Source organism: Paenibacillus plantiphilus, from assembly GCF_927798095.1.
GTDB classification, from domain to species: domain Bacteria; phylum Bacillota; class Bacilli; order Paenibacillales; family Paenibacillaceae; genus Paenibacillus_Z; species Paenibacillus_Z plantiphilus.
Genome location: NZ_CAKMMF010000029.1, coordinates 1 through 57,671, shown reverse-complemented (window position 1 = coordinate 57,671; position 57,671 = coordinate 1). Strand labels below are relative to the sequence as shown.

Annotated in this window: 48 protein-coding genes, 1 tRNA gene and 1 other annotated feature (1 of these 50 running past the window's edge); of the genes, 31 read left to right on the top strand and 18 right to left on the bottom strand. The window is 50.7% G+C overall.

The annotated features are described in order from the left end of the window. The 7 genes from L6H65_RS21285 to L6H65_RS21255 form a co-directional block, all read left to right on the top strand. Positions 1–1,005, top strand: the 3' portion of a protein-coding gene (locus tag L6H65_RS21285; protein WP_236344756.1) for a hypothetical protein. It extends 6 nt beyond the left edge of the window; only the last 1,005 of its 1,011 coding nucleotides appear in the window; the start codon falls outside the window, past its left edge; its stop codon occupies positions 1,003–1,005. Positions 1,006–1,666: 661 nt separating this feature from the next. Further along, positions 1,667–3,076: an S-layer homology domain-containing protein gene (locus L6H65_RS21280; protein WP_236344755.1), complete on the top strand. Its 1,410-nt coding sequence runs from the start codon at positions 1,667–1,669 to the stop codon at positions 3,074–3,076. 49 nt (positions 3,077–3,125) lie between these two features. Then, positions 3,126–4,076 carry a magnesium/cobalt transporter CorA gene (gene corA / locus L6H65_RS21275; RefSeq protein WP_236344754.1) on the top strand — a complete coding sequence of 317 codons (951 nt, stop codon included), beginning with the start codon at positions 3,126–3,128 and terminating at the stop codon, positions 4,074–4,076. A 128-nt stretch (positions 4,077–4,204) separates the two neighbouring features. Next, positions 4,205–4,771, top strand: a complete 567-nt coding sequence (locus L6H65_RS21270) for an RNA polymerase sigma factor (RefSeq protein ID WP_236344753.1) — start codon at positions 4,205–4,207, stop codon at positions 4,769–4,771. Further along, entirely contained in the window at positions 4,752–6,137 is a 1,386-nt protein-coding gene (gene lepB / locus L6H65_RS21265) for a signal peptidase I (protein ID WP_236344751.1), read from the top strand. The genes L6H65_RS21270 and lepB overlap by 20 nt, the downstream gene beginning before the upstream one ends. A 365-nt stretch (positions 6,138–6,502) precedes the next feature. After that, a complete protein-coding gene (locus tag L6H65_RS21260; RefSeq protein WP_236344801.1) occupies positions 6,503–7,462 on the top strand; it encodes a TRM11 family SAM-dependent methyltransferase in 960 nt (319 codons plus the stop codon). Between the two features lie 191 nt (positions 7,463–7,653). Beyond that, the gene (locus L6H65_RS21255; protein WP_236344749.1) at positions 7,654–7,839 is read left to right on the top strand and encodes a YjfB family protein; all 186 of its coding nucleotides are present in this window, start codon (positions 7,654–7,656) and stop codon (positions 7,837–7,839) included. Between the two features lie 74 nt (positions 7,840–7,913). Here the strand turns inward: L6H65_RS21255 and speE are convergent, their stop codons facing one another. Continuing rightward, on the bottom strand, positions 7,914–8,783 hold the full coding sequence (gene speE / locus L6H65_RS21250) for a polyamine aminopropyltransferase (protein WP_236344748.1): 870 nt from the start codon (positions 8,781–8,783) through the stop codon (positions 7,914–7,916). Beyond that, positions 8,773–10,065: a saccharopine dehydrogenase NADP-binding domain-containing protein gene (locus tag L6H65_RS21245; protein ID WP_236344747.1), complete on the bottom strand. Its 1,293-nt coding sequence runs from the start codon at positions 10,063–10,065 to the stop codon at positions 8,773–8,775. Before L6H65_RS21245 ends, speE begins: the two co-directional genes overlap by 11 nt. Before the next feature lie 328 nt (positions 10,066–10,393). Between L6H65_RS21245 and L6H65_RS21240 the strand changes: the two genes are divergently transcribed. The 5 genes from L6H65_RS21240 (at position 10,394) to L6H65_RS21220 (ending at position 15,036) form a co-directional block, all read left to right on the top strand. Further along, positions 10,394–10,714, top strand: a complete 321-nt coding sequence (locus tag L6H65_RS21240) for a PadR family transcriptional regulator (RefSeq protein WP_236344746.1) — start codon at positions 10,394–10,396, stop codon at positions 10,712–10,714. After that, entirely contained in the window at positions 10,711–11,271 is a 561-nt protein-coding gene (locus L6H65_RS21235; protein WP_236344745.1) for an HAAS signaling domain-containing protein, read from the top strand. The genes L6H65_RS21240 and L6H65_RS21235 overlap by 4 nt, the downstream gene beginning before the upstream one ends. Continuing rightward, positions 11,268–12,218: a DUF4097 family beta strand repeat-containing protein gene (locus L6H65_RS21230; protein ID WP_236344744.1), complete on the top strand. Its 951-nt coding sequence runs from the start codon at positions 11,268–11,270 to the stop codon at positions 12,216–12,218. The genes L6H65_RS21235 and L6H65_RS21230 overlap by 4 nt, the downstream gene beginning before the upstream one ends. 388 nt (positions 12,219–12,606) lie before the next feature. Further along, positions 12,607–14,061 carry an HD-GYP domain-containing protein gene (locus L6H65_RS21225; RefSeq protein WP_236344743.1) on the top strand — a complete coding sequence of 485 codons (1,455 nt, stop codon included), beginning with the start codon at positions 12,607–12,609 and terminating at the stop codon, positions 14,059–14,061. Between the two features lie 528 nt (positions 14,062–14,589). Beyond that, positions 14,590–15,036 carry a hypothetical protein gene (locus L6H65_RS21220; protein ID WP_236344742.1) on the top strand — a complete coding sequence of 149 codons (447 nt, stop codon included), beginning with the start codon at positions 14,590–14,592 and terminating at the stop codon, positions 15,034–15,036. A gap of 103 nt (positions 15,037–15,139) precedes the next feature. On the opposite strand, the gene L6H65_RS21215 is transcribed toward L6H65_RS21220, so the two are convergent. Beyond that, on the bottom strand, positions 15,140–16,027 hold the full coding sequence (locus L6H65_RS21215) for a helix-turn-helix domain-containing protein (RefSeq protein ID WP_236344741.1): 888 nt from the start codon (positions 16,025–16,027) through the stop codon (positions 15,140–15,142). Positions 16,028–16,573: 546 nt separating this feature from the next. Between L6H65_RS21215 and L6H65_RS21210 the strand changes: the two genes are divergently transcribed. Further along, positions 16,574–20,410 (top strand): PAS domain S-box protein, encoded by a 3,837-nt coding sequence (locus L6H65_RS21210; RefSeq protein ID WP_236344799.1) that lies wholly within the window; start codon positions 16,574–16,576, stop codon positions 20,408–20,410. Positions 20,411–20,542: 132 nt separating this feature from the next. Further along, entirely contained in the window at positions 20,543–21,253 is a 711-nt protein-coding gene (locus tag L6H65_RS21205) for a response regulator transcription factor (RefSeq protein ID WP_236344740.1), read from the top strand. 134 nt (positions 21,254–21,387) lie between these two features. On the opposite strand, the gene L6H65_RS21200 is transcribed toward L6H65_RS21205, so the two are convergent. Together L6H65_RS21200 and L6H65_RS21195 are read right to left on the bottom strand one after the other, a co-directional pair. Next, on the bottom strand, positions 21,388–21,606 hold the full coding sequence (locus L6H65_RS21200; protein ID WP_236344738.1) for a hypothetical protein: 219 nt from the start codon (positions 21,604–21,606) through the stop codon (positions 21,388–21,390). A 309-nt stretch (positions 21,607–21,915) separates the two neighbouring features. Beyond that, a complete protein-coding gene (locus tag L6H65_RS21195) occupies positions 21,916–22,257 on the bottom strand; it encodes an LSm family protein (protein ID WP_236344737.1) in 342 nt (113 codons plus the stop codon). Positions 22,258–22,377: 120 nt separating this feature from the next. Between L6H65_RS21195 and L6H65_RS21190 the strand changes: the two genes are divergently transcribed. Further along, a complete protein-coding gene (locus L6H65_RS21190; protein ID WP_236344736.1) occupies positions 22,378–23,952 on the top strand; it encodes a sensor histidine kinase in 1,575 nt (524 codons plus the stop codon). A gap of 129 nt (positions 23,953–24,081) precedes the next feature. On the opposite strand, the gene L6H65_RS21185 is transcribed toward L6H65_RS21190, so the two are convergent. Both L6H65_RS21185 and L6H65_RS21180 read right to left on the bottom strand, forming a co-directional pair. After that, positions 24,082–24,156 (bottom strand) — tRNA-Thr (locus tag L6H65_RS21185). Between the two features lie 233 nt (positions 24,157–24,389). Continuing rightward, entirely contained in the window at positions 24,390–24,983 is a 594-nt protein-coding gene (locus L6H65_RS21180; protein ID WP_236344735.1) for a DUF4352 domain-containing protein, read from the bottom strand. Between the two features lie 306 nt (positions 24,984–25,289). Between L6H65_RS21180 and L6H65_RS21175 the strand changes: the two genes are divergently transcribed. Continuing rightward, positions 25,290–25,721 carry a hypothetical protein gene (locus L6H65_RS21175; RefSeq protein WP_236344734.1) on the top strand — a complete coding sequence of 144 codons (432 nt, stop codon included), beginning with the start codon at positions 25,290–25,292 and terminating at the stop codon, positions 25,719–25,721. Positions 25,722–26,475: 754 nt separating this feature from the next. On the opposite strand, the gene L6H65_RS21170 is transcribed toward L6H65_RS21175, so the two are convergent. Next, positions 26,476–27,129 carry an NUDIX hydrolase gene (locus L6H65_RS21170; RefSeq protein ID WP_236344733.1) on the bottom strand — a complete coding sequence of 218 codons (654 nt, stop codon included), beginning with the start codon at positions 27,127–27,129 and terminating at the stop codon, positions 26,476–26,478. 3 nt (positions 27,130–27,132) lie between these two features. Further along, on the bottom strand, positions 27,133–27,639 hold the full coding sequence (mscL, locus tag L6H65_RS21165) for a large conductance mechanosensitive channel protein MscL (RefSeq protein WP_236344732.1): 507 nt from the start codon (positions 27,637–27,639) through the stop codon (positions 27,133–27,135). 197 nt (positions 27,640–27,836) lie between these two features. On the opposite strand from mscL, the gene L6H65_RS21160 reads away from it, so the two are divergent. The 4 genes from L6H65_RS21160 to L6H65_RS21145 all read left to right on the top strand — a co-directional run bounded on the left by L6H65_RS21160 (position 27,837) and on the right by L6H65_RS21145 (position 32,849). Beyond that, complete coding sequence (locus L6H65_RS21160; protein ID WP_236344731.1) at positions 27,837–29,642, top strand: ATP-binding protein; 1,806 nt, start codon at positions 27,837–27,839, stop codon at positions 29,640–29,642. Between the two features lie 142 nt (positions 29,643–29,784). After that, positions 29,785–30,552, top strand: a complete 768-nt coding sequence (locus tag L6H65_RS21155) for a sporulation protein (protein ID WP_307728381.1) — start codon at positions 29,785–29,787, stop codon at positions 30,550–30,552. Positions 30,553–30,687: 135 nt separating this feature from the next. Beyond that, the gene (locus tag L6H65_RS21150) at positions 30,688–31,821 is read left to right on the top strand and encodes a DNA alkylation repair protein (RefSeq protein ID WP_236344729.1); all 1,134 of its coding nucleotides are present in this window, start codon (positions 30,688–30,690) and stop codon (positions 31,819–31,821) included. After that, positions 31,818–32,849 (top strand): FUSC family protein, encoded by a 1,032-nt coding sequence (locus tag L6H65_RS21145; RefSeq protein WP_236344727.1) that lies wholly within the window; start codon positions 31,818–31,820, stop codon positions 32,847–32,849. The genes L6H65_RS21150 and L6H65_RS21145 overlap by 4 nt, the downstream gene beginning before the upstream one ends. 158 nt (positions 32,850–33,007) lie before the next feature. Here the strand turns inward: L6H65_RS21145 and L6H65_RS21140 are convergent, their stop codons facing one another. The 6 genes from L6H65_RS21140 to ilvA form a co-directional block, all read right to left on the bottom strand. Further along, entirely contained in the window at positions 33,008–33,298 is a 291-nt protein-coding gene (locus L6H65_RS21140) for a transposase (RefSeq protein WP_236344725.1), read from the bottom strand. Positions 33,299–33,329: 31 nt separating this feature from the next. Next, the gene (locus L6H65_RS21135) at positions 33,330–33,473 is read right to left on the bottom strand and encodes a hypothetical protein (protein WP_236344723.1); all 144 of its coding nucleotides are present in this window, start codon (positions 33,471–33,473) and stop codon (positions 33,330–33,332) included. A 95-nt stretch (positions 33,474–33,568) separates the two neighbouring features. Then, entirely contained in the window at positions 33,569–33,919 is a 351-nt protein-coding gene (locus L6H65_RS21130; protein WP_236344721.1) for a hypothetical protein, read from the bottom strand. A 13-nt stretch (positions 33,920–33,932) separates the two neighbouring features. Further along, positions 33,933–34,547, bottom strand: coding sequence for a TVP38/TMEM64 family protein (locus L6H65_RS21125; RefSeq protein ID WP_236344719.1), 615 nt, complete (start codon positions 34,545–34,547; stop codon positions 33,933–33,935). Positions 34,548–34,562: 15 nt separating this feature from the next. After that, a complete protein-coding gene (locus tag L6H65_RS21120) occupies positions 34,563–35,753 on the bottom strand; it encodes an MFS transporter (RefSeq protein ID WP_236344717.1) in 1,191 nt (396 codons plus the stop codon). Between the two features lie 174 nt (positions 35,754–35,927). Continuing rightward, the gene (gene ilvA, locus L6H65_RS21115) at positions 35,928–37,208 is read right to left on the bottom strand and encodes a threonine ammonia-lyase IlvA (protein WP_236344715.1); all 1,281 of its coding nucleotides are present in this window, start codon (positions 37,206–37,208) and stop codon (positions 35,928–35,930) included. A gap of 127 nt (positions 37,209–37,335) precedes the next feature. Continuing rightward, positions 37,336–37,608 (bottom strand) — a binding site (T-box leader). A gap of 479 nt (positions 37,609–38,087) precedes the next feature. On the opposite strand from ilvA, the gene L6H65_RS21110 reads away from it, so the two are divergent. The 3 genes from L6H65_RS21110 (at position 38,088) to L6H65_RS21100 (ending at position 42,904) form a co-directional block, all read left to right on the top strand. Continuing rightward, entirely contained in the window at positions 38,088–40,082 is a 1,995-nt protein-coding gene (locus L6H65_RS21110; protein WP_236344714.1) for a DUF5693 family protein, read from the top strand. Continuing rightward, positions 40,083–41,471: a glycoside hydrolase family 26 protein gene (locus L6H65_RS21105; protein WP_236344713.1), complete on the top strand. Its 1,389-nt coding sequence runs from the start codon at positions 40,083–40,085 to the stop codon at positions 41,469–41,471. It abuts the gene before it with no gap. An 848-nt stretch (positions 41,472–42,319) separates the two neighbouring features. Then, entirely contained in the window at positions 42,320–42,904 is a 585-nt protein-coding gene (locus L6H65_RS21100; RefSeq protein WP_236344712.1) for a histidine phosphatase family protein, read from the top strand. 11 nt (positions 42,905–42,915) lie between these two features. Here L6H65_RS21100 and L6H65_RS21095 read toward each other — a convergent pair whose 3' ends face one another. Together L6H65_RS21095 and L6H65_RS21090 are read right to left on the bottom strand one after the other, a co-directional pair. Next, positions 42,916–43,935 carry an electron transfer flavoprotein subunit alpha/FixB family protein gene (locus L6H65_RS21095; protein WP_236344711.1) on the bottom strand — a complete coding sequence of 340 codons (1,020 nt, stop codon included), beginning with the start codon at positions 43,933–43,935 and terminating at the stop codon, positions 42,916–42,918. A gap of 19 nt (positions 43,936–43,954) precedes the next feature. Next, positions 43,955–44,959: an electron transfer flavoprotein subunit beta/FixA family protein gene (locus L6H65_RS21090; protein ID WP_236344795.1), complete on the bottom strand. Its 1,005-nt coding sequence runs from the start codon at positions 44,957–44,959 to the stop codon at positions 43,955–43,957. Positions 44,960–46,156: 1,197 nt separating this feature from the next. Between L6H65_RS21090 and L6H65_RS21085 the strand changes: the two genes are divergently transcribed. From L6H65_RS21085 to L6H65_RS21050, 8 genes are all read left to right on the top strand, one after another. Continuing rightward, entirely contained in the window at positions 46,157–48,646 is a 2,490-nt protein-coding gene (locus L6H65_RS21085) for a (Fe-S)-binding protein (RefSeq protein ID WP_236344710.1), read from the top strand. A 90-nt stretch (positions 48,647–48,736) separates the two neighbouring features. Next, positions 48,737–51,163: a 3-hydroxyacyl-CoA dehydrogenase/enoyl-CoA hydratase family protein gene (locus tag L6H65_RS21080; protein ID WP_290370462.1), complete on the top strand. Its 2,427-nt coding sequence runs from the start codon at positions 48,737–48,739 to the stop codon at positions 51,161–51,163. A gap of 179 nt (positions 51,164–51,342) precedes the next feature. Continuing rightward, positions 51,343–52,551: an acetyl-CoA C-acyltransferase gene (locus L6H65_RS21075; protein WP_236344709.1), complete on the top strand. Its 1,209-nt coding sequence runs from the start codon at positions 51,343–51,345 to the stop codon at positions 52,549–52,551. 15 nt (positions 52,552–52,566) lie between these two features. Further along, positions 52,567–54,477, top strand: a complete 1,911-nt coding sequence (locus tag L6H65_RS21070) for an acyl-CoA dehydrogenase family protein (protein ID WP_236344708.1) — start codon at positions 52,567–52,569, stop codon at positions 54,475–54,477. Positions 54,478–54,506: 29 nt separating this feature from the next. Continuing rightward, positions 54,507–56,237: a long-chain-fatty-acid--CoA ligase gene (locus L6H65_RS21065; protein ID WP_236344706.1), complete on the top strand. Its 1,731-nt coding sequence runs from the start codon at positions 54,507–54,509 to the stop codon at positions 56,235–56,237. After that, the gene (locus L6H65_RS21060) at positions 56,234–56,665 is read left to right on the top strand and encodes a PaaI family thioesterase (protein WP_236344705.1); all 432 of its coding nucleotides are present in this window, start codon (positions 56,234–56,236) and stop codon (positions 56,663–56,665) included. The genes L6H65_RS21065 and L6H65_RS21060 overlap by 4 nt, the downstream gene beginning before the upstream one ends. Before the next feature lie 116 nt (positions 56,666–56,781). Continuing rightward, on the top strand, positions 56,782–56,985 hold the full coding sequence (locus tag L6H65_RS21055; protein WP_236344703.1) for a hypothetical protein: 204 nt from the start codon (positions 56,782–56,784) through the stop codon (positions 56,983–56,985). 239 nt (positions 56,986–57,224) lie between these two features. Then, positions 57,225–57,413, top strand: a complete 189-nt coding sequence (locus L6H65_RS21050) for a hypothetical protein (RefSeq protein ID WP_236344702.1) — start codon at positions 57,225–57,227, stop codon at positions 57,411–57,413. A gap of 77 nt (positions 57,414–57,490) precedes the next feature. On the opposite strand, the gene L6H65_RS21045 is transcribed toward L6H65_RS21050, so the two are convergent. Beyond that, positions 57,491–57,671 (bottom strand): hypothetical protein (locus tag L6H65_RS21045; RefSeq protein ID WP_503827065.1); only part of this gene is annotated, 181 nt, incomplete at its 5' end.

Sequence of the window (57,671 nt, the reverse complement as noted above, 5' to 3'; positions counted from 1 at the left end):
GTCTACCGCGTATTGCTGCTGGTTCTTTGTCTCACTGTAGGTATAGGTGCTTCAAGTTCGCCAGCCAGCATAGAGAGAAAAGCAGGGTATAGATTGCTTATTTATTATGGCAGCCCGGAAGGAATTAATGATGTCTGGGATGTGGGCAAGGCTGCAGAGATATTCGCCGAATATGACTATATCGTTCTGGGGGCTGGTCTGGAGGAGTCCAAGCATTCCTACCATGACTCAACGATTGAGGTCATAAAGGTAACAAAAGAGCTTCATCCAGATGTTGTTATATTCGGATATGTAGATCTTGGTGTTACGACGGATAATCACTCCATGGCCGTGCTGCAGGATAAAACAAGAAAGTGGAAGGAGCTTGGAGCGGATGGCATCTTTCTGGATGATGCCGGCTATGATTACCATGTTTCACGAAGCAGGCTTAATGAAACGGTAAAATTCATACATAACAACGGCATGTCTGCTTTCGTCAACGCTTGGCGCCCGGACGATATTATGGGAAGCAGCTTTGACCGTGTATACAACCCGCGAATGCAGGTGACTTTGCTGGATGAACGTGATTATTATTTAGTAGAGGATTTCATGCTGCCGATTGATGTGAGCAATCCGATGAGCGAGAGTGTATTTCGACCCAAGTTCAAAACCAAAATGGACAAGTCGCTCTATTATCGAAATAAACTAGGCATCCGATTAATGAGTGTAAGCGTCATTGACTACAGAACATTTTCGGAATCGGCGGTACGAAAGTTTTTTCGTATGAACGAGGCAGGTTCTGGAGTATTCTCGCTTGATGCTTACGGTGTTGCTCCGACACATTTCAGTGCGGCAAAACCCCATCAGAACGAAGTGAGGCTATTCCCTTATATGGAAAACTATATGGATTACTATGATCGCAAGGGCAAGGTCATTGCAAAATATAACAATCAAGACTTTGCAAGAGATTCGTTCAGGGTGCATTCTGTGAAAGGCCTGCACTATTATAACTATCCCAGGCAATGACGGGATCGTAGAATGAGTAGCGGCTATAGAAAATAATTGTAAGCCCTTTTATGAGGGAATACAAGCATGTGTTAACATTAAATTAACAAAAATCGATAATAATCGACCAATTCTGCATCATTATTTTGGTATAAATGGAATACTGAAAGCGATTGCATAGAGTGGTGGAAATTAGTCGGCCCTCGCTTCATACAGCGAGGGCCATTGTGTGTGTTCGCAGCTTTACCAGCGTTAGCTAGACACTAACGGAGGATACGATGGCGAACGATATATTTAGCGTAACGCATTGGTTTTATGACTCACTTCACGAAAACAACGAAAGCCCTAATCCTCTCAGTCGTCCTTGCGGTTCCAAGACCGCGCCAGTATGAATCCGTGTTCCTTCAAGCAGCCGGAATAAAAGGAAAGTGTTAACTGGATGGGAGGTGATCCAACATCATAAATCGGGGTTAAACCGGAGGTTACACTAACATACAATCATTTATTATACATGTGATCGCAGTATGTGTCAATATTGAATATCGTGCTGTGTGTCATGCTGCTGAGATGCTCATGGGATGAGAAGGAAGCAGGATATAGTCTGCAGGAACTACCGTAGAGGCAGAGAAGTTATGGTATGATGAATGAAACGCAGTCGAAATTTAGGAGGAAGCTTCGCATTATGAATGTTAAACGCCTTGCTGCAGCAGGGATACTCTGCCTGACAGCTCTAATGATGATGACGGCTCCGATTCGCACTTATGCCGCTAATGATGCGCCCAGTCCATGGGCGGTTGCAGATATTGCGGAAGCAGAGGAAAGCGGACTTATTCCCTCCAAGCTAAGCAAGCAGCTTCATGGGGCGCTCACTCGGGAGCAGTTCAGCCAATTGTCGATTCTTCTCTATAAGGCATTAACGAATATAACACCTTCTACACCAAGGGTGAATCCGTTCAAGGATACGAGCAGCTTCAGTGTGCTGCAAGCGCTCGGGCTTGGCATCGTGAAGGGAACAAGCAGCACCGCTTTTTCTCCGAATGCGGCAGTCACGCGTGAGCAAGCGGCGGTCATGCTGCTCAAAACGCTGGAGAAAGCGGGAAGGACAGACAGGCTGCAGGTTGATGATGCGGCAATTCCCCTGTTCGCCGATGCGGCCAAGCTGTCGGGATGGTCTCGGGATGCTGTTGAGACATTGAGCGCGCTGGATCTGATGAAGGGTGACGACAGTGGCGGCAGCTTGCGGTTTTTGCCGCAATTGTCGATTACTCGTGAGCAGGGAATTGTGCTTGTGAACCGGATTTATAAGCAGCTTGGAACCCTTCATGTTAATGATGAGTTTGACTTGCTGAAGGTGCCTGGCCAGCATTTGCCTGTCGTTATTCACGATGCTCGGACGAAACAGGTCTATGAGAAGGCAAAGGATATTTTGAAGGAAATAACGAAACCGGACATGACGGAATATGAGACAGAGCTGGCTATTCACGACTACCTGCTGCAGAATATTGCTTATGATTATGACAATTATAAGAAGAATACCGTGCCGGATGATTCCTATACGATGTATGGAGCGTTAATCAATGGAGTAGCTGTCTGTCAAGGGTATGCCTATTCGGCCAAATTGCTGCTGGAGATGGCTGGCATTGAAGCGCATATTGTGACAGGAGCAGCAAACGGTATCGCTCATGCGTGGAATAAGGTCAGAATTGGCGGTGAGTACTACAATCTGGATGTGACCTGGGATGATCCTGTGCCAGATGTAAAGGGACGGGTAACGTACGGTTACTTCAATGTGACGGATGAGGAATTGAGCAAGGATCATAAGTGGAGCGACAAGCTGCCTGTGGCGAAGAGTGTGACGTATAATTATTTTGCCTACAATGGACTGACAGTCTCCAGCAAAGCGGAATTCGATGCGCGTATCACCAGCGCCATTGAATCCAGATTGAGTTCGATCACGCTGAAAAGAACGTTCAAGGACGAACAGGATACTGCCAGCTGGAAGAGTCTTATCGGGCAATTCGCTTTTGTTGCTCAATATTCGATTGTTACCGATCAAAGCGGTGTTATTACAGTGGCCTTCACGTATCGGTAATGGTGATGTGTCCGAAGATGGTCCGCTTCTTAGGAGAGGAAGAGACGGAATGATCCGCACGCTTATTGTGATGAAAAACCACGAAATTTATGAAAATATTCCGCTGCAGGATATCAATCGGGATGAGATCAGCTGGTTTTGGGCGGATTTCAGCGAGCCGACAGAGGCGGAATCGAAGCTGCTGGAGAGCTACTTTCAGTTTCATCCGCTAGCGATTGAGGATTGTCTCATGTTTCTTCAACGGCCCAAGATGGATCATTATTCGGATGTTCATTTTCTCGTGATGCATGCGCTTCATGAAGGGACGCTTCAGGCTGATGAGGTGGATATGTTCATCGGGCGCGGATATCTGGTTACCTTCCATCTGCAGCCGCTTAAGGTCATTGATGAGGCCTGGTCCAAGATCGGAATCATGCCGCCTCCCCAGAGGTACGGCTATTTGCAGGCTGCTCATTTGGTAATCGACAAGATGGTGGATTATTATTTTCCCGCTGTCTATGCGATTGAAGATCAACTGCTTGAATTCGACACCTCCGAAGACAGCCATACGAATCAGAATGAGCTCAGTCAGGTGTTCAAGATGAGGACGAAGCTGCTCAAGCTGCGCAAAACGATAGTTCCGATGCGGGACCTGCTGTACCGCATTATTAATTCGCAGCGGATTGAGGGGCTGCAGGAATACCTGGTGTTTTTTACGGATATTCATGATCATTTGCTCAAGCTGTCTGAGATGGTGGATTCCAACCGGGATATGACCTCCGATATACGGGATCATTATATGTCGCTCAGCTCGAATCGAATGAATACGATTATGAAGACGCTCACGGTTATTACGACCATCTTCATGCCGCTCACGTTCATCGCCGGAATATATGGAATGAATTTCGACCGTATGCCTGAATTGAGCTGGCCGTTCGGGTACTTCATTGTGCTCGGAGCCATGGGCTGCCTTGGGCTAGGCATGTTTTTCTGGTTCAAGCTGAAGGGCTGGTTCAAATAGGTGTTAGATTGTGAATGCTCCACTGTTCTTTATCGATCGCAGATAAGGGACGGTGTTTTTTTTTGCGCAAATCGGCAACTTTACAGGTTTCAATTCGTCTAATTGGCGTGCAAAGGGGAGGGGACGAATTGGACAGAGACAGAGAGGACGACTCGCTCAAATATGTGACGGCTTTAGAGCCGCCGGATTTCAGGAGGGTGATGGAAGCTTACAGTGAGGATATTTGGAATTATGCCTATTTCCTAAGCAAGAAGAGGGAGCTCGCTGACGATCTCGCTCAGGAGACGTTCGTTAAAGCATTCAAGCAGCTGGGGAGCTACAGGGGAGAAGCCTCTGTAAAAACATGGCTGATTGCGATAACACGCAATACCTGGTACAGCTATCGAAAAACAGCGTTTATACGAAAAGTAACCCTTGTCGGCTTCCTTCCCTCGAAGGGAGCGGCGGTATCGGCAGAGACGGAATATATGCGCCGAGCTTACAGCGACGAAGTATGGGAGGCTGTGCTTGCTCTGCCGTTGAAATATCGGGAAGCGCTGGTCCTTCAAGCGCATTATCATATGTCGGTAGAGGAGATTGGGAAGATGCAGGGAATCAGTGCAACTGCAGTGAAATCCCGCTTGCGCCGGGCCAAGGAACGGGCTGGCAAGCTGCTGAAGGAGAGGGGGGCTTGGGATGAAGAGGACAGAGTCTGATTGGACGAAGCGGTTGGAGAAGCGTCCGTTTCGCGACATGCAATTTACGACTGGGATGTGGGAACAGGTTGAGGAACGATTGCATGCTGCGAAGCAGAAGCGAAATCGTCGGATACAGCGCAGATTAGCTGGAGGCGGCCTGGCTGTCGTTGCACTCTTTATGATTGCGGCAGTGGCGCTGTGGGCGGATCCTTCCTTGCAAGCTCGATTGTTTGGCCGATTCGATCAAGGGCGCTCGCCAATTGTAGATACATCCACTCCGGAGATGCTTCCGCTTCTGCAAGAAGCTGAGCCGTCGATGTTTATTCATGAAATAAGCGATGATGCGATGGCATGGTCCTATGGTGCGGGAACGGCACTCGTCATTGATCCCGATTATTATTCCGCGCATGCTGTTTCGAGAGGTGACATGATCTACTATAAACGCAAAGTCCCGAAAGCGGAGACAGGACCTGGTGGACGCTACGCTTATTCGGTAATGCGAGTAATCGGGATGCCGGGAGAACGGGTGCAGATCAGGAGGAACCAAATTTACATTGATAATCACAAGCTGGAAGCGTTCTACGGCAATGGGACTAGAGGAAGGCAGGATATTCAACTGGACGAAGCCCAATCGGCGCTGGCTGATGATGTTCAACTCGGAGAAGGGGAATATTATTTGCTGGGAGATATTTGGTGGCGAAGCGGTGACTATGGCGTCTTTTCGCTAAGTGAATTGGCAGGGAAGGCAGTAGGCTATGTGAAGAAGCAGCCGAAGACAACGGCGAGTTGGGTGAAGCAGTACCATGAGGGGGAATTTGTGATCTATGCGGAGGAAGGCGCGGAATCGGGGATGTACCGCAGGTACGAGGTCGCATGGAGAGATATGGCTAAAAATTTCGACTGGAGAGGAACAGACAATCCCTCCTATACACCACAGGTGATGCTGGCCGATGTTGACCATGACAAGACGGTTGAGGCTGTTATTGTGATGGTTACAGGGTATGGGACCGGAGTCTACGAGAAGGAGGTTCATATTGTCCGTGAGAATCTCACAGAGATACCGGTCGCAGATCCGGTAGACGCAGCTCAAAAAGCGGTAACGAAAGCGCAGGTTCGAGCAGAGGGGGAGCGGGTAGTCGCTGAATTGGCCATCGGCGGGCAGACGTTAACGGAGGAATATGCGGCTGATGATGCGGAGCTATGGTTCGAGGAGCCCGGTATCGGCTCTATCATTGAATTTCGGATGGATGAAGAGGGCTATCTGACAGCCGACTTGTCGGTATTCGCATCGCCGGGAATGTACATGGCAGATCTATCTGTCAGGTACGATTGGAAGGACGGCGAGTTGATCCCTGTACGATTTGCAATCACTGATCGATCGTAGTCGCGGGAGAAAATGAAGAGGCGGGCGGTTCGCCGGGCCATTGGACTGCTGAAGCAGCCCGCTTTTATTAGACGAGTCACCATATAATCGGCAGGAGTGCTATAATTAGGGGCGCAATAATTTAATTGCTTCAGAAACGAAATTGCAGAATAAAACAGAAGAAACTATATGTTGAATGAAAGAACAACAGAGCGGAGCAGGGGAATGTTTCTGGAGAAGCGTCAGCGCTCGCCTTTGTTCCCGGAATTCCACCATGAGCCACTTAAATTCAAGAATTCCGGGAACAACAGCGATCGAAAGAACATTCCATAGCGCAGCGGCCTGCTTGTTCCTAAAACTATACAGAATGGATGGTTTGCGTGCTTATGCAAGTTGGGAATGCAGGATCGCCAATCTATTTATATACCTTTGTCTGTCATGAGGATGAGGCTGAGCTGTGCGCGATGGAGCTGCGGGTATTATTCGGCTGTGCTGGAGAACGGGGTTATTTATTAAGTGCAATAGATGTTCCTCTCGGACGCAGCCCCTTCATCAAGAACAAGCTGGATATCTGGTTTCGGGGATGCGATATCGCAGGAATCGCTGAATATGCGGCTGGAATCGAGCTGAACAATGCCACGTTCAAGGTCAGCTTCATCGCAACGGACGGCAGCGAGTCGTATGAGGATAAACGGGGAATTGAACGGCAAATTGGCGGCAGTATTCGCGGTAAAGCTGAGATGAGGGAGCCGCAGCGTTCATTCGGTGCGGCAAACATACATGGCGAGTGGGTATTTGGCGAGTATGGGAAGAGTGAGCCAGTGTGGTTAAAATATAATGAGAAGCCGCAGCATTATTCCACGGCGCTTAGTACACGAGTAGCGAGGGCGATCGTCAATATAGCGGCTCCGCAGCCAGAGGGCTTGCGTGTCATTGATCCCTGCTGCGGAATCGGGACTGTCATTATTGAGGCGATGTCGATGGGAATCAACATTGTTGGAGCGGACATCAATCCGTTGGCCATTCGCGGGGCGCGGATTAATTTGGCGTATTACGGCATGCCTGATGTCGTACGTCTTACAGATATGCGGACACTCAGCGGTCATTATGATGTTGCGATTATTGATCTGCCTTACAATTTATGCTCTACATTATCAGATGAGGAACGGTTGTCTATGCTCCAGAGTGGAAGGAGATTGGCCGACAGGATAATCATCGTCACCACAGAGGATGTAGACGAATCTATTGCTCAAGCAGAATTGCGTATAGATGATCGTTGCATCGTTCGTAAAGGCCGGTTTGAACGGCATATTCTTCTTTGCAGCAGCAAGAGCAAGCTGGCTTGATTTTGCTGCTGCTCTAAAGCGCGGAAGGATAAAAGCCGATAGACAACTTATCGGCCCCATATCGACGCAAGGCATGTGGTCGACCGCTGTCATGCGATGCTTCACCGAGCCCAGGGAGCTGCGCCCGGTCGATAGTCTGCAAGCTGACAGCAAGAAGTATGCGTAAAACATTAGTTAGGAGGATGATCATTATGGACATCCAAAGCATCAGTTCGGCAGCATCAGGACAGGCAATGTCACAACTGAAGCAGCAGGCGGGTATTGCTGTAATGGCAAAATCGCTGGATAATATGCAGCTTCAAGGCCAACTGCTCATTAAGATGATGGAGCAGAGCGTTCAGCCTCATTTGGGCGGCAATCTCGATATCCGTTTGTAACAGACGTCAAGCACAACGAATAGGCTGTCCCAAGAGCAGGTTGCTGCTAATGGGACAGCCTATTCGTTTAGGTGTCATCGTAAAGCTGCTCTTATATTCTCAGGGAGTTCGAAAGACGCTTTTGCGATAGAGGCATTAATATACCGGGTTTCGAGCGGGAGCTTGTCAAAGCTTGCTGTAAGCGGGTCATGCCGTTTCGAGGCAACGGTGAAGCTCCAGATGCCCCCGGGGAAGGATGGGATTGTCGTCAAATAAGTCCTTACGATGGGAAATAACGCGCGCAGCCGTTCGCGAGTCCTCTTCAGACCCTTCATATCAAAGAATGGCGACCCGGATTGGAATACTGCTACGCCGTCATAGCTTAGACTAGTATAAATATGCTTGTAGAAGGCTCTGGAATATAAGACAGCCGCTGGCCCGTAAGGGTCTGAACGGTCGACGAGCAGGACATCGATTCTCTCCTGCTGCTTCTGAATCCAGAGCGCCCCATCCTCATGGCTTATCGTAATTCGCGGATCGTCTTCCAGTGTCTGATTGGGGTTGAACCACATTCGGCTGACGGTGGTTACCCGTGGATCGATCTCTACAACGTCAATTTGCTTAATGCCCGGATATTTCACTGCTTCTCGCGATGGTCCGCAGTCGCCGCCGCCAATCATGGCTACATGCTGAGGAGCCGGATGCGTCAGCAGCCCGATGTGCGAAATCATTTCATTGTAGATGTACCCGTCCTTCTCTGTTACTTGCGGTACGCCATCAAGGACAAGCATGCGACCGAAGGCAGCAGTCTCCGCAACGCTAATCTCTTGATACTTCGAGCGTTCGAAATGGAGCAAGCGGTTGATCCGATAACCGACCTCCATATGAAGCTCTGGCAGATCATCCCACAGCCATAGCTCGGCATCCTCCTTCTCATAACCGGTGAGCAGCCCATCATCCGCCATAGCTATCGCCCTCTTCTTCTGTCCAGACGTGCATGCGATCCAGCAGCAGTCCTTCTGATTTGTCATTGCTTCCGATGACAAACTGTGACATATAATAGCTCAAATAATCGCCGTATCGGCATTCCTGTCCATATGTTTCCAACAGCTCATCCACCCAGTACACACCAGGAGCGACAGCATCCAGCAGCAGCGTGCTTATTGCGCCGTATACGCCACAGGCTACCTGCCAGTACGTTGCATTCGTCCCGAACAAAGGGTAGATCGTTTCGCTGCTGGAGACATTATACATATATCGCTCCTTGTCTTTATAGACTAGTAATACACCAACCAGATCTTCTCCGCTTAGCTCTCCGTCTGCAGGGTCCAGCACCTTCTGTTTCCAATCCCATAATACATCTGAGTCGTCCAAATGCTCACGAATTGCGGCAGTCGTAACATCGTTAACCTGATAAATAAATCCGCTTTCCACACCATATTGACGAGCAATCGTGATACTCTCCTCATGGGGCATCAGACAGCCTTTGAATTGGATAGAGCCGAGAGTGACGTCAAATTCCAGCTCGAACGGCTGGTAATAGAGGAACAGAGGCGTTTGCTTCGAAACGATCATCGGCAAATTCAGAACCGCCTCGTCGAGAAAGCAGTCCGCTGACCAGGTAGAGTAGATCGTTTCAGCTTCCGCAAGTGATCGATCTGCGTAGAAGGTGCTGTCCCGTTCGACGATGTAGCAGCCCAGCGGCTGTTCGTCTGGATGCATCCCTATCAGTTTATGGGCCATCCATTGTACGACACCGGGATTCATGCCGGAGCCGATAATGGCTTTCAGTCGGGTGAATGAATGCCGTGCCTCTTCAAAACGAATCGACCGTTCGATCAATGTGAAGCTTTCAAGCTCGGGTAGATCATCGACCTCTTTGTTCTCCAATGCAGTGTTCACATAAGCGATGCCAAGCTCATTGCAGCATTCCATTACTGTAATTGTATCCGCCCACGACAAATCAACGACGAGCTGAGTGCCGGTCGCTTGCAGATGCTGCAGCAGCTTGCTGCTGTCGTTCAAATCGAATTGATGCAGCTTCAAGCTGGGTGTCAGATTCGGGCAGCAGCTGTTGTAATGGGATAGCGGACGTTGTTGTTGATCGATACAATGAATCCTGCTGTTTAAGAGACGATGATACAGCGGGCTATCCGGATCAGCGGCAGAATGATTCAATACGGATAGTACAGCTTTGGCGACACCGCCGCCGCTGCCGAATATCGAAATGACAAGTTGCTCTTCCATGGAATAGCTTCCTCCTTGTTAAACGAGTGTTAGTTCTAACTTATGAGCAAGCAGTGGGACGTGCCTGATTCGGATGACAGGCGACTAACATCCAAGCTGTGCGCAGGATCAAAGTGATAGTGGCGGATAGGCAATTGCAGAGAGGCATCTGGTTACAGGCAATTGGAAGAGGAGAAGGGGAATGAATTGTAAAGATTTAATAAAATTTCCCATGCTATGTTGCATTAATGAATAGTAAGTCATATACTATAGCTGTAAGAGCTTATTTTTTTGGACAGCTATTCTACAATGATGAATACCAAACGATATTTTATAGGGAGCGGCTGTTATGAATGTGCAGTTTAAGAAAGGCGTATTGGAATTGTGCGTGCTGACTTTGACAGCTTGGGAGGATCGGTATGGTTATGAGCTTGCCGTATCGATCTCGCAAAAATTCGAAGTGGCAGTCGGAAGCGTGTACCCGCTGTTGAATCGATTGACGATGGAAGGCTATTTCTCGACTTACTTGAGGGAGTCTCCGGAAGGGCCCCCTCGCAAATATTACAAGCTGACACCACTCGGTCATTCGCATTTAATTGCGCTGACTGTGGAATGGCGAACGTTTGCGCAAGCAGTGGACGAAATTATCAAGGAAGGTGTCGAACGATGATAAGACAGCAATATCTTCAGCAGCTATGGGAGCTTCTATCGCCTGTGCCGGAGCCGATCAAACGGGACTGGATGTATGATTATGAGGAGCATTTCCGCATTGCGACAGAGAGCGGCAGATCAGAGGAGGAAGTGGCTGCCGAGCTTGGCGACCCGCGCCAAATTGCCAAGGAGCTGCTTCTCGGATATCGGGTTGAGCAAGCAGCGGACAAGAACGGCAGCATTACGCATGTATCGCGGGCGGTACTGGCGGCGGTCAGTCTGGGGTTCTTCAACTTAATATTCGTGCTTGGGCCTTACATCGCGCTGCTGGCTATACTGGTAGCCTTCTACACCGTTTCCTTTGCATTGTGTGTTGTAGCGCTTGGCGCAATTTATGAGTCGATATGGGGAACTGACTTGACTTATTTGCAGGGCTCGTCACTGGCTGCGGTGCTGATGGGGCTGGGGATTTTGGCTGGCATCGGAACACATCGTCTGGCTCGCGGAGTGGCAAGAATGACGCTTAACTATTTGAAGTTTAATTCCAAAATGATTACCAGGGGGAATAAGAAATGAGAAACTGGATTGTTGTCGCTCTCATATTAATCGTTATCGGACTTATCGGAATGACCTCATCCTTCAGCATTGAAGGACTGCTCTCTGGAGGAGCAGAGCAATACAGCAAAGAGGAGACACTCGATGCCGCTGACGTCAAGGAAATCCAATTCGAGGTTGGGTCCATGGATATGGAGATTGTGCCGAGTTCCTCGGATATGATTAGAGCAAAAATTTCTGGCGATGCGAGCAAGAAGTTTCACGACAATATTATTTTGAAGCTGGAACGTGACGGGGATAGAGTGAAAATTATTGCGGACACGGACGAAGGCTTCTCAATCGGCTTCAGTGTAATGAATCTTGACCTCAGAGTTGAGATTCCGGCTCGCAAGTGGGAGGAGCTCATGCTCGATACAGGCAGCGGCAATATGGATGTGAAGGACATTGCGGCAGAAGTCATCAGAGTGAATGGCGGTTCTGGCGATTTCACGGTAGAAGGAATCGAGGTGGATCAATTCATCGCTGAATTGGGCAGCGGCGAATTCGATCTTCGGGAGCTGAAGGCAGCGAATGTCGAAGTGAAAGTTAATTCAGGCAACACAACCTTCAAGCAGGTGACAGCAAGCAAGATAGCTATTGAAGGCGGCAGTGGCAATGTTGAGCTGATTGACAGTGATGCCGAGTTGAAGGCGTCGATCAGCAGCGGCAACATTACGGTGGAGTTGGATGAGATTCAGCATGCAATGAATTTGGAGACGGGAAGCGGCAATGTTACGATCGCTACGGACAAGAAGCCGGAATCGGCACGCATTAAATTCAACCATGGCTCAGGGGACTTGTACAATGATTGGAATGACACGGATGAATCTATCGACGGCGACGACACAAAGAATGTTACATTTGGCGATGGCGATGCTGTTGTACAGGTGAGGACAGGCTCAGGAAATTTGACGCTAGAGCATCGTTAAGATGGAATTCGCAGTATTATATACGAGGAATTAGATGGTTGAGAAGGACTTCCGCCTTGCTTTTGTGAGGGGAAGTTCTTTCTTTATGTTAATTATGTAAAGTATTTGTAAGAAAATTAAATTGATTGCATAATAAATTTAATATGTTATGACTAAAGTACTAAATATTTTCGGTAAAATAACCGATATTGTCGAAGAAAGACTATTTATAGATGGCGATATGTTTGTCGAAGCCTCCATAAGCTATTTTGTTGAAACAATTGGCGGAGGTCGATGGTGCTAAATAATTCAACTTCCGCATTCTGCCTCCAATGCTGTAGGGGACAGGATGCGACTCCAGTAGATGTATAGTCGGTCAGTCATCATGAGTTGAACAGGAGGAACTTCCTTGCGTGGAAGAGTTAGGTCCATTGTTGGGCCGTTATTGTCGATGGTGCTGCCAATCGTAATCTTCGAATGGCTACGCTCATCGCGGGACATCGATATTTCTGTACATTCGCCAACCGGACATTTTTACATTGTTAGTGCAATATCCGGGCTTGCCTTGATTCTTGCGGTCGCTGTCGGCATTGCGGGACAACGTTTGCGCAACTTGAAGGTTGGCTTCTTGTCCCTGTCCTATGTATCGTTAGCGGGGGTGTTTGTCCTTCACGGTCTGTCGACGCCAGGATTTCTGATGGATCATGCGAGCATGGCTGGCGTTGCTGCTCAAATCAGCATCACACTAGCCGCTCTATGGTTGTGCCTATCTGCTGTATCGCCTGACAATTTTGTCATTCGCATGCTCGCCAAACGGAGGAGATGGTTGATTCCGGGCTGGCTTCTGCTTATGGCATTGTTTGGTCTGTTCTCGATGAGCTATCCTGAGTTGATCAATCATTTGCCTCTGGAGCGGGAGCCGTACAAGTGGATTGTTGCAGGGATGACGGCTGTTGTCTGCTTGTGGACGATGTATCGTTATTGGCAATCCTATCGCGCAGCTCAATTTCCGCTGCAGGGCGCAATCGTCTACAGTCTTGGCTGGCTGTTTGCATCGCAATATATTATGGTGACGGGGTCGATTTGGCAGCTTAGCTGGTGGTTGTATCATTTGCTGCTGCTTGGCTCGATGGTGATGATGATCGGCGGACTTATCCAGCAGTATTTCTCGCAAGGATCAATTAGCTCATCCTTGAAGGTGCTGTTCCAATCCGACCCTCGCGTATGGCTGGAAGCATGCATGACGCCAAGCGTCCGGGCTCTGATTATGGCGACCGAGGTGCGCGATGCGTACACCGCAGGACATAATATGCGAGTCGCGTTATATGCGCTGCGTCTTGCGGAGGAGATGGAGCTGACAAGCGACCAGCTTCGCGCGATTGCGCAAGGAGGCGTCGTTCATGATGTCGGCAAGCTGAAGGTGCCGGATTCGATCTTGAACAAGCCAGGCAAGCTTACAAATGAAGAGCGCCATATCATAGAGCTGCATCCCGTGTCAGGTTATGATATGTGCAAGCGGCTTGGATTCTTGCATGATGAGCTGTCGGTTATTCGATCCCACCATGAGAAGTGGGACGGCTCAGGCTATCCCGACCGTATCGCAGGGGAGAATATTCCGCTGCTGGCGCGGATAACGGCTATAGCAGATGTCTACGATGCTCTGACCTCATCGCGCTCCTATCGCAAAGCGATGTCGCATAAAGAGGCGATGGCCATTATTGAGAAGGAGCAGGGGACGCACTTTGATCCTGTCTGCGTTGCGGCATGGGTGCGTCTTGCTCAGGAGGACATCGAGTTCTTCCGCGAAATGGCAGCCAGCGACCGGGGAATTAGACTCGTTCAGGCTCGTGAAGCGGCGCAATAAACAGCTAGCTGGAAATATAGGAACAGCCGATTGCTCATACTTTTGAGCATCGGCTGTTTTTTTGTGGTGGCGGCTTATAGAACAAGCCGCTGGGAAAATTGACTCCATGTTTTTTATTTTCACTTTTTTATAAATGATTGCAACCTTTTAACGGAAAAAATGATTTAAATAGTGTGGGGATCGAGATCGATCGGGCAAACAGTTATTGCGGGTTTAATGGCAAGAATTGCGAGTGAGCAAAGGGTCGAGAGGACGAAGCTAAGAAATGCTATGAATATAGTGATTCTATAAATAAGGCGGTGTATTTTCGCTGCAAAAGAACCTTTACCCAAATATCCCTTAAGTTTACAAATTAATTAATGTGTGATATATTTAGCGTAATAAAGGATTTTACTCGAACAGGGTACGTCCTAGTCTTCGTCCTAGTCTTCATAGTAGATTTTAATTACTTAAGCTATCTGCATTAAAATCTCCCCATGTTGATAAGCTGGCCAGCTATCATAATAAAATGAACTAGGAGGAAAATAATTGAAAACAAAACGATTAGTCATGTTGCTTTTTGCTGCTCTGTTGGTAAGCGGGATTTCTTTCTCTCAATCGGCATCTGCATATCCAGGTGTTGCAGAAACGCCGTACACTGCTATTTCGCTTCAAAATGACCAATTCTACAGCGGTTACATCTTGTATCCTAATTATGCAGATGTAGATTGGTTCAAGTGGACGAATAATACAGGATCAAATGTTAATATTAGCCTTTTCCTCTGGTCTCCTAATTACACTAATTTTGATTTCGTAGTCAGAATGTTTAGTCCCGATGGGAGTTCATTGCCTGCATACGAAAATGAAGATGGCACAATAGATTCTTTTGGGATCACTAATTTGCTACCAGGAGCAACTGTATACTGGAGGGTTGCAGGACATAACGGCACATACAGCCTGTCTGACCAATACACGACATGGATTCACATTAATTGATAGGGTTTCAGAGTCAGAGGTTTTGAAGAGTTGAAGACATCAAAAACAGCCGATCCCGCATGTGCAGGATCGGCTGTTTTTTACCATGTCAATTAATAAGCGTTTAATCAGGCCAAATCTGCCTGGGGGCGACGAGCAATTCTGCAGCGATCAGTTCGGCGGTCAGGCGCTGTGGCTTGCGGATTTTGCCATTGCGCAGCTTGGATATAGTTTGCTGTGAGATGCCGGTCATATCGGACAGCTGCTGTGTGGATATGTTATTTCTGGCCATGAGCACCTTCAAGGTGACGGAAGGGGAGGTTTTCTCTGTTAGGGGCCGCAGATCGGTTACGACAAAGGCATATTGCTCCAATCTGCCGTCCCCGTTGAAGAACGGACAGAAGGTGACATGTACTTCAAGCTTGCATACATTTGCGATTATGTTAGTACGCACAATTAAGCTTTCAGCCTGCTTCCGATTTACTGCCTGCTCGATAACTCTCATCATATGATCGGTCTCGCTTTCCTCTATGAAGCTGAAGGCGGATTGCCGTTCTACAGGCAGGTCCCCGCTAATCATCGGCAGGGGGTAGTTTTGGTTCATTTGTTGAATAATAAAATCAGGACTGGTAACGCCGGAAATAAGCACCTTATGCGATTTGCTCAACTGATTGATCCATGATTTAGCGGAAATATCCTCAGCTATGATAAGATAAGAAGGCTGCTCGGCATCCTCGATGAATTGCCATGTCAATTGCAATTGTATCGCAGGGCTGGCAGGCTTATGATGATTTAGGCAACAAGATATGGTTCCTTGATTTTTGAAGCATATACTGTCGTTCCAAGCCGCGAACAATTGGCCAGGCAATGTTCCTATTAGCTCTGCTTCCGAGCAACCGACGAGCCGAGTGAAGGAAGGGCTGGCACATTGGAACTGCAAATGATCGCCTTTTCTATAGATAACGGCCATCGGTGTATGAATGATTTGTGAGATAGAGTCGAATACTGTCATACTGCCTGCTCCTTATGGTGTGTCTCCGGATGTCTATCTAGAAGTATAAAAAAGCTGTCCAATATTATCAACTGGTTAATAATTTAAACTCGCTTGCAAGAAAGGGTTCTATCGGTCGAATATTGAATGTAGGAAAGGATGGGACGCTTCAGCAGAGCGTTGAGAGTCCTTTATAATAGAATGAAATTCTCTCATAATAAAGTATGACGATATTCCGTCTCTACAAAGAAGGGAAGCGCAGTAAATGAACGAATGCAAGATAGAAGGCTGCTATAAGCCGATTAAAGCAAAGGGATTGTGCTCTATGCATCATCAACGCTGGCGCAGGCACGGGGACCCGCTTGTTACAAAGGTCCGCCAATCTCTTTATCCGCATACATGCCAATGGCTCAAATGCGAAAGACCGACAGTTAGCAAGGGATTCTGCTCCAAGCATTACTATATTAAACGGACTCTCGTGCTGGTTTGACCACTATGAAGGTTTTGCAGCAAAAGGTATAATAGTCCCAAAGGTACCAATGCCTAGGGGGACAATAATTGAAGACAATGTCGCTTCGTACGAAAGTGCTGGCGCTGGCTGTACTGATCACCTTCATTCCGCTGTCCATTGTCGGAATCGGTAATTATCAGACTGCGAAGCAAACCATAATGGAAGGTCTAATCAATAATGCCTATACGAAGGTGCAGAACAGCGCTTCTAATCTATCCGCATGGATCGATGCGAGACGTGCCGAGGTAGAGGTCATGAGCCGCACGGATCAGGTTCGTTCAGGCACTGAATATGAACGCGAGGTTTATTTTCGCACGGAAACATTAAGGAAGGGCTCGGAATTCTATACGATTGGCTTCGCTGATTTGGAAGGAAATGTGAAGCTGAGCAACGGGAAAAGGATTCAGATCGGAGAGCAGCACTGGTTTCATGAAGCGATTAAAGGCAAGACTGTCATTACCGATCCCTTTATTAGCGAGTTTTCCAGTGACAAAATATTTGTTATCCAAGCCCCGGTATACAGCGGCTCCAGACAGGTTATTGGGATTGTCGATGCGGCAATTTTAACGGATAGTTTGTATGAGCAGCACTTAAACTTCCATGTTGGGGAGTCAGATAAGGTCTTTGTGTATACGGAGGACGGATCGATCGCCGGCCACTTGACGGGAGAGGCAATGAATGGCTCCTCCATTCTGTCGCCAGAGCTTCCATTCGCGGAGGTCGCCGCGGATATGCTGAAACTGTCGCATGGCTATAGCAGTCTGGAGAATGAAAGGGGACGCTCTCTGGTCTTCTATTCGAAGGTCGAGGGAACAAGCTGGCATATTGCGCTTCATGTTCCGCTGCAGGAGATCGAGCAGCCGTTGTATGCCCTTCTGTGGCGGACGGCTTTATCGATATTAATTGCAGAAGGCATTATGATTCTGCTGTTATATATTTTGACCGATCGGTTCGTGATTCGAATCAAGCGGATACTGCATGTGACAGAAGCGGCGTCAGCAGGTGACTTTAACGTTAACTCGGTCTCAGAGGAAGGCGGCGACGAAATCTCGCAGCTGTCCCATTCCGTCAATATGATGAAGCTTCATCTTAGAGATATGTTCGGCAGGATGGAATCGATTATTAACCAGAATCAATACGCCTTTATCGTTCTTGACGACAAATATCGGGTTACTTATTTCAGTAAAGCCGCAGAAGCGATGCTGGGCTACAAGGCGGAAGAGGTTGTGCATAAGGCGACAGGGGCGCTGTTCATCGATCCGGAGGATCTGCGGGCGGAAGCTGCTCGCCTGAGCGAGAGGCTCGGGCGCGAAGTTGCTCCGGATGAGTCGGTCTTCCAGGCGCTGAGAGGCGAGCGGTTCTCCTATGAGCGGGAGTGGATGTATGTGCGCAAGGATGGCTCCAGATTCCCGGTTTCGCACAGCTCCAACGGCATACGCGACAGCGAAGGCCGCTTTATAGGTGTGGCGGGTATCGCACGCGATATTACGGAGCAGAAGCAAGCGGAGAAAACCCGCAATCAGCAGCTGGAAGTGATGGAGGCGGCGCTGGATCTGATCGCATCCTTTGATGAACAAGGGCTGCTATGGTATCTGAATCCAGCTGGACGCAAGCTTCTGGGCATCGATCCTTTGTCGGAGGACAGCCCGAATGATTTGGTGTCGCGACAGACGGTCAGCGAGTTGCTTGAGGGAATTGCCGGTGCAAGGAAGCTGGGTTATCAGGAGAGCGAGGCTCTGCTCAGAACGGTTCAGGGCGATGTGGTGCACGTATCCAAAATATTAGTCGCGCATCGCGACGAGCTGACAGGAGAGACCTTCTATTCCTGCATCGCCCGTGACATCACGGAGCAGAAGCGCGTGCAGTCTGAATTGGTTCAGGCGAAGCGGGCAGCGGATGAAGCGAATATGGCGAAGAGTCGATTTCTGGCTCGAATGAGCCATGAGATTCGGACGCCGCTCGCTGGCATAATCGGATTGACAAGTCTGCTGCAGAAGACCGAGCTGAACGATTTGCAGCAGGATTACTTGAACAAGACAAGGACATCGTCAGAAGCGCTGCTTGGCATAATCAACGATATTCTGGACTTCTCCAAGGTTGAAGCAGGCCGAATTGAACTGAATGAAGTAGCCTTTGACCCCGAACAGCTTATTCATAAGCTCGCTAATATGCTGGGGGTGTTCGTGGGCGGCAAGGAGCAGTTTGAGTTTATCGTTGAGACGCCGGACAAGCTGCCCTCCGCTCTTATCGGAGATCCGCTGCGAGTCGAGCAGGTGCTGCTCAACCTCTGTGTCAATGCGATCAAATTTACCGAACGCGGGCATGTTAGGCTGAAGCTCGAATTGCTGGATGAGGCTTCGACAGATGCTACTTCTATTCGGTTTACGGTTGAGGATACAGGGATAGGCATGACCAAGGAGGGGCTCGACAAGCTGTTCATGCCATTTACTCAGGTTGGAATTGAGACGAACCGGAGATATGGCGGAACGGGTCTTGGTCTTGTTATTGTACAAAGTCTCATCGAGATGATGGGAGGCGTCATCACGGTTGAGAGCAGGCAGGAGGAAGGCAGTACATTTACCTTTACTCTGCGGTTTGCAATTGCTTCTCCTGCACAAGAGCGGCGCTATCGCATTGGACAAGATGACGGATTTGCAATCTGGATCGTTGAGGATTATGCCATGATGTCCGATTTTCTATGCGCAGAGCTGGAGAGTATGGGGCTGTCGCCCATTGTTCATTCCTCTTGGAAAGCCTCCTATGAGCGGCTGGAAAGAGTGGGGATTGGAGCGCTGCCGGATGCGGTGCTGCTGGATTTTGAAATGAAGGATATGTTTGGCGAGCAGACCTGGAGGGCATACCACGAGACAGCTAAGCTGGCTGGCGTGCACACCATAGCGATGACGACTGCTTATGGCCGCGAGGAGCTGCTGAAGCTGTCGGAATCTCAGCTGCCGGATGCTATCCTGGTAAAGCCTATTGATCGGATCAGTCTGCATCAGGCCATGCTGACAACGCTGGAGCAGCAGTCAAGCCAAGTGGGAGCAGCTGCGATCGAACCTGTTATTGCAGCAGAATCGGTGAAGCTGCGAAGGGGGCATATTCTGCTTGGTGAGGATAACAAAATCAATCAGCTCGTAGCGATGGAGCAGCTGCGTGAATGGGGCTACACGGTGGATGTGGCTGAGACAGGGACTGAGGTGCTCCGCAAGCTGGAGCAGAATCAATGGGATTTGATATTGATGGATATTCATATGCCGGAGATGGATGGCGACGAAGCTGCACGGTTAATCCGTATGGATTCCAAATACGACAGGCTGCCGATTGTAGCGCTGACTGCCAATATTATTCGCGAAGATCATGATCGTTATATCCAGATTGGAATGAATGATGTGCTGACCAAGCCGATTCAACCGGAGAGAATGCTTCAGGTGATAACGAAATGGCTGAGCGTAGGCGGAGAGCATCGCCTGGGAACAGGCAAGGAAACGGAAGCCGCAAGAGCGGCATACAAGCCGCTTCTAGCTCACGAGCAGGGATTCCCGCTTATTGTGCCAGGGATGGATATAGAAGCCGCATTACGGAGAGTGAATGGGAAACGTGATATTCTGAATCACATGCTCAAGCTGTTCGTCCGTGATTATGCGACATTCGATATTCAACTGGAGCAATCGCTTGCGGGCGGCGATTATCAGCTGGCTAGACGGTTGACGCATACGCTGAAAGGGGTTGCCAGCAATTTGTCGGCGGCTGAGCTTGCGGCGAGGGCAACTGAGCTTGAAGCCTTGTTGAAAGTCCCGGAAGATTCTAAGGATGCCGCAGCTATGCGGACCGCTATCGAAAATGTTAGAAATGTGCTTATTCCAATGATTAGAGCGTTGGATAACAAATGACAAATAAGAAATAATCGACAATTTCTCCTAACATTTTTCTAACAATCTATTGTTGGGTTTTGTCGGCTATTGTATGATGATAGTAGGTACATTCAGAAGACCAATCTTCAATTCCCTCAAAGGTGGAGTTTGATGTACAAGATACTAGTCATTGAAGATGACGTCATGATGAGCGATATGCTATCGATGTATTTGTCGGAAGAGGGCTATGGAGTTAGACAGGCTCAGAATGGCGAGACTGGATTAGAGCTGCTGGAGCAATACGATCCCGATTTGATTCTGCTCGATTTAATGCTTCCGGATTGGGATGGAACGAGCCTGTGTCAGCAAATCCGGCAATCTTCCTGCATACCCATTATGATCGTATCGATGAAATCAGAAGTGTCAGAGCGGGTTCAAGCGCTGCGTGCCGGAGCAGATGATTATCTGTGCAAGCCGTTCAGCATGCATGAGTTAAGTGCAAGAGTGGAAGCGCTTATACGCCGCGCGAGGTTGATTCAGCCTATTGCTATAGGCGCCAACCACGAGAATTCACATCGGCCAGAGCCGCCCATACGTCTGGATACGGAGCGCCGGCTTCTGCTTGTGCATGGGGAACTGGTGGAGACGACTTTCTCAGAGTTCGAACTGATGAAATTGTTTCTTATGCATCCAGGCAAGGTATTCAGCCGAGAGGATCTAATTAATGCCATTCGCGGATTCGATTCCTTCATCACCGATCGAGCAATAGATGTGCATATTGTTAATCTTCGTCGCAAGGTAGAGGGCAATCCTAAGGAGCCCAAATTCATTCGAACCGTATGGGGTGTTGGTTATAAATATATGAGTGAGACGAGTGTTTAGTACTTCGATCCCGGCGTTAGAGGCTGTACGCGAACAGTTATTGAACTGCAGCGTGCAGCCTCTGTTTCTTTCCCAAAATGAAAAATTGGAGACGCCCTGAAGAACGTCTCCAACTGTTAACGGACGTGAGTCCGTTAGCAAACTTCCATATAAAGTTTGGTTCCATCATTGTATTGTAGAATCGCTACGTCGCGAATCATTTCGACTGACGCTATCCGTCTCCACTTTTTGCGGAAATCAAAGTTGTATTCCATTTCAAGCAGCTTATTATGAAGTAGTTCTGGGTAGGTTGCTTGCTCGGAAGGGTAGTGGACGGGAACGGTACGATTCTTGAAGGTAATTACCTTCGTCATCGCCATGCACCTCCGATCTCGATTTGTACCCATTGTATCGCAAACCCTTTAGTCCCTTATAAAGGGAAGGTGAGACATATGTTTGTTTTGCTAACATATTCCTAATAATTTGATTTCATGCTTATAAATGATAGGAAGCATTCCATACATGAATATATTACGTCTATATTCGCAAAATTAAACCTCAAGCATACGGGGCTTATTCGAAATTGAATGAGCGATATAGCAAGTATACGGGCAGTAGTGCTTGTCCAGTGAAGAAAGAAACCGAACCGCATCTGTCGGGTCCGGATGATTCAAGCTGTTTCGTTACGTGTAAAGAAGGGTAATGACCAGAAGTTCGTATAGTACAAGCGGAAGAATAGCGCTGTACGGATTTGCAAATGCACGCTCTACATTCCAGGCAGGCTCGCCGCAATGCAAATACAGCAGGCAGTGATCAAAGTGGATGATCGTTCCTTCATAGGCGATGCCATCCACGGTCTCCACCCTGACCTTGCGATGCATATGTTTCTTGCATAAGTCATGCATCATCGTGCGAGTATGAAGAATGGATTTGATCATTTCGGGCTCAGCTTGATAGAAAATTTGAGGCGTGAGCTTATTCGCTTCTGACAGTATAAGTCCCTCCCCTCTTACCGTGGCAATCATTGAACGACATTGTACGTTCTATACATATGCTGGTCGATAATCGGGTATGAACTGCAGGCTGCCAAGTGCATTCGACGGGTAGTATAGGGACATGCCTTATAATAGTAGGGGGAATTGCGGTTGACGTTTTCCAAAACATTTTTGGTGAATATAAGCCTCTTAATAACACTTGCCTATTTGTTTAATTTGGGTTACAAATATTTGTTCCAGCACACGAGCGCCAAAGTGAAATATGGGCTAACGATAGCGATCTTCATCCTTGGCGGCTGGCTGGCTATGGTGTTTGGTTTGCGTATCCATGAGACGCTGATCGATCTGCGCGTGGTGCCGCTTATTGTAGCCGTGATAGTCCTGCCGGGACCGCGGGCGGTTCTGATTATTGGATTCGGAATTGGCATTGGACGGTTGTTTTTTGGATTGGACAGTATGGCGTGGTCGGGGTTTATTAGTATGAATGTGCTAGGCATTATCGGTGCTTTCATGAATTTGTGGCTTCAGCGGGTGTCCTGGCCGTTTGTATGGAAGAGCATAGCGGCGATTATTGGCATAAATATCGGGTTTGCACTTAATGCGACGGTTATATATAGAATCACGGATAATATGAGCTGTTGGGAGTACTGGTACAATATAGGGATTGTTGCCTTTCCGCTCAGGCTGCTGCTTAGCGGATTGTTCGTCTTTATTATTCGGGATTTCCAGAGGGAGCAGCAGCGGGTAGATGATCTGCGGATGATGAACATGCTGCTGCGGCGACAGACCAGAGCGCTGCGCGAAGCGAAGCGCGAGGTCGAGGACAAAGCGGATGAGCTGCTCGTTGCTTCCAAGTACAAGTCGGAGTTTCTGGCGAACATGTCTCATGAGCTGAAGACACCGCTGAACAGCATTATTCTGCTCTCGCAGCTCATCCGGGACAACGACGATAACAGCTACGAAAGCGAAGTGATTCGTTACGGCGATCTCATCCATGCAGCCGGCAATGACCTGCTGCATCTGATTAACGATATTCTTGATCTCTCCAAGGTGGAGGCAGGGAAGATGGACGTTGTTTTTGAGGCGGTCTCCACCTATGATCTGGTGCAAATGCTGCACCAGCAGTTTCAGCCGCTTGCCGATCAGAAGAATTTGACCTTCGTGATGGATATTGCTGCGACTGTCCCTGGTACGATCCAGACGGATGTATTGCGGGTGAGTCAAATTCTGCGGAATCTGATCGTGAATGCGATCAAATTCACTGAGCAGGGCGGCGTTAAGCTGAATGTACGGTACGAAAGCGGATCTGCTGCAATTGAGTCAGGTATTTATTGCGTGCGCCGTATCCGCAACTGGAATCCGGCATCATGGGGCCGTCCGGTGGTCAGGCCTTCTATACCGCCGCGCGTGGCCTTCACCATAGAGGACACGGGAATCGGCATTGATCCTGACAAGCAGCAGCTCATATTCGAGGCTTTCCGGCAGGAGGACGGGGCCATTAATCGCAAATATGGCGGGACAGGACTAGGACTCTCGATCAGTCTGCAGCTATCGCGTCTGCTTGGCGGCTCGCTGAGCTTGCAGAGCCGAAAGGGCGAAGGCAGCGCATTTACGCTCCATCTGCCGGTTCGTCCAGCAACTGCGGAATCGGAAGAGCAGCCTCTGCAGAATCTCGTCAAAGAGAAGAGAAGCTTTCGGATTGGAAGACCAAAGGCTAAGAGTTGAAAATAGCGGGGAGTATGAACTCTTTCAAGTAGAGGTTGAGATGTGTGTTGCCGATCGGTGTGAAAAAATAAGATAAAAAAGACGCGTGGTTCCGATTACTCGGCAACCCGCGTCATTGCTGGAGTTAAATGGTGCTGATGAAGGGAATTGAACCCCCGGCCTACGCATTACGAGTGCGTTGCTCTACCCCTGAGCTACATCAGCGAAAGGTCTATCACTAAGACGACTTTTATAATATATCGCATAGCCAAAATAAAAGTCAAGTATTTATTTCAGTCGTAGTTGTAAACTTCACTAGGTGGTAATTTGCTTCTCTATCTAACCGTTAGCTAATCAAAAAGAGTCTCCCCTAAGTCACTATAGATGACTTAGGGGAGACCCTTTTTACCATTGCTTCATATACGAATATAATAGAGTCTCGTTATGAGGGGTGTCCTCTATTTTTGTTTTTTTACTGCAAACTTGTACTTATCGTCTCCAAGGGTGAAAATCAGATACAACGGCTTATCGGAATCCTGTACTTCCTTAACGGTATCAAACACAATTTCCCCTGTTTTTGTCGACAGCGGATTTAACGACGCCATATAAAGCTGCTCCTGATAGCCTAATAGATTAGTTGATGTGAAGTCATATTTATCATCATATTTAAGCATGACACCTACATCCTTATTCTTCATGGATATAACAGGAAGGAATGTATTGACTTCTGAGCCGATATTTTTCACCGTCACATTTGCAATTGCATAAATATTGCCCTCGTCCGGTGAAAACACGATAACGTCGTTTGGCTTCAGCTCGGGTTTATACTCGAATGATTCCAGCTTAACTTCCCAATCTCCGATTGTCACGGTATCGCCAACATTATACATGCTTGGCGCTTCAGCCTCTTTCGCAGCAGAATCATTGCCATCCGTTGTGGCATTCGTTTTTTGACCGGATGTATCGCCAGTCTTGCCAGTTTCCGTACCAGCGGAACAGGCTGTCATAAGAAGCATAAGCACCAAGCTGGTCAGCAGCAATGTTTTTTTCAAATGAATCCCTCCAAATAATTTGATAATTATCAATTCTCTCATCCTACATGAAAATATTTCTAAAATCAATAGTTTACAATATCGTAGCAAGGAGCATTTATATATTAAATATGGAAATAATAAATATAAAAATGACGAGAGATAATGCCAACAAATTTGGAATATAAGGACTTTTACCCTGTCAAGCGAATGACTACGCATGTATGAAGGCTTTGAGAATACACGTTTCACGGGGATTACCTGTCCATGCCATATTCTACCTCCTCCCATATATTATCTCAAGCTCGATTAAGAGGAGGAGATTCAGTGTCAGCCAAGGTTAAGTTTAACAACGTTAAGGTAGTTCGCAAAAACCGTGCCCGCATTTCAAGTTCAAGTTCAGGTTCTAGTTCAGGTTGTGGTAAGAAAAGAGATAGAGCAGTAGATGGTATGCAGGAAGCCGGGGAAGATCTTTGTGATTTTTTCTGTTCGCTGAAACATCGTCAAGTAGCTGCTAAGCTCGTTCGTGCCATCCGTTGTAAAAACCGTAAAGTTGTTGAACATTTGATCGGCCACAACTGTAATGTCGTTAATTTCTTCAATCAAGGAAGATTCTCTTGTGTGCGTATCAGCTGCGTGTTTGGCGAATGCTGCGACGTTCGAATCACGTTCGATATCTGTGTATCGAATGAATTCTGCGGAAACGATATCGGTGGTAGAAGCGACCGTACTAGAGGCAACCGCTGCTGCGGCATTTAAAGTAATCGAAGCACATCGCTTTTATGCCTATTGCTGAACCGGAATCCGCATTTAATCCGCCATCGCCTAATAGCGATGAGCGGATTTTTTTGTCCCTTATGAGGACAAGTCCTCTCTTGTGAACAGATGGATGGCGAGCAGCATAGGTTAAAGGAATTGACTGTACGGGGGAGGAAGCTTATTATGTCGATCATTCGGAATTTCCCGCCAGCACTTCTGGAGGAGCATCGGCAATGGCATCATGCCAACCATCAGAATAATCCAGCGAATATACCGACCGGCTATGGGGTAAGGTTCTTGAATTTTCACCGGCAATTTATTGCAAAAGCGCTTCAGTGGTATAACCAGCAAGGCTATAATCCTCAGCTAGTCGCCCCTTGGCAGAGCGTGCCGGAGGAAATCCGGTATACACCGTGCTACAACCGGGCAGCTGAGAGGCGAATTATGTACAATCCGCAATCCTTTGCGACGGCAGATGAGCTTGGACGGTTTATTGAGAGCTCGGGTATACACGGATGCATTCATCAGGAAGCGGCGCGGATTTATAACGAAAGCGAGCTCAATGATTTTGATATCGCGCCTATTAGCACCATATTTTATAATATCCATGGCATGATCGACAGCTGGTATCGTCAGTGGGAGAATAGCATGGGGCAGGGCAGAGGTCAGGGGGCAGCAATCGTTACGGGAAAAAGAAAGGCGAGACACAGCCCTCACAAGAGGAGGCTGACCCGCCATCATCTATCAGGTAAGCTTAGGTATGTGCTAGTAAAGAACGGAACACAGCGGCATAGTGGGACAAAGGCCGGGTCACAAATTCAGAAGTTGTCACCTGGCGCTCATCGAATCTTCTCGAACCATTCTCATCGACCTCGAAGCCTTGGGCGATTACAGCATCAAGACGGCCCTCGAACAATTCGATCATCGACTCCAGTTCCGCCTCGAATATCCCAATCACTTCGTCGGCTTGGAGCTGCAGGGAGTCGAGCGGCCCGTCATACACAAGGGCGAAAACATCACTGATCTCCCGATCGATGAACGGAACGCCTTGCGCAATGCCGCTGGATTCAAAGCTTGTCTGGCTCAGAGGAATGAGCATTTCGAACGTTGTCGGAATGCCCAGCTCCTCCTCAATCTCGCGCACCGCGTCTTGGACAGTTTCTCCAGCGGCCAGATGTCCTGCGGCAGTAATGTCATAGTGAAGCGGGTAAGTGTCTTTATTGCCATGCCGCAATTGGAACATGACAAGCTTGCGATCGCCGGCACGCCGTGTAACCCAGCAGTGAAAGGAACGGTGCCAATACCCGAGGGCATGCACCTCACTGCGGCTGGCAGTGCCGATATGAGCGCCCGAGTCATCGTAAATATCAAAGCGCTCTTCCTTCGAGCTGTCGTCGCCGAAGCTCATAGGCTAGGAGAGTCCTCCGACCGGCACATCCTCCGCGTCATCCTTCAGATGGGACGTACAATGACCGCAGCGTGTCGCTTTAATGGGAACCTTGGACAAGCAGTACGGGCATTCCTTGACCGTCGGCTCCGCAGGCTGCTCATCAGAATCCTTGTTCATGCGGCGAAGTGCATTTAATCCTTTGACCAGCATGAATATACAGAATGCGATGATCGTGAAATCCAGCATAATATTAAAAAATTGCCCGTAAGCGAGAACAGGGATGCCTTTAGCTGCCGCTTCGCTAAGGGAAGCAGGTCTGGCGACACCCTCATCGAGAGTCTTGAGAACGAGGAACAAGTCCTTGAAGTTCACATTTCCAATCAACGCGCCTATTGGCGGCATAATAATATCATTAACCATCGAAGTGACGATTTTGCCGAACGCTCCGCCGATGATAACCCCTACTGCCAGATCGATTACGTTGCCTTTAACAGCAAATTCTCTGAATTCCTTTATAATTTTTACCATGCGAAATAAGTCCTCTCTTTGATTAGATATAATTTCAGTATACCTCATTCTATCCTGATTTTGTCTTGTAAATTGTTGTCGAAGGAACGGTGTCCATCTGTAGTCCTATAATTCCATGTCACAGAAAAAAGGATTAAATGGAAAAATGTCGAATTTGACAAATGAGAACTGAACTTACTTGTTAACAGAGGGCATTTATGGATGAGCTGATTGTTTCGGAAAGATGGATGTTTTTGCTGTTTGCACTCGCTATTAATTTATTCGCTTCATTCACAATGTTCAATATGATCGGTCAGCTTAAGCATGTTGGAGTCCGGAGAAATTATTGGCTGCTAAGCGGTGCCGCTGTCTATGGACTGGGACTGTGGGTCTGCCATTTCGTCATGCTGATCGCAGCCGATTATATGATCATGATTGATTGGACATCCATTGTGAAGCTTTTATGTCTGATGATCTGTGCTTATTTCTCGCTGCTGCTGCTAGGGAGCCGGCTTGGCTTAGGGCTGCGTCTGTTGGCAAGCAGCTTCGTCATCGCAGCAGGATCTAACTTCATGAGCTACTCCAGATTAATGAGTGAACAGGTGCTGGAATTCAAGATTCATTTTGGTTTGGCTTTCTTTGCGCTTGTCGTCACCATAATTGGCGCAGGAGGGGCATTCTTTCTGTTCCAGCGCAAGAGCAGATACTCGATGCTGCTAGCCGGCCTTATACTCGGCTTGTCAGGCATCGCGATGCAACTGCTCGGGCTTGAAGCGGTTACGATCGAGTATGATGTCGTGCTGACTGCCGACAGGCTGAGCGAATATTTGAAACGGCTGTCCGTTGTGCTGGGTATCGCGACATTGGTCATCTTTGCCTTCAGTACGCTGGCCCGGTTCGTTGACAGGCGATACAATGCGATGGACGAGCGATACAAGCTGCTGGTCGAGAATTCAATTGATATGATCGCCATTATAGGGGACGAGAAGTGGGAGTATATTAACCGCTCAGGGCTGCAAATGTTCGAATCGACGAGCGAGGCAGAGCTGCTGGGGACATCGATATACAGGCAATTGCTGCCGGTATTTCATCCTGCGATGAAGAGTATGCTGCAAGCAACAGCGCAAGGCGTCCAACGGGGTCCGATAGAGATAGATTGGTATACGATGAATGGCAAGCTGCTGCATACGGAGGTTGTGGAGACTTGCACGCAGATTTCGGGCAGACCTGTCTTTCAAGTTATCGTTCGGGATATATCGGAGCGCAAGAAGAATGAGGAGCTTCTTATTAATTCGGAGAAGCTATATGTTGCCGGACAGCTTGCGGCAGGCATCGCGCATGAGATTCGCAATCCGCTGACATCGTTGAAGGGCTTTCTTCAGCTGATGTCATCGGGACGCCAGAGCAACAAAAATTACTATGACATTATGAAGTCCGAGCTCAATCGGATTGAATCCATAGTCAGCGAGCTGCTGATGCTTTCGAAGCCGCAGATCTATGAGCTGTCCTGCAAGGATATACGGCTTATTATACGCGATACGGTTACACTGCTTGAGGCGCAGGCCCTTCTGCACAGCATTGAGATGGAGATGCGCGTTGACGACGATCCGCTATGGGTGCGCGGCGTTGAGAACCAGCTCAAGCAGGTGTTTATTAATGTGGTTAAGAATGCAATTGAATCCATGCTGGAAGGTGGGAAAATAATAATTAGCTGTATGCGTGAGGATGACCATGTCATTATCCGCATCGAGGACTACGGCCCCGGAATACCGGAGGAACAGCTATCGAAGATCGGTCAGCCTTTTTATACGACGAAGGAGAAGGGAACCGGGCTCGGTCTGATGGTAAGCTACAAGATCGTTGATAACCACCAAGGGCGCATTCAGGTGCGGAGCTCATTAGGGGTGGGAACAACGTTTGATATTATACTGCCCTGCACAGAAGCCCCGACAGTTCACGAACCAGACGCCACAGGAAAAGTGACGCCGATGAATCGAATCAGGCAGGAGGATGGCTCTTCATAGCGAGAGTCTGCTGATATACAATTGGTTTGTGCGCAGTGTGAAACTTATTCGGGTTTTCATGCGTACATAGCAATAGCATAATCACAGCATAAGAAGCGTAATGACAAATGTATGGCTTATCAACTATCAGGAGGTCATGTTCATGTTTAATCGCATGTTGGCTAGTATCGGAGTTGGAAATGCGAAGATCGATACGTTATTGGAGAAAGCGCGGTATATGCCAGGTGAAGAAATTCGAGGCGTGATCAAGATTCGCGGCGGCAAGGTAGAACAGCGTATTGAGAAGATAGAGCTTGCTGTTATGACGGAGTATATTAGAGAGAGCAATGATCAGAAGCATAAGCATCATGTGGCTATTGAACGCTTTAATATCTTCAATCCATTCGTGCTTATGCCCAATGAGAATCGCGAGCAGAACTTCGCCATTCGTCTGCCGCACACAGCACCGCTTACAATCGGACGCGCGCCAGTATGGGTGAAGACAGAGCTTGATATTCGCGGCGCTGTGGACCCTGGGGACAATGACCGGATTGAAGTTGTGCCGACACCGCAGATGAATACCGTTCTTGAAGCGATCAATTTGCTCGGCTTCCGCCTTCGCGAAGCGGAGTGCGAGTATGCATCGAAGCTTGGCCGCGGCGTTCCATTTGTCCAGGAGCTGGAGTTTGTGCCTACGACGCAGTTCAGAGGACAGCTGGATGAGCTGGAGGTCATCTTCTACAGCAGTCCGAATGAGCTTGAGCTGCTGCTCCAAATCGACCGCAAGGCAAGAGGCTTTAGAAGCTTCTTCGCGGAAGCGATGGATATGGATGAGTCATTCGTCCGTTTACGGTACTCGAACAATGATCTTGCTGCTGGACCGCATGCACTGGCGCATCAGTTGGCTGACCTTATTGCACGTTACGTGTAAAAAGGAAACGATCTAAAGCATCTCAGGCTCAGGGTTCTTCCTCGCGGAGGAATCCTGAGCTTTTTGCGCGGCATAATGATGCTGCTTGTATGTGTTGTGGAATCAGCTATAATAACGTGAGGAGGCGATAGAGAGATGGCCGAACCGTTGAAATCGATGTATGACCTCGTATTTCTACAGCAGTTTGCGGCACTCGTTCAGTCGGAATGGGAGCCTTTCCAGGGAGAGCGTTTCATAGCGCTGGTAACGGGTGAAGGATGGGAAGAACTAGAGTTGAAAGGGCGCATCAGAAGGATAACAGAGTCGCTTGGCGCGCTGCTGCCCGCTCAATATGAGCAAGCGCTTGATGTGCTGTATGCAATAGATGAGCGATGTGTTGGCTTTCCTTATTTGTTTTTCCCTGATTTTGTTGAGGTCTATGGACAAGCCCATTGGGAGCTGTCGATGGATGCACTGGAGCGATTTACGTCGCGCTCTTCGGCGGAGTTCGCGATTCGGCCGTTTCTGCTTGCAGATACGGAACGGACGATGGGCCGGATGCTGGCGTGGGCAGAGCATGAGAGCGAGCATGTGCGCCGTTTGGCTAGTGAAGGCTGCAGACCGAGGCTGCCCTGGGCCCCAGCGCTTGGGATGTTTAAGCGTGACCCTTCTCCAATACTGCCGCTGCTCGAAAAGCTGAAATGTGATCCATCACTTTACGTACGCAAGAGTGTTGCGAACAATGTGAATGATATTGCCAAGGATCATCCTGCTGTAGTGAGAGAGCTGGCTGCTCGCTGGAAGGGAAGCCACTCCTTGACGGATTGGATCATCCGCCACGGCAGCCGGACATTGATCCGCAGCGCTGATCCCGCCATACTTGCGTTATTCGGATATCAGGATGATGTTGCGTCCAAGCTGGTGACGGAGGCAAGGATTGAAGCAGCATCGAAAACAGCTGTATTAGGCCAGGTGTCCGAGATTATTTATGACCTGTCTCTTCACAGCACCAGCCCGTTGCGTATCCGGGTTGAGCTCGGGGTTGATTATGTGAAGGCCAACGGAAGCGTCTCGCGCAAAAAGTTTCTGCTATCGGACAAAACAGTTCCGGCAGGCGAGCGTCTGCGCGGCGTCAAACGTCTGAGCTGGAAGGACCTTACTACGCGCAAGCATTATCCGGGCATGCATCGGCTGCTGCTCATAGTGAATGGCAGTCCAGTCGCCGAGACTGCCGTTATGCTTCATCAGGACGATCATTTGATGGAAAAGGAAGGGACCGATTCACCATGACAATCGGCGCGCGCGTATTGAAGACAGGGCTGGCCGTAGCGCTGGCTGTCTATGTCAGCAGCCTGCTTGGCTTTCCATCGCCAATTATTTCATCGGTAGCGGCGATCTTCACGATCCAGCCATCGATCTCCCGTTCCTGGCAGCATGTGATGGATCAGCTGCAGACGAATGTGCTGGGAGCTGTCATTGCCATTATTTCCGTTCAATTAGTTGGCCATACAGCAATCGCTATCGGAATTGTATGTATTGTCGTGATTCTCGTATGCATTCGGCTTCGAATGGAGAGCTCAATCGGACTGACACTTGTAACCGTTGTTGCTGTCATGGAGGCGAATCAACAGGGCTGGCTGTTTGCGCTAGAGCGATTCTCGATGGTCATGACCGGAATGGGGGCGGCTTTCTTAGTCAATGTGCTGCTGTTTCCGCCTCGTCCAAGACAGCAGTTCCTCGAACAGGTGCACGGCGCCTACACGCAGCTTTCGCTGCTGCTTCGCATGGCTATTTCCAACGAGATGAAAGAGGATGTGCACCGTACAGAGAAGGACAAGCTAAGCGGTGTGCTGCGCAAGCTGGAGGAGCGGTATGCGCTGTTTGAAGAAGAGCGTACTTTGCGCAAGAAGCCGCGGCAAGCAAGAGCCAGGCAGTTGATTCTGTCCAAGCAGCTCATCAAGGCGCTTCATAAAGGCGCGGATTTGCTGGACGTTGTGGAGGAGCATTATTTTACGGCACAGGGCGCGGGTGAATGGGCGCAGCGCTTCGACAGCCAGATTGAAGAGCTGACGAAATATCATGAACAAATTATGCTCAAGCTTGAGGGCAAAATCAAAATTAATGCGTCCATCGAGCCCGAAGAGGAACGGGAAACCAGGTTTATCAAAGAGCTGACTGCTTATCTGGGCGATAACCTGGAGGAACAGAAGCGGCTTGTGTTCGTCAGCTCTGCTATATTCGAGTATGCGTATCATTTGCGCCGGCTGGAGCGAATATCCGATCAAGTGATTCAGCGTGAGGAAGATGGAGAGTCATAGAGCGCTGTTATCGTGCTCAAACGCGGAATGTCTGCAATTAATTGGCAAGCATATAATGCCCTTGATCAGGATGCGGCAGAAGCGGGTTGCAGGTCCGCTTAAAGCAACGAGGCTGTCTCGCAAGTAGCGCAAGCTACTTGTGAGACAGCCTCTCGTTGTTAATTCTCTTCGTTTCTTCCTTTGTGGCGGCGAGGATGCTGGAGATGGGCTTCCTTCGCTGTAATTTTTCTTTTGGGAACGAGACGAGGGTCGGTTTGGCCTTCGTGATGGTTGTCGAGGCTAAGCTCGACCAGCTCCCATTCCGTAGTGCCCAGCTGCACATCGGCTGGGAATTCTTGTCCTCGCTTGAGCGTTTCTTCACGGCCCAATTCGTTGCGGTAAGTCCCGTCAACCTCGACCGGCTCGCCCGATAGGGGCTCCATCTCGAAATGGCTCTTCTCTTCGCTCATAGTGGCATCCTCCTGGAATCGCATGGGAGCATCAGAGCCCGTGCTTTGGTACGGCACGGCGATCTGCTTCTGATTGCAGCTTGCTCGCCTGCTCTTTGTTATTGCCCGTCTGATCGGCTAGAGACTGTGCTTGACTAGCCTTGATCTGCTCGTTGGAAGGTTGTTCACCTGACATAATGGCCTCCTGTTTCATGTTATAGGTCAATAGGTCATTCCGACTGGAGAACAGCTTCTACAGTTTGCCGCATTAGGAAGAAAACTATGTATAGCTTAGAGGAGCCGCAATCCGCAAGACGGGCATTCTGCATGCTCATGCGTTACGGTTTCCAGACATGCAGGGCAAGGCTCGCTGAAAGGTGTTTTTGACAGAGCATGGAGCTGCTTGGCCTGCGCGGAGGCATCCTTCTCATTGTCATCAGAACCTTGCTGGTGCAAATGGTTGGGCGAGTTGAACAGCGCTTCGACAAACGCCTTCAATTGCGAATGCTTGTCGGAATCGTCAGTTGTAAGACGAATGATATAGATCATGGCGCCAACAAGCGCGACGGCAAAAAGCAGGACGATGACGCTTGCCAAGCCGCTCATCAGACTCATAAGCGGATACATTCCATTCCCGATCATTGGCTGCACCGTCCTATTCGTTGCGCTTCATTTCATACCGCTTCTCAATGCGTTTGCCGCCAAACCACATGCCGACGATGAGCACAATAGTAATCACGATGCGCCATGGCTCCTGCGCAAAATTGGCAATATCAAAGCTGAGCAGCGATACGCTGAATATCATAACCGCCTTTCCAAGCAATACAGCGACGGCAAAGGTATGAAAGGGGACTTTTCCAAGGCCGGATACGATATTAATGAGCGATGATGGCGAGAAAGGAAAACATGCCAGTAAAAATATAGGTGTAAAGCCTTTGTGCTCGATCCAATTGAAGAATACCTTCGAGCGGGGAAACCGTTGCTGCACCCAAGGGCCGAATCGTCCGCCGAGCTTGCGGGCAAGCAGGAATACGAGCAGCGCCCCTCCGGCTACACCGATCCATGAAAATAAGGAACCGAGCCATAGACCGTAAATATTCGCATTTGCCGCAACGAATACAAGAAGGGGCAGAATGGGCAGAAACGATTCTATAAGTGGAAGAAGAATGCCTGGCAGCGGACCGAATGCCGAATAACTTTCAAGCGTGCTCTGGAGATCTTTCAAATCCATTTCCTTCAGGTTGTGTATCCATTCTTGTATTTGACTCATCTTTCGCTAATCCCCCTATTTGACCCTGCTGCCGCTTTCCGTGAATGCACGAAAAGGAAACCAGATGTAGAACAAACCAATTAAGACATACATAGCCGCACTGTACCAAACAACGGCGGATTGGCCGTATATCGAGGCGAGAACGCCGCCTATGACTGGACCGATCATCCCGCCGATTCCTTCAACGGTGGAGAATATCCCCCAGCCAAGCCCCTGCTGCATCGGCGGTACATAATTGGCAAGCAGCGCATTCCAAGCGGGGAGCAGTGTGGCGTAGGATAGTCCAAGCGCCCCTGCGAGCGCCATGCTCTGCCATAATGGGGGCTCCAGAGCCAGTCCGTACAGACATGCGCCAATGAAGCAGAAGCCGAGAACAAGAAACCATTTCTTCCCGCCGAGCTTGTCAGAGAGCCGCCCCATCGGAATTAATCCGATCACTGTGAAGGCTCCTCCTGCGAGCAGAAGAAGGGAATACTGCGCACCGGTCATTCCGAGTCGCTCCTCGGCGAAGCTTGGCAGTATAGGGACAAGCATTCCTGCACCCAAGGTTTGAAGCACCATGCCTGGGAGCAGCAGCTTCATATGGCGCAGACGTTCGCGCAGAATGGAGAATTGTTCACGCATCGGAAGCGACTTGACGTCAGAAGATTTGCGATTGCTGGTGAACAGTGCAAGAAACCAGCAAAATATAGATAGTCCAAGCAGCAGATAATAGGTTGCTGCTGTACTGAAATCTAATAAAATATTGCTCACGATAGGGCCGGAGCCGATACCGACAAGCCATATCGTGTAGAGAAATCCCATCTGGGTGGCGCGCTGCTCCTCCGTCACCTTGGTCAAGCAGACGATCCATATCGGTGATATACCAACTCCATAGAGAGCCGCCGCAACGATAAACAGCCAAGGCTCATGGGCGAATGGCAGGAGCGCAATGCCTGCGAGGGAAACAAGCAGCCCGGCATGGACAACGAAACGGATCGAGAATCGGTCCAGCAAATATCCAATGGCCATCTTCAGTGCGGTATCCGTTACATAATGCGCGGTAATGGCGATCCCGATAATATCGAGAGTGAGGCCAAGCGTTTTCTCTCCATATATAGGAAGAAAGCTGATAAGCGCTGCCCCTCTGACAAATTCAACAATAAACAAGATAGCCGAGAACAGTAAGATTTCCGGCCCGAACCAGCGTTTTCGCAATATGTTCATTCCGATAACCCCTTCTTCTCCGTACAAAGTCGCCCTTCAACCATTCCTGCTGCAGCTGCAAGAGAAGCCAGCAGGAAGAAGGGGCTCCTACCATTATATTCAAGCAGGAGCAAAAATCCAAGAAGCTGCATCATCGGCATCTTCGCAGGTGAAGCAGGGGCCGGAGTTTGGTTGCTAAATAAGCAAATTGAACAGCAAAGGATCTTTGTTCAATTCAATGAACTGGAGGCCCTTCATCCGCATCCGGGCAATGAGCGGCTCATAATCTTGTCTGTGCTTAAGCTCAATGCCAACGAGGGCAGGGCCGTTATCCTTGTTATGCTTCTTCGTATACTCGAACCGGGCAATATCGTCGTCAGGTCCGAGCACCTCGTCGAGAAATTCGCGTAATGCGCCGGCCCGCTGCGGGAAGTTAACCATGAAATAGTGTTTCAAGCCCTCGAAGACGAGTGACCGCTCTTTGATCTCCTGCATGCGGTCTACATCATTGTTGCCTCCGCTGATGATGCATACGACGGTCTTGCCAACGATCTGCTCCCGATACAGATCAAGCGCGGCAATGGGGAGTGCTCCTGCCGGCTCTGCGACAATTGCATTCTCATTATAGAGATCAAGCAGCGCTGTACATGCTTTGCCCTCTGGCACGAGTACTATATCATCGAGCAGCTCCTGGCACATGCGGAAGGTCAAGTCGCCGACGCGCTTCACTGCTGCGCCGTCTACGAATTTATCGATGGAGTCAAGCGCAGTGACTTCACCGGCATCCAGGGAGCTGCGCATCGAGGGCGCTCCCTTTGGCTCGACGCCAATAAGCTTGGTTGCCGGGGAGACAGCTTTGACATAAGCGCCTACACCTGCCGCAAGCCCGCCGCCGCCGACAGTGAGAAAAATATAGTCGGGCGAAGTCTCAACGGTTTCCATGATCTCCTTGCCGATCGTGCCATTGCCGGCGATGATCTTGGGATCGTCAAAGGGATGGATGAATGCCAGGTCATCCCGCTGGCTGACGGTCACAGCAGCATCGTAGGCATCGTCGAAGGAGTCGCCGGTTAAGATGATTTCCACATCGGGACCGCCGAAGAAGGCGACCTGATTGACCTTCTGACGGGGAGTGGTGCTCGGCATATAGATTTTGCCCGGTATGCCAAGCGCTTGGCAGGAGAAGGCCACCCCTTGCGCATGGTTGCCCGCACTTGCGCATACGACGCCCCGTTCCAGCCGTTCCAGCGGTAGCGACTTCATCAGGTGATAGGCGCCGCGCAGCTTGAAGGAGCGGACGACCTGAAGATCCTCCCGTTTCAATAATACGGTGCAGCCGTAGCGAGCGGAGAGTACGCGATTGTGCAGCAGCGGCGTTCGTGCCGCTACTTCCTTGACATGCATTTGCGCTTGTGCGATTTCCGCTAAACCGACCGTATATCCGTCCCTGCTGCTTGACTGTGAATTGTTCCCCATTGTTATACCTCTCCTTTGTATCCCTCAATTAACAGACGAGCCGCTGTGAATAAACGTTGTGAAAAACGTTGTAAAAAAACTGTGAAAAACTATGAAAAACTGTGAAAAACAAAAAAATCCCGTCCCTATAAGGGACGAGATATACTCGCGATACCACCCTACTTCCGTCAGCTCCCTGGATTGCGAAGCATTCGGCGCTTAGTCGCGTACTAACATACGCGCTCCGTGTAACGGCGGATACCGTCCATGCTTACCTATTCCAATCTGCAATTGGAGGAATTGTTCAGCATGTCTTCTCAGGGAGGATATGTCATCTGTTGGCAAACATCGGCTTTCAGCAAGCGCCGACTCTCTGGGGGATGCCAGTTTCAAATGCATGTGTTCCCATCAATGAATTTTAATTGTTCGGAATATTCTTGTTATACCCCTGCAGCGATGAAATGTCAATCTCCATTATTGCGAGGCTCTTGGCTATCAAGCATCATCGACGAGTAGTAGAATTGCTTTTGGAATATATTCGCCTATTCAAGCTCTTCCCTAACTGATATAGTATATTTTGTAAAAATAGTTTAAACAGCAGCAGGAGGTTTAAACTATAGATGCAAACAGAAACTAAGGGTTACATACCGAACAGATAAGACCTGTAGCGCGATCACAGTTGAGGCTGACCGCAGGCAAGCTTTATTAAACAGTCTGTTGAGAATACGAGAAGCTGGCAGGCTTGGGCGCTAGCATGAAAGAATGCATCTTCGGACATATGCAATAAGGAAGAATACGATGATTGCGAATGCAGGGTAACTTTCTGGCATCTACATTCGTTTCAAGGATAGAGCTGTGATATAATAGTCAGGATTTTGAAAACAATCCAGAGGTGTAATTTTGACAAAAAATGTTATTGCTATCGCGTTTATACTTATTTTATTGACTGCAATAGGATCATTACCGCTGCTAGCGAATCGCTGGCAGGCAGAGGAGAATGACCGACAAGTCGAAATTGCCATTCCCGGAGAGTGGGTGTTGCAGAAGGGCAAGCTGCAGTTGGCTCAGTTACAGTTGTTCAAGGAAGCTGGGGCGACTACAGTGCTGCTGGAAGCGGTGCTGCCCAAGCCTGATGACGCAGCAATGCCGGGGGAGCTATTAACAACAGCGTTCAAATCGGCTGCATTGGCATTGCGAGAGCAGCATGGCTGGGAAGTTATGGCTTATATCGCTGCGGAGAGATTTCCCGTTCAGGAAGAGTTCGTGAAAGAGCTTTTCAAGGAGCTGTCTGCTGCTGGAATCAAGCGTGTACAGTTCGCCGGAATGGAAGTGCCAGGTTATACGAGTGATCTAGAGCCAATCGCAAACAGTCTTATAGAGTATAAAATGCATGCCGTACTGGTGAAGAGCCAGCAAGGGGCGCTTGCGCTGTCGCGTCAGAGCGGTTATCAATCCATACGGAGTCTGTTCTTCAACTCGCAGCAGCTGCAGTCCATGACGATCAGCGAAGCGGTAGATACATTCGAGCTCGGTGTTCGTGAACGGGGAATCCGGCTTGTGACATTTATGCCGCAGCGCGGGGGGGCGGTGGAAGGAAATGAAGGGGCAGCTGTCAAACGGACAGATTACGAGAGCCACGTCCAAGCCATCATTGAACAGCTGCATAGGCAGTTGAAGGATGAATATCGCTGGGGAGACGCCAGTCCGATTGCTGAACAATATTCGGAGCCAAGCAAGCTATGGCGGACGCTTCCGGTGGTGGGAATTGGAGCGTTGTTTCTGCTGTTGGCCGGCAGTGTATTTGAAGCCTTGTCATCACGTATAAGAACGGTCATCATACTGCTGATTGCGGCAGGAACCGCTGCTATCTGGGTACTCTGGATGGCTGCGCCTGCGGGCTGGAGCGGCAGAATAGAAAGTGTTATCGCATTGTGGGGAGCTATCGCTGCCCCGAGCGCAGCAGTATTATGGATGAGAAGATGGCACAAGCGCAAGGAGCTGTCTCCGCAGGAAATGGAAGCTGCAGCGAACAACGGCGCTGTAGGAAAGAACCGCGATATAGCCAAGAGCGGCGATATAGTGAGGAACGGTGTAGGAAATCGCTCAGCGGCGATTGAGAAGCGGGCAGTCGGAGTGGGCCATGCTTTGATTAAGGCTGTGGCGGGTTATGCGGCGGCAGTAGCAATTACATCAGCAGGCATAATCTACGTGTCGGCGCTGCTGAGCGATATCGCATACCTTGCATATATCGATTTATTTCGCGGCGTGAAGCTGCTGTATGTTGGACCGATTACAATCATTATCATAGGGCTCCTGCTGCAGGGGGATTGGTTCAATACTTGGTGGGGGGATCGGCGAGGAGCAAATGGCGCGGCTGATTTGGCCGCTGGTGATACACATCGAAGCCATTTGCAACCAAGATTGCGTTCAGCGCGCGATACTGCCAATAGCCGTTCGAGGAAACGGCGCAATGCCCTGTTCATAGGTGCAGCTCTGGTGGCAGGCGGCGCTGGTATGGCCTACCTGCTTGCAAGAACAGGCAATAGCGATATGGTGCTGCCTTACGAGGGCGAGCTGCGTCAGCTATTATCGGATCTGTTCGGTGTACGCCCGCGAACGAAGGAATGGCTGATCGGGTTTCCATTGCTGATGATCGCTGCATGTATGGTTGCACGGTACAGGAGGGGCATATGGCTGCTACCGCTTGGAGCAATCGGGCTTTGCTCGATGGTGAACACGTTCACACATCTGCATTCCCCGCTTTCCATATCCTTGACGCGGTCATGGACGGGCGTATTGCTTGGCGGAGCAATCGGGGTTCTTTTCTTTATCCTCGCAGATTGTTTGTGGAAGAAGAGGGATCGGCAGCAGGATGTGAACATGGAGGGGAACTAAGTGTTGAGAGATACGTATAAATCACGCCGTAGAAGAACAGTTATGTTATGGGCTTTGTGTGTGCTTGCGATGCTGATGCAGCTTGCGATGTTTGGTTATGTGGGCTATAAGGAATATCGCGTTGTCGAAAAAGAGGACTGGACGATACATACGATGCAGCCGAGCTACAAGCTTGCCAAATCAGAGCCGGAGACAGGCGTTTATCTGGGTGGCTATGTTCTGCAGAATCCGGCAATTGAATTCAGCATGAAAACCTTTAACGACCGAACGGGACGGAAGCATGGGAGCTTCTTCAAGTATGTGGGGTATGGCAAGGAGTTTCCGACCAAATGGGTGGAGCAGGTGAAGTCCATCGGGGCAGTGCCGCATATTGCATTCGAGCCAAACAATGGTCTTGCCGAGGTGAAGGATGACGCTTACTTGCAGAAGTTTGCGGATGAAGCGAACAAGGCTGGCGTGCCAATCTTCATGCGATTTGCCTCAGAGATGAATGGAACGTGGACGAATTACAGCGGCGATCCTGAGCAATATAAGGAGACCTGGAAGATGGTGCATCGCATATTCGGTGAGCGCGCGCCGAATATCATCATGGTATGGGCGGTGCTGTCGCTCCCGGAGGAAACGATCGAAAGCTACTATCCGGGCGATGAGTATGTCGATTGGGTTGGCGTTAATGTTTACAGTGTAAAATATCATAATGACAGCCGGCTCCATGAGGCTGATTACGAGGACCCGCTTGATATGCTTAATTTCGTGTACAACCGGTTCAGCCAGGAGAAGCCGATTATGATATCGGAATACGGGGCAACGCATTACACGGTGACGGATGATGAAACCGACAATGCTTTTGCAGTCGAGAAGATCAAGCGATTCTATGGGGAGCTGCCGGACAAGTATCCGCGGATTAAGGCTGTGTTTTATTTTGACGTAAACAATACGACCGAATATAACGAGAAGCGGCGCATTAACGACTATTCGATCACGACGGAGAAGGAAGTGCTTGCTGCTTACAGCAGCGCAATCAGCCGCTCGGAGTACTTGACTGAGGTGCAGCCGGTGGTGGTGCAGGGAACTGAAGCGGAGCAGCGCTTAACGTATCGGGGCCTGATTTATAAGGAAGACGATATGCTGTATGCCGATATGAATTTTTTCACCGATGTGTTGGGACTGAAGCTGGAGGAGGATGGCTCCTCCCAGAAGCTTGTGAACGGAAACGGTTCAGTAGAAGTGGATATTAGCAAGAAACGGATTTGGGCCGGGTATAATTATTTCAATTACATCCCAAGATATCGTTCCATTGATGCGCTTCCAATTCAGCAAACGCTGGAGCCGCTTGGTTATCAGGTTAAAGTGGAGGGCAAAGATATTATTGTAGAGCCGCAGCCGTAGTCTGCATCCGCGTTCGGATGTTGGATGGACTCTGCAGAAGGCTTGAAGGGGTTTGGCAAAGCTAGCAAGACTAGTAAGACTAACAAGACTAGTAAGACTAACAAGACTAACAAGACTAACAAGACTAACAAGACTAGTAAAATGATTGACCATAGGAGTGCAGCGCTTGTTCAATGGACGGCGCTTTTTTTATATTTTGAAGGATTTCTGCTAATAGTGTGCGAAAGGCCATGATATGACGAGTGTGGGGTATCGGTGGAGTCTGTAAGCGTAAAAAAACCTCTTACGGCTATAAAAAGGAGCGAGATTGATCTTGTAAGCGGTGAAAATCGTCTTATAGCCCGAGAAAGGGTATGAAAGGGGCATCGGTGGAACCTGTAAGCGTACAAAACCCTCTTACAGCTATTAAAAAGGAGCGAGATTGATCTTGTAAGCAGTGAAAATCGTCTTATAGCCCGAGAAAGGGTATGAAAGGGGCGGCCCCAGCGAGGGTTTGAAATGGGTAGCCTGAGCGAGAGAAGAGATGTTCACTGAGTATGATACAAGTGGGATGTTAATTTGATGTTGCAGACCTCTCCATAATTCAAAAAGAATTGTTTGAATGAAGCTTCGTAACGGAATTTTGGCGGATAGTAGTGTTGAGTCGTATGATATCGAACAGGTTAGTTGAAATGGGATTTATGTGGAAGAGATGATGAGATGATTCTATGGAGTCACGGGAAACGTTGCTTCTATGGAGACAATGGTCAGATTAACTGTGAATGAGCCGATGATTAACTATAGAACGATTGAGTCGCTGAATTGTGGAACGAGTAGAATCTTATAAATTTTGATAGGGGGTAGTTGATTTGACAACGATTTATATGGTTAGACATGCGGAGTCGCCGTTAATACTCGGTGAGGAGCGGATACGAGGCTTGTCCCCGCGTGGTCATGAGGATGTGAAGCGTGTTGAGGAAATAATGCGTTTCGTAGAAGTTGATGTCGTCGTATCAAGCCCATATGCCAGAGCTTTGTTGACGGTTAAAGGAGTGGCGGAGGCGAAGGGACTTCCCGTTATTGAGCTGGAAGAGCTCAGGGAACGCCCTATCGTGGGATTGCAGGACAAGCTAGCGCAGCAGGCGTTCACGGCAAGAATCCGGCAGTCTTTTGACGATAAGGATTTTGTGCCTGATGGCGGAGAATCTACGAGACAAGCTCAGGAAAGAGCGATTCCGATTATCGGAGAGCTGCTTCGTAAATATGAGGGCAAATCGATTGTTATCGGTACACATGGTAATATAATGACGATTATTTTGAACCATTACGATGATCGGTATGGTGTTGCTTTTTGGGAGAGTACGTCCATACCGGATATTTACCGATTGGATTTTGCAGGTGAGAAACTGGTTGGAGTGAGGCGTATGTGGGAGGAAAATGGGCGGAAAGAGTAAGCCGGTCGAGCTTAGTCGCCCGGCTGCGCTAAGAAATGCTGGAACCGCTTCGTCAACAAAGGAACGATCTCGAACAGATCCCCGACGATCCCGTAATCGGCTACGCTGAAGATAGGAGCCTCGGGGTCCTTGTTGATGGCTACGATAACACGGGATTGGCTCATGCCTGCCAAATGCTGAATGGCGCCGCTAATACCACAGGCGATGTAGAGCTTGGGAGTGACGGTTTTGCCAGTTTGCCCGATTTGGAGCGAATAATCGCAATATCCGGCGTCACATGCGCCGCGAGATGCGCCCACTGCACCGCCTAGCGTGCTTGCGAGCGCCTCCAGCGGCGCGAATCCTGCTGCGCTGCGCACGCCTCTGCCTCCGGCGACGATCACATCCGCTTCGGAGAGGTCCACGCCGCCGCCAACTTTGCGCGCGATGCTGCGGATGGTGGCCCGGAGCGGCGGCGCGGTGAATGGCAGCGCCGCAATTATGCCCTTGCGATCCTCGGGAACGAGGTCCGCTATGGGCAGGTTGTTCGGGCGGACCGTGATGACCCACGGTGAGCCCGGAAGGAAGCGTCGCCGCTCGAACGCCTTGCCGGCGTAGAGCGGGCGGGTGAACACGGCGTCGCCGCCGTCCGTCGTCTCGACGGCGGTGACGTCCGCGATGTGGCCGGCTCGCAAAGCGGCGGCCACACGGGGCGCGAGCTCGCGCCCAACAGCGGTGTGGCCGAGCACGATCACGCTCGGCCCTACCGCTGCGGCAGCCGCGCCGATAGCGGCGGCGTATGCCTCCGGCGCGAATAGCGCAAGGGCGGGGTCGTCGATAACGTGGACGACCCCCGCTCCCCGGGCGGCGAGCTCGGCGGCGGCTGCGCTCCGCGCCGCCGACTCGCCGCCTGCCAGGACGGCATGCACAGCGCCGCCGTCCTGAGCAAGCCGCCGCGCGATGCCGAGCGCTTCAAGCGCCACGCGGCGCAGCTTGCCATCCGAGCACTCGGCAAATACGAGTGCGGTATGATTTTGAGTGCTATTCAGCATGGGCTCCCCGCCTCCTTGTTCAATCTGCACCGAATAATTTCGCTTCACTGCACAGAAGCTCGACAAGCGCGATCGTTTGCTCTTCAGGCGTTCCTGTCAGCTTTTTGCCTGCCGCTCTTGGAGGCGGGGTGAGCAGCGCCAGGCGCTCCGAGCGCGGAGTCAAATCATCAGCCGTCAAATGAAGCTCGTTAACCGTCAGATGACGCAGAGATTTTCTCTTCGCTTTCATTATGCCAGGCAGAGAGGGATAACGCGGCTCGTTCAAGCCCTGCTGCGCTGTAATGAGTGCAGGCAAGGGCAGCAGCACAGTCTCAATGCCCCACTCGGTTTCACGCTCCACAGAAGCTATTAATTCAGAGGCAGCTTCCCAATCCGGAAGGGCAGCTTTCATGCTCCGCTTGCCTGCTTCTTTTGCCCTGGGATTTTCATCCAAATGATGATGATCAGAGCATCCACCCATTTTCTCAGCAACCCCTTCCTTAACGACCCCATTCGCAGGTGAGGAATTCACGCTCGCATTAGCTTCCAGAATTGTAGTATAGGGGCTGTTGCCTCCACTCGTATTTGCTTCTGGCAGTTCATCACACTCACGAATATCGAGCTTCAAGGCAGCTGATGCATGTGGCAAATGGAGCCTTTCAGCTACTTGGAGGGCGATGCTGCCCGCACCCCGATCAATCGCGAACAAACCGGCCAACACAAGGTCCGGAGCAATGCTTTTCACAATTTCCGCGAGGGCAGCCGCTATTGCAAGCCCATCGTCCGGCAAATCATTGTCCGCGACAAGCACCGCTTCGTCGGCTCCCATAGCCAATGCGGTACGAAGAGCCTCGCCAGCACGATCAGGACCGCAGGATACGACTGTTACGCTCCCGCCATGCTTCTCACGCAGTCGAAGAGCTTCCTCAAGCGCATATTCGTCATACGGATTTATAATAAATTTCACATGATCCTCCGCCACAGAGCCATTGACCAGTTCGATTTTTTCCTCAGTGTCGAAAGTCTGCTTCAACAGCACGACCATATTCACTGACCTGACCTCCTTTACATTCGTATCTATAGGCATCCTGAACCCAAGATAAGCGGCTACATGGGAAAAAAACCATGAAAAGCGCGGACGATGAAGCCTGCATACAAGTGGATTCACCCGCAGTAAGCATGAAAAACCGCCTTACAACACGCGCTGATCGAAGTTCTCGCCGTGTAAGCATAAAAAATCGTCTTACAGCCGCACCAACCGCCACATACAGGTCCAATCTGTCGCAGTAAGCATGAAAAACCGCCTTACAACACGCGCCGATCGAAGTTCTCGCCGTGTAAGCATAAAAAATCGTCTTACAGCCGCATCAACCGCCACATACAGGTCCAATCTGCCGCAGTAAGCATGAAAAACCGCCTTACAACACGCGCTGATTGAAGTCCTCGCTGTGTAAGCATGAAAAATCGTCTTACAGCCGCACCAACCGCCACATACAGGTCCAATCTGTCGCAGTAAGCATGAAAAACCGTCTTACAACACGCGCCGATCGAAATTCTCGCCGTGTAAGCATAAAAAATCGTCTTACAGCCGCACCAACCACCACATACAGGTCCAATCTGCCGCGGTAAGCATGAAAAACCGCCTTACAACATGCGTTGATTGAAGTTCTCGCCGTGTAAGTATAAAAAATCGTCTTACAGCCGCACCAACCGCAAAATTGGCGATAATTGCTTGCGCCCAGTGCTACCATATGATGCGCATTAGAATATTAGACCGTTCGACCAATTCCAATGCTCGCAAACCTGCTATCAACAAACGCACGCCAGTCGTCATCAACAAACAACGGTTCCGCCATCATCCTAAACAAACACACGCCAGTCGTCATTAACAAACATAGGCCTGACATCCTCAACAAACCCACGGTCCCGCCAACATCAACAATCACCGTGATCCTGCTATCAACAAATACACGCGCCCGTCGTCATCAACAATCACCGCGAACCTGCCATCCTCAACAAACAAAGCCGTCTGCTATCATCATCAGACTTGGCTTCATTCAATTCCTGATCATACCGCCTTGATCAAATACACGATGCAGTCATCGGCATCCTCGCATGTTCACGGCGAAGGAGACATATACTTGAACACTCCAGTGTTTTGTAAGCGTTTGCCTGCTTGTCCGATGGTACGAAGGAATGTCATTGTGGTCGTCGTGCAACCGAATGGAAAGGAGGGCTCTGCATGGCGCAGCTGCTCATAAACGGGTTGGATATCACCCAGTTGGCGCGATGGCTGCTGTTCGCTCTCATGACAGCTGCAGCGCTGTGGATGTTTGCACTTGCCGTTCTCCACCGGATAGGGTACATCCGCCTTGGACAGAGCAAGCCAAAGAGAGAAGTGCCGTCGCCTGTTTCCACACCACCGTCTGTTTTCACGCCATCGTCTGTCTCCACGCCGTCGCCTGTTTTCACACCATCGTCTATTTCCACACCATCGTCTGTCTCCACGCCAACTTCAAACCGACTAAAAGCGCTGCATTCATCCTCGAAAAGCAGCCCAGCCCCTCAGCGCAAACGCTACGCTACTGCGGCTGTCCAATCAGCTGAAGCCCAGAAGCAGTGGGAATGGGCGACGGAAGTGTTCGGCCATCGCAGGCTGCTGAAGGATTTGCGCAGCGGGCTGCTTCATTTGGTGCTGTTCTACGGCTTCATTGTTCTGCAGCTTGGCGCTGCCGACATCATATGGAAGGGTTTGAGCGGCGCGTCTCTTCCGCTGCCTGCCTACGGAGCATTCACAGCGATCCAGGAATGGACGGTAACGCTCATTATGCTCGCTGTTATCTATGGCGCATATCGCCGCTATATGGAGCGGATAAGCAGATTGAAGCGCGGCTGGAAGCCTGCCATCGTGCTATGGTTCATCGGGGGATTAATGGCGACGATCGTTATGACGCAAGCTTTTGACACCATTCATGAATGGCTGCACAGCGGCGGCGAGCCCAGCTACACAGCCAGCGCCCCCCTCTCATCTGCGGCAGCCTGGATGCTGCACCAGTGGGGGCTGACGTCAACTGCGGCAGCCTGGGGCTATGAGCTTTTCTGGTGGCTGCATTATGTCGTGCTGCTTGCTTTTCTCGTCTATGTGCCGCAATCGAAGCATTTTCACATTTTCGCCGCTCCCGTTAATTTGTGGCTTCGCAGAAGAGCGCCTGTCGGTAAGCTGGAGCCGCTTGATCTGGAGGATGAAAATGCTGAAACGTTCGGCGTTGGCGCGATTGAACAATTTTCGCAGAAGCAGCTCATCGATTTGTACGCTTGTGTGGAATGCGGCCGTTGTACGAATGTATGTCCGGCATCGAATACCGGCAAGCTGCTGTCGCCAATGCATCTCATTATGAAGCTGCGCGACCATCTGACCGAGAAGGGTGCTGCGATTACATCCCGCTCCCCATGGGTTCCAAGCTTTAACGGAATCAGAGGGGATACATCCGGTGGCGATTATGCCATGAATGCTCCATATGCTGCGAAGGGCGCTCATGTTATGGGCGGCACAATTCCTGTCTGGATAGACAATGAAGGGACTGGGAGACGGATATCGATTGAGCCGACTATGGCAGCGCAGCAGCAAGCTTGGGCCTTCCATGTGAAGAACAATGTTTCTGAGGTGCAGCTAATCGGGGATGTCATGACGGAATCCGAGCTCTGGTCATGCACGACATGCCGCAGCTGTGAGGAGCAGTGCCCTGTCGGCAATGAGCATGTGGATAAAATCATCGATATGCGCCGCTATCTCGTGCTTATGGAGGGACGCCTTCCAAGCGAAGGTCAGCGCGCATTGCAAAATATCGAGCGTCAAGGCAACCCCTGGGGGCTGCCTCGCGCAGAGCGGGCAGGGTGGCTCTCGGCTTTCGAATCGCTGTATGCCGATAATCCGCCTGTACGGTCCATGCGTGATATGACGCAGGCGGACGATCGGCCTGAGCTGCTGCTATGGGCAGGAACGATGGGCTCCTATGACGAGCGCAGCAGACGGGTATTGTTTGCGCTGATCAGATTGCTTCAGCATGCGGGGATACCCTTTGCTGTACTTGGCAATGAGGAGAGGAATTCGGGTGATGCGGCAAGGCGAATGGGCAATGAACTGCTGTTCCAAACGCTGTGCCGAGACAATATTGCGATTCTCAAAAAGTATGGCATTCGCAGGATCGTTACGATTTGTCCCCATACGTATCATGCTTTTAAGAATGAATATGCCGATTTTGGCGGGGGCTATCATTTCACGGTGGAGCATCATACGATGCTGCTTGATCAGCTTGTTGCAGATGGGAGCTTGCGGCCCGTACATCGGATGAAGGAACGAGTGGTGTACCACGATTCCTGTTATCTTGGCCGCTATAACGGCGAATACGATGCTCCAAGGAGGCTGCTGCAGGCGATCCCGGGCGTGCTGCTGCTGGAAATGGAGCGGTCTCGGCAGAATGGGATGTGCTGTGGCGCTGGCGGCGGGCTCATGTGGATGGAGGAACGCAGCGGCGTGCGAGTCAACGAAGCAAGGGCATCGCAGGCGCTGGCGGTAAATCCGACTATTATCGGCTCGGCATGCCCCTACTGTTTAACGATGATGGAGGACGGAGTCAAGCAGCTTGCTGCGAATGCGAATGCGAGTGCTGTTCGCGCCCGGGATATCGCTGAGCTGCTGGCTGATAGCGTACTGGGAGGCGGAGGCGGCTAATTCAATTCGCATAGAGAGACCGAGTCAGCAGCCGCAGCAGCCGCACAACAGCTGATACGCTGTCTCATCCCATTCAAAGGGGGAAACGATGTGGGAGGTTCAACGCCATTTGCGCCAATTCGGCGTGCGGCGGTTATCGGAGCGGGCGTGATGGGGGCGGGAATTGCAGCGCATCTGGCTAATGCTGGAATGAAAGTGCTGCTGCTCGATGTGCCGCCGACCGCGCTCACACCAGAGGAAGCGCAAGCTGGACTAACGCTTGCCGACAAGCCGGTTCGCAACCGTCTCGCAGCCAAAGCATTAGCAGCCCTGACGAAGCGCCAGCCACAGGCGCTGTACGATAATGCTTATGCGGCTCGCATTACGGCAGGCAATCTGGAGGATGATGGCGCCAAGCTTGGCGATGTGGAGTGGATTGTCGAAGCCGTTGTAGAGAGACTGGACGTGAAGCAGGCAGTGCTGGAGCGTATTGAAGCTGCGAGGGGAGCGGGGACTATTGTCACAACCAATACCTCTGGCCTGTCTGTTGCAGCGATGGCAGAGGGCAGGGGGGAGTCGTTTCGGAACTATTTTGCCGGGGCGCATTTCTTTAACCCTCCCAGACATATGAAGCTTGTTGAGCTTGTGCCGGGGCCGGATACGGACCCTGAGCTGCTCGTCCGGCTTGCGGATATTTGCCATCGCCAGCTCGGCAAAGGTGTAGTCGTTGCGAAGGACACGCCGAATTTTATCGCCAATCGAATCGGTACTTACGGGATGCTCGTTACGATTCATGCGATGCGGCGCTATGGACTTACGGTTGATGAGGTGGACGCTTTGACAGGGCCTGCGATGGGGAGACCCAAAACGGCAACTTTTCGCATGCTGGATCTGGTGGGGCTGGATACGCTGCTGCATGTTGTAGATAACGTTCGCGAGCGAAGCGATGACGAGCAGGAACGCGCGGCATTCGCAAGGCCGCCTGAGCTGGAGGCGCTGGCTGCAAGGGGATGGCTCGGCGAAAAGACGGGTCAGGGCTTCTACCGCAAGCTGGGCCGTCAGGGAGCGGGAAGCGCAATCGAGACGCTTGATCTCGCAACGATGACTTACGCTCCCAAGCGGACAATTCATTCGCCCAGCATTGAAGCTGCCAAAGCGGCTAAAGGGGCCAAGGCTAAGCTGCAAGCACTGCTCTACACCGATGCCGCCGACAGGCACGCGCAGTTTGCCTGGCTGTCGCTGAAAGAAACGCTTCTGTATGCCGCGCGGCAGCTTGGAGGGATTGCCGACACGATGGCAGATATCGACCATGCGCTTGTATGGGGCTTCAATTGGGAGCTGGGACCCTTCGAGCTGTGGGATGCCATCGGATTGGAGCGGTCGGTGGCGCGGATGAAGGCAGAGGGCGATGCGATTCCCAAATGGGTGGAAGAATGGCTTGGCGCGGGGCACGAATCATTCTACAGCAGCTCGGAGGGCGGGAAGGGACGACAATATGCATACCGTGGCCGCTTCCGCGAGCTGGAGGAGCAGCCGGATGTCATCTCATTGTCGGCGCTTCAAGCCGCAGGGAAAGTTGTATTCGGCAACGCCGGCGCGAGTCTCATTGATATTGGCGAGGATGTAGCCTGTCTGGCGTTTCATTCGCCCAATAATGCAATCGGCGGCGATATTTTGTCCATGATCCGGCAAAGCGCTGATGAGGTCAGCCGCAGCTGGCGGGGACTGGTCATCGCCAATGAGGGGCGACATTTCTGCGTCGGAGCGAATGTCATGCTGCTGCTTATGGAGGCGCAAAGTGGCGATTTCGATGAAATTGACGAGATTATTAGGCAGTTCCAGAACAGCATGCTGCGCTTAAAAAGACTCGACCGTCCCGTTGTCGCCGCACCTCACAGAATGACGCTCGGCGGAGGGGTTGAAGCCTGTCTTCCTGCGGATGCGGTTATATTCGCGGCAGAGACTTACTACGGACTCGTCGAGACCGGAGTGGGCCTCATACCAGCAGGCGGGGGCTGCAAGGAAGCGGTAGCGATGGCTGCCATGCGCGCTGGTGCAGAGGGAGAACTGCAGCCCCATATTAATCTGTTATTCGAGACGATTGCGATGGCGAAGACTTCAACAAGCGGGTTTGATGTACGACGTATTGGTCTGGCACGTCCACAGGATCGCGCTGTCATTCGCGGCGAGACTCGCGTCCATGAAGCGAGAAGAACTGTGCTGGAGCTGGACCGGATGGGCTATATTCCGCCGCAAGAGGATGAGCGGATTCGTGTTGCAGGGCGAGAGGGCAGAGCCGTCCTGCAGCTCGCGGTGGAAGCGATGCGGCTCGGCGGCCATATTAGCGCCCATGATGCGCATATTGGCCGCAAGCTGGCACATGCGCTTGCCGGGGGCGAAGCTCCGCCAGGAGCTTATGTAAGCGAGCAATATTTGCTCGATTTGGAGCGCGAAGCGTTCCTTAGCTTGTGTGGCGAACCGCTCACACAAGCGCGCATGAGCCATATGCTTGCGACAGGCAAGCCGTTGCGGAACTAACTGGTTGTAAGCGACAGGCAAGCCGCTGCGAAACTAGCTGTTTGCAATCGACAAGTAAGCCGCAGCGGAGCTATCGGTCTGGCATCGCAGTGAGGCCGCTGCGGAACTAGTTGTCTGCAAGCGGCAGGCACAGCGTTGCGCTGCACCTATCCGCAGCGAAGATGCAAGGAGGGATGCCAATGGCGACAACGAATCACGATCATGATGCCGTTATCGTATCAGCGGTACGAACCGCAGTAGGGAAGTCGAGGAAGGGAAGCCTTGCCGGAACACGCGCTGAGGATATGGGCCGCGCTGTGCTGCGGGCGGCAGTTGAGCGCGTGCCGGGCCTGCTGCCGGGCGAGATTGAAGATGTCATTATCGGCTGTGCGATGCCAGAGGGAGAGCAGGGGCTTAATTTTGCCCGGATCATGTCGTTGTATGCGGGCTTTCCGGCGGCAACGCCTGCCGTCACGGTCAATCGTTTCTGCGCCTCTGGATTGCAAGCTATAGCTTATGCGGCAGAGCGCATTAGGCTGGGCGAGGCTGAAGTCATTATAGCTGGCGGAGTAGAAAGTATGAGCCATGTCCCGATGACAGGCTTCAAGCTGTCACCCCATCCCAGGATCGCGGATATCATGCCGGAGGTTTATATGGGCATGGGCCATACTGCGGAGGAGGTGGCAAAGCGCTATGGTATCAGCCGTCAGGCACAGGATATTTACGCGGCGGAGAGCCATCGCAAAGCAGCAGCGGCAATATCGGCTGGCCGCTTTCTGGAGGAGATTGTGCCGCTGCAGGTGCGAAGCGAAGGAGTTGACCAGCACGGCAGGCCGTTTGCCCGGTCCTTCATCTTTAACACCGACGAAGGTGTTCGAGCGGATACAACTTCGGATATTCTGGCGATGCTTAAACCGTCCTTCGCGCGTGATGGCACGGTAACTGCGGGGAATGCTTCGCAAATGAGCGATGGCGCAGCGGCTGTTGTCGTCATGAGCCGCGCTCGTGCAGAGAAACTCGGCGCTCAGCCGCTTGCGGTGTTTCGCGCTTACAGCGTGGCGGGTGTAGCGCCGGAGATTATGGGGATTGGCCCAATTGAAGCCATTCCCAAGGCACTGGGGCGAGCAGGGCTGAAGCTTGAAGAGATTGATCTGTTCGAGCTTAATGAAGCTTTTGCCGCCCAATGTATTCCGATCATTGAGAGGCTGGGAATTCGCCCTGAGGCGGTCAATGTCAATGGCGGGGCAATCGCGCTGGGACATCCGCTGGGCTGTACCGGAGCGAAGCTGACCGTATCGCTCATCCATGAGCTGAGGCGTCGTGGTGGAGGGACCGGTGTTGTGTCCATGTGCGTGGGAGGCGGAATGGGAGCTGCCGGCGTGCTGGAGGTAATGCCTGCAGACACATAGAAAGGAGCGGACATTATGAAGGGGACGAAACGTTGGGGCGGACGCTTTGTTGTAGAGGAGATAGAACCCGAAGCCATCGTAACGCCTGAGGATTTCACTGAGGAGCAGCGTATGATTGCGGACGCTGCCAAGGCGTTTATTGCAGGAGAGGTTCTTCCACGGGACGCTGAGATCGAGGCACTGAATTACGCCTTGACGACAGAGCTTATGGGCAAGGCAGGCGAGCTGGGCTTGCTTGGCGCTGATGTGCCGGAGGCATATGGCGGGCTTGGTCTCGATAAAGTAAGCACGACGCTCCTGACAGAGACGCTGGCAGAAGCTTCTTCATTCGCTCTGTCGGTCGGTGCGCATGTCGGTATTGGCACACTGCCAATCGTATTCTTCGGTACGCATGAGCAGAAGCAGCGCTATCTGCCTGAACTGGCCTCAGGCCAGCGAATCGCAGCATATTGTCTGACCGAGCCTGCGTCCGGCTCGGATGCTCTGGGCGCTCGGACGACAGCCCACCTGTCGCCTGACGGAGCCTATTATGTGCTGAACGGCTCCAAGCTGTACATTACGAACGCGGGATTCGCCGATCTGTTCATCGTCTACGCCAAGGTGGACGGTGATTATTTTACCGCATTTATTGTGGAACGAAGCACCCCGGGGTTCAGTGTTGGTCCCGAGGAGCAGAAGATGGGCATTAAAGGCTCATCCACCTGTCCACTCTTCTTTGATGATGTCCATGTTCCTGTGGAGAACGTCCTTGGCGAGGTCGGGAAGGGTCATTTAATCGCCTTTAATATTCTTAATATCGGCCGGCTCAAGCTGGCCGCAGGCTGTGTCGGAACAGGCAAAGAAACGATTCGGCTTGCTTCTCAATATGCGAATATCCGCAAGCAATTCGGCCGTACAATCGCCTCCTTTCCGCTCATCGGGGCAAAGCTTGCGAGCATGAATATACTGGCTTATGTAGCAGAGAGCATGGTGTACCGCACAGCGGGATGTATTGATGAGATGCTGCTCTCAATCGAGACCGGAGCTGAATCCGCCGGAGCGGCAGCCGATGCAAGGGACGCATCTGTCGGAGCGGCAGCCGATGCAAAGGACGCATCTGTCGGAACGGCAGCCGATGCAAAGGACGCGAGGGATGGACTGCCGACGGGAGGTTCGGCAGCCGATCTCGGCGCCGCGACAGCTAAAGCGATTAGTGAGTATGCGCTGGAATGCTCGATTAATAAAGTGTTTGCGACGGAGGCGTTGAACTTCATCGTGGACGAAGGCGTGCAAATTCATGGCGGCTACGGCTACATCAAGGAATACAGAATCGAACGGCTCTTCCGCGATGCCCGCATTAACCGAATCTTTGAAGGTACGAACGAAATCAATCGGATGCTTATCCCAAGCACATTGATGAAGAAGGCGCTTAAGGGAGACGTGCCGCTGCTGCGCAAAGCGAGGGCACTGCAGGCAGAGCTGCTGCAGCCCATGACCCTCCCCCCTTTCGAGCAGCCGCTCAGTAAGGAAACGTACCGTATCGGTCAGGCGAAGAAGACCTTCCTCGCCATTGGCGGTCTTGCCGTTCAGAAGTATGGGCTTGGCCTTGAACAGCAGCAGGAGGCGCTATGTCTGCTAGCCGACATGATGATCGCCATCTATGCCATGGAGAGCGCCAATCTTCGCACGCGCAAAATGCTGCTGAAATTGGGCGAGAGCTCACCCAAAGTACAGCATGCGGTGGAGATGACCGTTGTATTCGTGCAAAATACGATGGGAGCTTTAGAGCTTGACGCCAGAAAAGCGCTTGCCGCATTGGAGGAAGGAGATGCGCTGCATACGCAGCTGACCATTCTGAAGAAGCTGATGCGCGCCCCGCTAGTCGATACGATTGCAATGAAACGCAGCATTGCCTCACGCGTCATCCGCAACGAACAGTATGTGTGACAGCTGTGATCTGCTGAAGGGGTGAGAGTATGGAACAAGCGCAAGGGAGGCCGTGGCTCCGCCACTATCCGAACGAGGTGGCGCAGGCGATTGAAATTCCGGACATAGGTGTAGCTGATCTGCTGCTCCAGGCTGCCGGTAACTATGGGGATCATGAGGCGCTTCAATTCTACGGGAAGAAAACTTCGTATCGCCAGCTGCTGAATGCAGCTCGACGAATGGCTGCCGGATTGCAGGGAATAGGGATTGACAAGGGCGACCGGGTTGCCATTATGCTGCCGAATTGTCCGCAGACTGTCATCGCTTACTTCGGCGCTCTGCTTGCGGGTGCTGTCGTTGTGATGACGAATCCGTTGTATGTGGAGCGAGAGCTTGAGCATCAGCTGCGCGATTGCGGCGCAAAGGCTATCGTGACGCTGGATCTGTTGTATCCGCGCCTTGCGAAAGTGCGGGGAGCAGAGCCGGAGCAGGGCTCGCTGCCAGAGCTTCGCTATGCGATCGTAACCTCTATTATGGATGCGCTCCCCTTTCCATTGAATATGCTCTATCCCTTGAAGCAGCGGAGGTCGGGGCAGCATCCGGTCATCCCTTACGGGCAGCATGGCGTTATCTCTTATCGGAAGCTTCTCGCCAGCGCGGCTGCGCTTCCAACTGAGAGGGCTGTCGATCCTGCTCGGGATATTGCGCTGCTGCAATATACGGGCGGGACGACAGGAATGCCTAAAGGGGTCATGCTTACTCACCGCAACTTGGTCGCCAATGCGGTACAGACGGCTGTATGGTGCTACAAGATGAAGGATGGCTGCGAGAAATTTCTGGCTGCGCTTCCGCTCTTCCATGTTTTTGGGCTGACTGTGCTGATGAATCAGTCCGTTATGCGCGCGGGCACGCTTGTTTTGCTGCCGCGATTCGAGATTGAGGCTGTGCTCCAGACGATACGCAAGGTGAAGCCGACAATCTTCCCGGGCGCTCCAACGATGTACATTGCACTCATGAATCACAAGGACTTGCATAAATATGATTTATCGTCCATTGAAGTTTGTGTCAGCGGGGCAGCTCCACTGCCTCTTGAGGTTCAGGAGAGATTCGAGGCGATTACAGGAGGACGCCTTATCGAAGGCTACGGCCTGACAGAAGCATCGCCGGTCACTCATGCCAACCCGATTTGGCACACGCGCAAAATCGGTGCGATTGGCCTGCCGCTTCCCGGGACAGAAGCGCGTATTGTCCATGTGGACACAGGGGAGACGTTGTCTGCCGGTGAGATAGGGGAGCTTGCGGTTCGCGGTCCGCAGGTGATGCTGGGCTATTGGAATCGATCAGAGGAAACGTCAAGCGTGCTGAGGGACGGATGGCTGCATACAGGGGATTTGGCGATGATGGATGAGGACGGATTTTTCACTATTGTTGACCGTATTAAAGATGTTATTATCGCTGGCGGCTTTAATGTGTATCCACGAGAGATTGAGGAGGTGCTGTACGAGCATCCGGGTGTTCAGCATGCTGCCGTTATTGGGGTGAAGGACCCTTACAGGGGCGAGAGCGTGAAAGCTTTCATCGTGCTGCGAGGCGGCACAAGCATATCCCGTATGCAGCTTGACCGCTGGTGCCGCGATCGGCTGGCTCCCTATAAAGTGCCTCATCATTATGTTTTTCGCGATGAGCTTCCCATGTCGATGATTGGAAAGGTGCTCCGCCGCAAGCTGCATGAAGAGGAATATGCAGGAGACAATAGGGACGGGAAGGAGGATGAGGCATGACGGAGCAATGGTTCAAGTCGCAGGTTGATCAGTCGGGCAGCTTGATGCGATTAGGGGAGGACGCAAAGTCGACCTTCTGGGGATTTGTAGGCTGTGAGGCCGTGCGTGCGGAGAAGGGGAAAGCTGTTATATGTCTGGAGGTGCAGCCCCATCATTTGAATCTGTTCGGCCTTGTTCATGGCGGTGTTATCGCGACGCTTATCGATAATGCAATGGGACTGGTCGTCGTTCAAGCCTGTCCGGATGAGAAGACGGTAACCGCCCAGATGAACATCAACTATTTGAAAAGCGAGAGCAAGGGAGTTGTTACTTGCGAGGCCGAGCTTATTCATCGCTCTCATCGAACGCTGACACTCCAGAGCAGCGTGTTCGGAGATGATGGAGAATTGCTCGCATGGGGGAGCGGCTCCTTCCGGCGGGTGAAGTGATTACACATTGTTACAATTTTGTATCAGAGCAGCCTAATTCATTGAAAGCGTTCTCTGTATCCCCTATACTTAGGCCATGTTCGAAATAAATCTTACGGGCGAGGGAGGGACTGTATGTGGTTAATCCATGGATAACAATCTGCGTCATTGCATTCGGCATTGTTGTTGCGATCGTCGGTGTTATGGCGTACTTGCGGATGTACAAGAGCAGTGCCTGGTCTGCTTCCCGCCCGCAGGTGCAGGACGATGCTCCAGCAGCCTCCGATCATTCGGATGACCAGATGGCAGCAGGTACTGAATTTACAGACAATGAAAATTAAACGTTCGCGGGTGAAAATATAGATGGGTGTTCGCTTTTATATTGGCCGCATAAATGATATAATTAACTGACAAATGAAACAAATTAGAAAATTCTATATTCATTTGAGCGATGAACTCGATGTCTTCGACTAGCAGAATAGCCCGATACAGCAGGGTACAAGCGACCGATAGCAGCTATTGCTCGCATTCTCGTACATGATTGCCTAGGACCACCAACCGATGATAGGGAGGGGATTTCATGGCTAAACGTGGCCATAATGAAGTCAAGGAAAGCCTTAAGGAGCTCACGAGAATTTTTCAACCCAAGGACCCCCGAAAGTTTGTCAAAGATTATATTCGCAAGTACCGGATCATGGGCGGATATGAGGACGAACTTACAACGCTGGTCGAGTATGAACTGGGAAAACATCGTTCTTCGGTTAGTTGAGTAATAGGTTGAATATCTGCCTTGTCCGTATGCATAGGGACAAGGCTTTTTGTGTGCGCCCAGCATGGGCGCTATCTCTAGGGTTCAAGTCCCGAATGGTGAAGGCAGTAGTAGCCATAGCTAAAGGCAAGGGTGTCCACCGTGAGGTGGGATCTGAAGGAAGCTGGCGGCAAATCTCCGGTCTGAGGAACACGAACTTCATATAAGGCTAACGTATGTTGGGTGAGACTGCATAACAAGTCAAAGTCCATACTGCCG

Bases quoted from the DNA above. Each gene is read 5' to 3' on its own strand.
- L6H65_RS21230 (WP_236344744.1), top strand. From the start codon at position 11,268: ATGAGAAACTGGATTGTTGTCGCTCTCATATTAATCGTTATCGGACTT.
- L6H65_RS21170 (WP_236344733.1), bottom strand. From the start codon at position 27,129: ATGAGCTTCGGCGACGACAGCTCGAAGGAAGAGCGCTTTGATATTTAC.
- L6H65_RS21120 (WP_236344717.1), bottom strand. From the start codon at position 35,753: ATGAACATATTGCGAAAACGCTGGTTCGGGCCGGAAATCTTACTGTTC.
- ilvA (WP_236344715.1), bottom strand. From the start codon at position 37,208: ATGGGGAACAATTCACAGTCAAGCAGCAGGGACGGATATACGGTCGGT.
- L6H65_RS21245 (WP_236344747.1), bottom strand. From the start codon at position 10,065: ATGGAAGAGCAACTTGTCATTTCGATATTCGGCAGCGGCGGCGGTGTC.
- L6H65_RS21280 (WP_236344755.1), top strand. From the start codon at position 1,667: ATGAATGTTAAACGCCTTGCTGCAGCAGGGATACTCTGCCTGACAGCT.
- lepB (WP_236344751.1), top strand. From the start codon at position 4,752: ATGAAGAGGACAGAGTCTGATTGGACGAAGCGGTTGGAGAAGCGTCCG.
- L6H65_RS21085 (WP_236344710.1), top strand. From the start codon at position 46,157: ATGGCGCAGCTGCTCATAAACGGGTTGGATATCACCCAGTTGGCGCGA.
- L6H65_RS21060 (WP_236344705.1), top strand. From the start codon at position 56,234: ATGACGGAGCAATGGTTCAAGTCGCAGGTTGATCAGTCGGGCAGCTTG.
- L6H65_RS21200 (WP_236344738.1), bottom strand. From the start codon at position 21,606: ATGACGAAGGTAATTACCTTCAAGAATCGTACCGTTCCCGTCCACTAC.
- L6H65_RS21150 (WP_236344729.1), top strand. From the start codon at position 30,688: ATGGCCGAACCGTTGAAATCGATGTATGACCTCGTATTTCTACAGCAG.
- L6H65_RS21235 (WP_236344745.1), top strand. From the start codon at position 10,711: ATGATAAGACAGCAATATCTTCAGCAGCTATGGGAGCTTCTATCGCCT.
- L6H65_RS21160 (WP_236344731.1), top strand. From the start codon at position 27,837: ATGGATGAGCTGATTGTTTCGGAAAGATGGATGTTTTTGCTGTTTGCA.
- L6H65_RS21125 (WP_236344719.1), bottom strand. From the start codon at position 34,547: ATGAGTCAAATACAAGAATGGATACACAACCTGAAGGAAATGGATTTG.
- L6H65_RS21155 (WP_307728381.1), top strand. From the start codon at position 29,785: ATGTTTAATCGCATGTTGGCTAGTATCGGAGTTGGAAATGCGAAGATC.
- L6H65_RS21215 (WP_236344741.1), bottom strand. From the start codon at position 16,027: ATGACAGTATTCGACTCTATCTCACAAATCATTCATACACCGATGGCC.
- L6H65_RS21255 (WP_236344749.1), top strand. From the start codon at position 7,654: ATGGACATCCAAAGCATCAGTTCGGCAGCATCAGGACAGGCAATGTCA.
- L6H65_RS21205 (WP_236344740.1), top strand. From the start codon at position 20,543: ATGTACAAGATACTAGTCATTGAAGATGACGTCATGATGAGCGATATG.
- L6H65_RS21065 (WP_236344706.1), top strand. From the start codon at position 54,507: ATGGAACAAGCGCAAGGGAGGCCGTGGCTCCGCCACTATCCGAACGAG.
- L6H65_RS21240 (WP_236344746.1), top strand. From the start codon at position 10,394: ATGAATGTGCAGTTTAAGAAAGGCGTATTGGAATTGTGCGTGCTGACT.
- L6H65_RS21135 (WP_236344723.1), bottom strand. From the start codon at position 33,473: ATGTCAGGTGAACAACCTTCCAACGAGCAGATCAAGGCTAGTCAAGCA.
- L6H65_RS21075 (WP_236344709.1), top strand. From the start codon at position 51,343: ATGGCGACAACGAATCACGATCATGATGCCGTTATCGTATCAGCGGTA.
- L6H65_RS21070 (WP_236344708.1), top strand. From the start codon at position 52,567: ATGAAGGGGACGAAACGTTGGGGCGGACGCTTTGTTGTAGAGGAGATA.
- L6H65_RS21145 (WP_236344727.1), top strand. From the start codon at position 31,818: ATGACAATCGGCGCGCGCGTATTGAAGACAGGGCTGGCCGTAGCGCTG.
- L6H65_RS21090 (WP_236344795.1), bottom strand. From the start codon at position 44,959: ATGGTCGTGCTGTTGAAGCAGACTTTCGACACTGAGGAAAAAATCGAA.
- L6H65_RS21260 (WP_236344801.1), top strand. From the start codon at position 6,503: ATGCAAGTTGGGAATGCAGGATCGCCAATCTATTTATATACCTTTGTC.
- mscL (WP_236344732.1), bottom strand. From the start codon at position 27,639: ATGGTAAAAATTATAAAGGAATTCAGAGAATTTGCTGTTAAAGGCAAC.
- L6H65_RS21050 (WP_236344702.1), top strand. From the start codon at position 57,225: ATGGCTAAACGTGGCCATAATGAAGTCAAGGAAAGCCTTAAGGAGCTC.
- corA (WP_236344754.1), top strand. From the start codon at position 3,126: ATGATCCGCACGCTTATTGTGATGAAAAACCACGAAATTTATGAAAAT.
- L6H65_RS21195 (WP_236344737.1), bottom strand. From the start codon at position 22,257: ATGATTGCCACGGTAAGAGGGGAGGGACTTATACTGTCAGAAGCGAAT.
- L6H65_RS21210 (WP_236344799.1), top strand. From the start codon at position 16,574: ATGTCGCTTCGTACGAAAGTGCTGGCGCTGGCTGTACTGATCACCTTC.
- L6H65_RS21140 (WP_236344725.1), bottom strand. From the start codon at position 33,298: ATGAGCGAAGAGAAGAGCCATTTCGAGATGGAGCCCCTATCGGGCGAG.
- L6H65_RS21130 (WP_236344721.1), bottom strand. From the start codon at position 33,919: ATGATCGGGAATGGAATGTATCCGCTTATGAGTCTGATGAGCGGCTTG.
- L6H65_RS21095 (WP_236344711.1), bottom strand. From the start codon at position 43,935: ATGCTGAATAGCACTCAAAATCATACCGCACTCGTATTTGCCGAGTGC.
- speE (WP_236344748.1), bottom strand. From the start codon at position 8,783: ATGGCGGATGATGGGCTGCTCACCGGTTATGAGAAGGAGGATGCCGAG.